The following is a 57,671-nucleotide window of genomic DNA, read 5'->3' on the forward strand; positions in this document are numbered from 1 at the left end:
CCGCCGCGTGACGGCGCTGCTCGTCGGGCTGTTCGGCGCCGCCGGAGCCCTGCTGCGCTTCGCCGCCGACACCTGGCTCGCCCGCCGGCAGGCTGCCCGCCGGAGGCCGGAGCAGCACTGGCCCTGGGCCACCCTGCTGGTCAATGTCACCGGGTCGTTCATCCTCGGGCTCGTCGCCGGCGGCGTGGTGGGCCAGGAGCCGGGCCCGGCGGAAACGTGGCGCCTGGCCGAGCCTTGGCGACTGGCGCTGGCCAGCGGCCTGGCCGGCGGCCTGACAACTTTCAGTTCCTTCACCGTCGCCACGGTTAAGCTGTGGGCAGAGCGCCGCACACGCGCCGCCGTCGTCAATCTTGCCGCCAACCTGCTGCTGGGCACCGGCGCCGCCGCGCTCGGACTCGGGGCGGCCGCCCTCGCCGCGGCGCCGTCCTGAAGCATCCGGACGCCTGCCCTGACGGCGTCCCGGCGGGCCGGGGGCGGCCCCGGCCGCGAGCATAACCGCCTGCCGATCGGTTAGGCTCGGCTTGTCCGAGCGTCCGCAGAAGAAAGGTGCCCCATGGCAACTCTGGGAATTGAGGAAGAATACCTGCTGCTGGATCCGGCCACCGGCTTACCCGCCCCGGTGGCGGACACGGTCGCCGAAAACCTGGAAGGCTCGGTGCAAGTAGCCAGGGATGAGATCCAGCGCGAGTTGCTCACTTGCCAGATTGAAACTGCCACCGCGGTCTGCTCCACGCTCACCGAGGCCGAGGAGTCACTGCTCAACTTCCGCCGCGAGCTCGATGCCGCCGCCCGGAAGACCGGCGTGCGCGCAGCGGCCACCGGCACGGCCCCGCGGATCCAGGACGACTACCCCGAGGTCACGGACAAGGAGCGCTACCACCAGCTCAAGGCCAGCGCGAAGGGCATCGTGGCCGACCAGTTCGTCAACGGCCAGCACGTGCATGTGTCCGTCCCCGACAAGGAGGCCGGAGTGCAGGCCTTGAACCGGATCAGGCCGTGGCTGCCGGCAGTGGTGGCGCTGGGCGCCAACTCACCCTACTGGCTGGACCGGGACAGCGGGTTCGGCAGCTGGCGGATCGTCCACTACCGCCGCTGGCCCATCCAGGGCTGCGCGCCGGTTTTCCGCGACGCGGCCGACTACGAGCGCCGGATCCAGCGCCTGGTCGACTCCGGCGTGGTCATCGACCGGGGCGTCATCACGTGGCTGGCACGGCTGTCCGACCGCTACCCCACGCTGGAAGTCCGTGCCGCCGACGTGCAGCTCGAGGCCCAGGACTCCGTGCTGATCGCGGCGGTTGTTCGCGGACTGATCTCCACGGTGCTGACCGATGAGGCTTCCTCCCGGTCCTTCTTGCAGCCCGAGCCGGAGCTTCTGGACGCCGCCGTCTGGCAGGCCGGGCGGCAGGGCCTGTCCGACCGGTTGGTGGATCCGGAGTCGGGCGTGCTGCTGCCGGCACGGGATGTGGTGGGCATGCTGCTGCGCTACATTCGGCCCGCCCTCGAGGAAGAGGGCGACTCGGCGTGGGTGGATGCCAGCATCGAACGGCTCTTCGCAACGGGCACCGGCGCCGACCGGCAGCGCAGGGCCATGGAATCCGGCGGGCTGCCGGCGCTGATGGACCTGTATGCCTCGTCCCTGACCGCGGAGCCGTAGCCCGGGGCGCACTGGACCTCAGGCGCACTGGTCCTCAGACGGGCGGCGGGCTTTCCGGCCCCGACCTGCCGCCCGCAGCCGGCGGCGCGAGCAGGGGTGCCATGAGGTTCATGATCTTGGCCGAAGGCTCCACCCCATATTCCTTGCGGAGCCGGGACCTGAAGGCCTCGAACGCCCGCAGCGCCTGGGCATGGTTGCCCTCGGCTATCTGCGCCTGAAGCAACAGCCGCTGCGCGCTTTCGCGCAGCGGCTCAAGGGCGATGGCGATTCCCGCTGCGTCCGTAGCCCGGTCGATCTCGCCGCGCTCCAGATACTGGCTGGCGAGGCGTTCCAGGGCCTTCAGCCTCAGCTGCCTCCACCGTTCCTGCTCGGCCATGACCCAATCCTCATACCATCCGGGCAGCAGTTCGGCCGTGCGCAGCAGGTCGAGCATGGCCGGCCGCTGGCGGACTCCGCGGCCCCCGTCGAGGGCGGCCAGTCGCCGGCGGACTTCGTGGACGTCCACGCTGACGTCCGGCGCGAGTGCCAGCGGATCCCTGCTCTCTTCCAGCAGTCCAGGCAGCTGGTGGGAAATCATCCAGATCGCCTCCCGCAGGCTGCCCGCTGCCTGCCTCTCCGAACTGTCCGGCCACAGCAGGCCGGCCAGAAACGCGCGTGGCTCGCCGCCATGAAGGGCCAGGGCGGCAATCAGGCGCTGCTGCCGGATGGTGACCCTGACGGGAATTTTTCCCTGGCGGATCTGCCATCCGCCCAAGAGTCGGACCTCCCACAGGCGTTCTGTCGCCGTCATTTCCGTGCCCTCCCCCAAGGGCATAAACGGCCCCCGAGCCACTGCCCCGCTTCTCCCCGATTCCAGCTTCCCACCGTGTGCAACGTTGTCAACGCGGAGAAAGCATGCATCCGGAAACTGATCTGATGGCCGTCACGTGATAACGCCGCGGTGACGGCGGACCGGGCGCGGGCGGGCTTCGGCCGCGGATGGGAACCGATCCCTCAGACCCGTTCCGGCCGATGCCGTGGCCCCTCGTCGGCGGTGGTCCGCCCGGTAACGCACGCGTAACACCGGACGTCGTCCAATTTGATAAGGGCCCGTCGTCGGCACCTTAATCGACACTACTGCCCAACCCCATTGTCGGCTCCCGAGGCGAGGAGGACTGCCATGGCGGCACATGCGCACTTCCCCGCGCCCGCCCGGGAGACGCACGCCGCCTGCGCTTTCCTGGTACAGGTTGTCCGGCCACCGGGACAGCGGGAAGCGGCATGAGCGCTCCGGCAGGGCGCAGGGCCCGGCGGCGCCTGACCGAGACAGGCCACCGGCCGAAATCCTCCGGCCCCGCCGGGGCTGCCAGCACCATCCTCACCGGCGCCCCCGGCAATGGAAGGGTACGTTGGCACGACGGGGACAGGCTGGAACGGCTCTTCGAGGACCGCTGCAACGAACTGCGACGCGACGGCGAGGGGGGACGGCTCGCCGTCGACGGCGTCGGGTCGTCGCTGACCTACGATCAACTCGACGCCCGGGCGAACCAGCTTGCGCGGTACCTGATCTCGCGCGGCACGCGGGCGGGCGACCGGATCGCGCTGCTCTTTGACCAGCCAACCCGGTCCTACACGGCCATCCTGGCGGTATTGAAGGCCGGTGCCGCATATGTCCCGCTCGACGCCGGCTACCCCTCCGACCGTCTCGCCTACATTGTCGAGGATGCCGGCGTGAGGCTTGTCCTGTCGCTGTCCCACCTTCGTGACCGGATGCCCCCAACGGGTGCGACCATCCTCTGCCTCGACGAGGAGGACCCGCTGGTGGCCGTGCAGGATTCCTCGCGCCTGCCCCGGGGAGAACAGGCGGGGACCCCGGGCGATCTGGCCTACATCATCTACACCTCCGGCTCGACAGGCCGCCCCAAGGGTGTGGCCATCGACCATCCCAGCATTTGCAACTTCGTGCTCGTGGCAGCCGAAGCCTACGGCTATCAGCCGACGGACCGCGTCTACCAAGGGATGACGATCGCCTTCGACTTTTCGGTGGAGGAGATCTGGGTCCCGTGGATGGTTGGTGCAACCCTGGTGCCCAAGCCCGGCGGCGTCAGCCTGCTTGGCATGGAACTGGGCCAGTTCCTGCGGGACCAGCGGGTGAGCGCCATGTGCTGCGTTCCAACGCTGCTGGCCACCCTCGACGAGGACCTGCCCGACCTGCGGTTCCTATTGGTCTCCGGCGAGGCCTGTCCGCGTGACCTCATTACCCGGTGGCACCGTCCCGGCCGCAGGTTCCTGAACGTCTACGGTCCAACGGAGGCAACCGTCACTGCGACCTGGGACGCGGTCCATCCGGACAAACCGGTGACCCTGGGCGCTCCCCTGCCCACGTACTCGGTGGTGATCCTTGATCCGGACGAACCGCGAGCGCTGCCGCCGGGGGAACTGGGCGAAATCGGGATCGCCGGGATCGGGCTGGCCCGCGGATACATCAACCGTGACGACCTGACCGAGCGGGCCTTCATGCATGACTTCCTTGGCATCGATAACAATCCCTCGGGCCGGATCTACCGCTCGGGCGACCTGGGGCGGTTCACCGAGAGTGGAACCATCGAGTACCACGGCCGGATCGATACGCAGGTCAAAGTCCGCGGTTACCGCATCGAACTTACCGAAATCGAGTCCGTCCTGCTGCAGGTGCCCGGCATCGCCCAAGCGGTAGTGAGCACCTACGAGCCAGCCCCCGGACTCGTGGAGCTGGTCGCCTACTACACGCTGCGCCAGGACACCGCGGCGGTCGACGAGGCAAGCATCGCCGAAAAACTGAGCGAGACCCTGCCCGGCTACATGGTCCCGGCCTACCTCGAACGCTGCACCGAAATCCCCGTCATGCCCAGCGGCAAGGCCGACCGGAAGAAGCTGCCGCAGCCCAGCAAACCCCGGCTCACCGGCGGCACTCACGAGTACAGCGCACCGGTAACGGAGGCGGAGGAAATACTGGCCGGTTGCCTCGCGGGGGTTCTGGGGGTGGAGAAAGTCTCCGCCACGGCACACTTTTTCAACGATCTCGGCGCCAATTCGCTGCTCATGGCCGGTTTTTCGGCCGCCGTCCGGCGCCGGGCCGCGCTGCCGCCGGTGGCCATGCAGGACATCTACCAGCATCCGACCGTCCGCAGGCTCGCCGTCGTCCTCTCGGCTGCGCAGGCCGCGGCCGAGCTGTCAGGAACCGGGGCCGACGAGACGGAGCCGGCCCTGCGGCCGTCGCCCAGCGCGCTCCGGCACATCTTGTGCGGCGTGGCGCAGCTGATGTTCTTCCTGGGCTACACGACCTACGCTGCCTCTTTGCTCGTCATGTCGTTCGTTTGGGTTTCCGAAGGAACCAGCCTGATCGACATGTGGCTGCGATCCGTCGGACTCGGCGCCGCCATGTTCCTGCTACTGTCCATCACTCCGATTGTCCTGAAATGGATCCTGGTAGGCCGCTGGAAGCGTCAGGACATCCCCCTGTGGGGCTGGGCCTACATCCGGTTCTGGGTCGTCAAAACGCTCAACCGGAGCAATCCCCTCGTCTTGTTCGTCGGCTCGCCCCTTTACGTTCTCTACCTCCGGGCGCTCGGGGCAAAGATCGGCAAGGGCGTCGCCATTTTCTCCCGCATGGTGCCCGTGTGCACCGATCTGGTCAGCATCGGCGACGGCACGGTCATCCACAAGAATTCATTCTTCCTCGCCTATCGCGCCCGCAGCGGCGTCATCGAAACGGGCACGGTAACGCTGGGCCGCGATGTCCTGGTGTCGCAAAAGACGACGCTGGACATCGACACGGCCATGGGCGACGGCGCTCAGCTGGGCCATGCGTCCTCGCTGCAGACGGGCCAGGCGATACCGGACGGTCAGCACTGGCACGGCTCCCCCGCGGTCCCGACGGAAACGAACTACCTCAGGGTTCCGCCGGTACGCTGCAGCACCCGCCGCAGGGTCGTTTTCACGCTGTTGCAGCTTTTCAACCGGCTGGTCCTGGTCGCGCCGGTCGGACTCATCGGCCTGTCAGCGCTGCTGCCGCCCTACCTGGACAGCGAACACCTGAACATGAATAATCCGTTCTTCTACCTCGACACCCTGCTCATCACCCTGACTTTGTTCCTTGCCTCCTTCTTCGGCGGCCTCATCGCGGTCCTGACCATCCCCCGGCTCCTGAACCTCGCCCTCAAGCCGGACAAGGTCTACCCGCTGTACGGCGTGCATTTCACGCTCCAGCGGATGGTTGCCGGGATGACGAACGTCAAGCTGTACAAGGATGTTTTCGGCGACAGCTCGTACATCGTGCACTACCTAAAGGCACTGGGCTACGACCTCGGCAAGAAGGTGGAGCAGACAGGGTCGAACTTCGGCCCCGAGGTGTCTCACGATTCGCCCTACCTGAATACCATCGGATACGGGACCATGGTCTCCGACGGCCTGAACATGATGAATGCCGATTACTCGAGCACCTCGTTCCGGCTGTCCCGTGTCAGGATCGCGGGCCGCAACTTCCTGGGAAACGACCTCACCTTCCCCCTCGAGGCCCGGGTTGGCGAGAACGTTTTGTTGGCAACCAAGGTCATGATCCCGATCGACGGCCCGGTCCGGGAGAATACCGGCTTGCTGGGATCCCCGCCGTTCGAGATTCCGCGCTCCGTTCAGCGGGACGGCCGGTTCGATGAACTGAAGATCGAAGAGGCGAAGAACCGGCGCCTGCCGGCCAAGAACCGCCACAATATCGGGTCCATGGGAATCTTCCTCGGTGTGCGCTGGTTCCTGTTCTTCTCCGGAACACTCATCGCCGCAGCCTCCGCAACAATCTACGATGAATTCGGCGCGTTGGCGGTAGCCCTTGGAACGTTGGGCTTCGTTATATACCTCGTCCTGCTGACCGTCCTCGTCGAGCGCCTGGTGATGGGCTTCCGCAGGCTGAAGCCGCAGTACTGCTCGATCTACGACCCGTACTTCTGGCACCACGAACGTCTGTGGAAGATGCTCGCCACCCCACCCTTTAACGGAACGCCCTTCAAATCAATCGTCTGGAGGATGCTCGGCGTCAAGGTGGGCAAGCGTCTTTACGACGCCGGCTGCAACATCCCCGAGAAAACACTTGTCTCAATCGGCGATGACTGCGCCTTGAACGAAGGCACAGCCCTCCAAGGCCACTCGATGGAAGACGGTACGTTCAAGTCGGACTACATCACGGTGGGAAACCGGTGTTCCTTCGGCGTCGAGTCCTTCGTCAATTACGGCGCAAGGGTAGGCGACGGCGTCTCACTCGAGGCCGACTCGTTGCTCATGAAGGGAGAAGACGTGCCGGAGAACGCCATCTATGCCGGCAACCCGGCCCGCGACACGACGGACACCGCCAGGCCCAGGCGGTTAACCGGCGCGGCGCACGGTTGATGAAGCGTGCACGGGGATTGCCACAGCATGACACTGGCGGCAAGTGCCGCGTAGGCGTCAAAAGCCCCTCACCGCAATCCGCCATGACGCGCGGGGCTAATAGCCGTCAGGCAGTCGGCGCGGCCGCGACGAAACTCGCCGCCATCGTGCTGCTGGCAGCCTGCTCCGGTTCCGCGCCCCTGGACCTGGGCAGCGGTCCCGATACCAAGGCCCTTCGCGAGTCCGTCACCGCCCAAAACGTCATCACACATTTGGAGGCCCTGCAGACGATCGCTGACGCCAACGACGGTAACCGCGCGGCCGGCACGTCCGGCTATGAGGCGTCCGCCGCATACGTTGAGGAGCAGCTGAAGGCTGCCGGGTACCATCCTGTCCGGCAAAGATTCTCCGTTGAGGATTCCCTCGACGACAGCAGCGGGGAAACCTTCAACATCCTGGCCGATACCGGAGGGCGAATTGACCAGACCGTCGTCGTCGGGGCCCACCTTGACTCGGTGATAGAGGGCCCAGGCATCAATGACAACGGCAGCGGCGTTGCGGCCGTCCTTGAAGCCGCCGTCCGGCTGACGCAATCGGGAATCACCCCGGTGAACCGAGTACGGTTTGCGTTCTGGGGCGGCGAGGAAGAAGGCCTGCTGGGCTCGGACTACTACGTGGAACAGCTTTCATCGGCCGAGATTGCCGACCATGCAGCCAGCCTGAACTTTGACATGGTCGCCTCGCCCAACGCCGCGAACTTCGTGTACGACGGCGACGGCTCGGAGTTTGGGGAGGCGGGCCCGGAAGGTTCAGCACAAATCGAGGACGTCTTCCTGGATTACTTTGCGGCCGAGGGGCTGCCTGCTGCGCCCACGCGGTTTGATGGTGGGTCCGACTATGCGGCGTTCATGGAACAGGGCATCCCGGTCGGTGGCCTGTTCACCGGCGACGTCGGCATTAAGTCAGTGGAGGAAGCTGCGTTGTATGGCGGCACGCCAAGCGAAGCGTATGACCCGTGCTACCACGCCAGTTGCGACACGGTCGAGAACGTGGACGAGGACGTCCTCGCTGGGATGTCCGACGCCATTGCGCACGCCACGCAGACGCTGGCGCAGGCGGCGTCCGCCCAGGCCTTCCAGCAGCAACCACGTACGGCCTTCCTGAATACGGAATGGAGCTTTGGCCCTCAACGAGCGCAGTCCGGTCCTACGGCCACCCGGCGATACTGCGGCGCGGGACCGGTGCGGTAGGCGCCGGAGCACGGTGCGAAGTTGCTGGAGCCGGGCTCCCGGTCCATGGTGGTAGGTGATGATTACCAGACGCGAAGCAGCCCAGTTCCTCGATATCCCACCGGAGATGGCGAAACGCCACGGGATCCCCTCCCGCGTCTCCGAAGAGGAACTCGCCGCGATGGACGCGAACCCACCGGCCTGGTTGGCCCAGTCGCGCGCCAACCGGACGGGCAAGCGGCCTGTCTGGACACCGCTGCGGTGCTTCATTTGCGGCTTTACCGAGTCTGCCCGGCCGAAGAAATGGTGGCCCGAATTCACCTATGTCTACTGCCGGCACCATGATCCCGGGGAGCTGCCCGAGCTGCCCGTTGGATGGGTCCGCAGCGAGTATGACGGCATCGGCACCAAGTTCACCGGAATCGTCGACGTGGCGCTTCCCGGCGACTGACCCCTGAGGGCGGGCCGGCTGGGCGAGAGGTTAAGAAGAAAGCCGATTCGCCACCGGTTCCTGCGCCGGACCCGGCCTTGCCCTCCTGCCCGCACGCAGAGGGGCGGCCTCCCCGCAGGGAGGCCGCCCCCGATGGCGGAGCCGGCGGGATTACTCGTCCTCGCCGACGCCCTTCTCAGCGGCCTTGGCCGCCTTCCACACGGCCTTTCCTTCGGCCTTGGCTGTCTTCCAGTCGGCCTTTCCTTCAGCCTTGACGGCCTTCCAGTCTGCGCTTCCCTCCGCCTTGGCGGACTTCCACGCGGCATCAGCCTCGGCCTTCGCCGACTTCCACGCGGCGTCGGTTTCGGCCTTAACGGCCTTCCACGCGTGGGTCGGCTCCTCAACCGGGGCCGGGGCCGGCTCTTCCACGACAGGCTCCTCAATGGGGGCCGGTGCAGGCTCCTCCTCCACCGGAGCCGGTTCCTCGACCGGAACCTCCTCTACCGGCTCCTCCCCGGGGACAGGCTCGACGGGCTCTTCACCCTCGTCCCCGACCGGGGCTTCGTCCTCGACCGGTGCCGGGGCAGCCGGCTCCTCAGCCGGGGTTTCCTCGGCGGGAACGTCCTCGACGACCGGTTCAGCTTCCTCGACCGGGGCCGGCACGATGGTTACGTCCTCGGCCGTGATGGCCACGAGCGAATCCTGTGTTTCGTGAGCAGAAGCGGCTCCTGCGCCTCCGGCAGTCACCACGCCTGCGACGAAGACTCCAGCAGCCAGCTGCCGTGCCTTGGTTTTAGCAAACGATGACATGTGTTGCTCCAATCGTTGGGAATGTTGCAACTTAATCGTTACATCCGGAGCCGGCGGGCTTGCAAGCGGAAGGGGCGAAAAGTCACCGAATGGCCCCCAAACCGGACTCGGGTCTTTACAAGATTGTGGGGCGCCCGTCAGACTACGCTCGGCCGGGCGAGGGACTATCGGCGACCGGGCGAGAGACGATCCAGGCGGGCGAGAGACGATTCAGGCGCCGGAAAAAGGTGCTGTAACACCGGAGGATAATCGTTACACTGGGTCGCGTGGGCGCAACGTCGCATTCCGTCCGTCCTGCACCAACTCCCCGGGACCCCGCCCGTAAGGATGACACCCATGCCTTCGCCCCTGCCCCGCCGCCTCCTCGCCGGACTGGCCTCATTCACGGCCGCCGCTGTCCTCGGCGGAACACTCGCCGCCCTTCCGGCTTCGGCCGCTGATGAGTCCGACCTACCTCACGCCCCGTCCAAGTACCTCAGCCCCCGGGACGTGCCGACCGACCGATTTATCGTGAAGTTCAAGGACAAGCAAGGGAACAGCTCCACCGGTAGGGGGAAAGCCTACGGGCGTACGGCCAAGGAGCTGGGCGTCAGTGTGAAGGAACTGCGCGCCATGGCCACCGGGGCCCGGGTGATCACCACCGGCAAGGCGCTCACCGACTCCGAGGCCGAGGACCTGGTGGTCCTGCTCGAGGCGGACCCGGCCGTCGAATTCGCAGAACCGGATCAGCGTATGCAACCGGCGGCGACGAACGACGAGCACTACGGTCTGCAGTGGGACCTTTTCGAGGACAAGGCCGGGATGCGCGTGCCGGGCGCCTGGGATGTCAGCCGCGGCGATGGCGTTACCGTCGCCGTCGTCGATACTGGCATCACCGATCACAGCGACCTCAACGCGAACGTGGTGCCCGGCTACGACATGATTTCCGACCCGGTCTCTGCCCGCGATGGCGACGGCCGGGATGCGGACCCCCGGGATGAAGGCGACTGGTACGGCGCAAAAGAGTGCGGGTACAACGACTCCTCCGATTCCTCCTGGCACGGCACCCACGTTGCCGGCACCATCGCCGCCGTCGCCGGCAACGGTCAGGGCGTGGCCGGCGTCGCCCCCGGCGCGAAGATCCTTCCCGTCCGCGCGCTCGGAGCTTGCGGCGGGTACCTGTCCGATATAGCCGACGCCGTGATCTGGTCGGCAGGAGGCAAAGTCCCAGGCGTCCCGCTCAATGCCAACCGGGCCCGTGTCATCAACCTGTCGCTCGGCGCATCCATTGTGCGCTCCGTCACCTTCCAGTCCGCGGTGAACAATGCCGTAAACGCCGGCTCCGCGGTCGTGGTGGCGGCCGGCAATGAGAACCAGGATGCCTCCCTGTCCACCCCGGCGAACTGCGAGAACGTCATCACGGTGGCGGCCAGCGGGCGCGAAGGCAACCGCGCCCCGTATTCAAACTTCGGAGCCATGATTGACGTAACCGCCCCCGGTGGCGACGAGAGCACCGGAGCGGGCAACGGCGTCGTCTCCACATACAACCAAGGCGCTACCACCCCGGGCGCCGAGGGCTACTCCTACCTCCAGGGCACGTCGATGGCCGCACCGCACGTCGCCGGCGTGGCCGCCTTGATCCTCGCCGTTCGCCCCGCCTGGACGCCCAGGCAGCTGGAGAACCACCTCAAACTCAAGTCCCGTCCCCTTGCGGGCACTTGTCCGGAAGGTTGCGGGACCGGACTGGTCGACGCCACGTCGTCCTTGGACTTCAGCCTTGTCCCGGTTATCACTGGAGAACCCAGGGTCGGTCGCCGGCTGGGCGCGGACACCAGCGGTTGGCCCGAGGGAACGGTGGAGAGCTACCAATGGAACCGCAACGACCAGCCCATCAGTGGCGCCACAACCAGTAGGTACAGCCCGGGACCGGCCGATCTAGGCACCGTGCTGAGTGTTACCGTCATCGGCAGCAGATCACAGGAGGGCTATGCCGTCGGCAGCAACACCTCAGAGCAAACGCCCAAGATCGCCCCAGGATCGCTGGCCAGCTCCAAGCCGGCGATCACCGGAACCCTCAAGGTCGGCCACGCACTGACCGCTGTCCCGGGCAGCTGGACCGCGGGCACAACCTTTACGTACCAGTGGTACCGGTCCGGGGCGGACATCAAAGGGGCTACCGCCAGCCGTTACGTCCTGACTGCGGCCGACGCCGGGAAATACCTGACCGTCCGCGTCACCGGCACAGCCCCGGGCTATGCCGCCAAGGAGATGACCTCCGCTTCCAGCGGGCCCATCGCCTACGGCACCCTCACCGGGGCGGTCCCGACGATCACCGGCACGAAGAAGGTTGGCCACAGGCTGACCGCCGGTGCCGGGGCATGGACCTCGGGCACCACGCTGAAATACCAGTGGTACCGCGGCACGACGGCTATCTCACGGGCGGTTGGCCGCACCTATGTGCTCACCGGCTCCGACGCCGGCAAACAGATCTCCGTCCGGGTGACCGGATCCAAGAGCGGTTACACCAGCCTGAAACGTTCCTCGGCCAAGACGTCCGTGATTGCCAAGGGCACCCTGCGCACGTCCGCACCGGTCATCAAGGGCACGCTGCGGCCCGGCTACACGCTGACCGGGTATCCGGGCACCTGGACGGCGGGAACCACGCTGAAGTACCAGTGGTACCGCTCCGGCACGGCCATCCGCGGCGCCACCGGCAAGACCTACCGGCTCACCGCAACGGACCGCTTCGACACGATCAAGGTGCGGGTCACCGGATCCAAGACCGGGTACAACACGGCCAACAGGTACTCGCTCTCCACCGCACGCCTTCGATAACGCGGGCCGGACCGTTCCCCTGCCGTGCTTACCTTACCCAGGCGAGGTTCGCCGTCGTCGTGCACGTGCCGCCCACGCGGGCAAAGAAAAAGCCCCGGAAAACCGGGGCTAAATCAGTGGAGATGGGGGGAATTGAACCCCCGTCCGATGTTGTGTTGCCAGGACTTCTCCGGGCGCAGTTTGCTTCGGGTTTTCTTGGCCCCAACCATCCCGCAAACAGGTGGTTGACCCGGGCCCAGCCGTCTAAATGTCCCGAATGCCCCAACGGCGAAGGTATTCAGCAGTGGCTCTCTTAATGACGCCAGCATCCGGGGCGAGAGCATCCCCGGGCTGACGGACTTGCACCGCTACTTAGGCAGCGAGTGCGAAGTCAGTGCGCTTAGATTCGGCACTTATTGGTTTGCAGAGAGCGTTTCCGAGATAACTCTGCATCCTCGGCCCGCTTCCCCTGGCGCGACTAACATCGTCGAAACCTGTCATCCCCGTATGTAGTTATCAAAATAACCATTGCTGCCGGGCAGTTACCTGTCCCGGACCATCCAGTGTAACCCATGTTTGCGCCGGTCTATTCCCGCCGCCCCGGCATAGCCAGCGTGCGGTCGCGGGACTTACGCTCAAACCATGGTTGTGGGCCGACCCCCAGGCACGCCGCCGCCGGTGTCCACCCCGGCAACGTTCGGCATCGAAGAAGAATTCCTGTTGATGGACCCGCGCACTGGCTTGCCGGTGACGACCGGCCCGGCGGTGCGGGCCGCCCTGCGCCTGGGAACCACCCCGGAATGGGTGAGCTACGAGTTGCTCGACTGCCAGGTGGAGACCTCGACCCCGGTGTGCCGCCAGCTGTCCGAGGCCGCGGATGCCCTGCTGGACTTCCGCCACGAGCTGGCCCGCAGCGCCGCCGAAACGGGCGCGGCCGCGGCCGGCATCGGCGTGATTTTCGACGCCGACCTGCGCCCCGCATCCGTGACCGACAACCCCAGGTACCGCAGCATCGCCGAGCGTGCGCCGGCGCTGATCGCCGACCAGTATGTGACGGGCATGCACATCCACGTGGAGGTGGCGGATCCGGAGGTGCGGCTGCAGGTTCTTAACCGGCTCCGCCCCTGGCTCCCGCTGCTCACGGCGGTGGCCGCCAACTCACCGTATTGGCGGCACGCTGACAGCGGCTTCGCCAGCTGGCGCACCATCATGTACCGCCGCTGGCAGGTCCAGGGCTGCCCGCCGTTCTTTGCCGACCTGCACGACTACGGCGTCCGGGTGCGGCAGTTGTACGCCTCCGGGGTGGTCCCGGATCCCGGGCACCTTTCCTGGCTGGCCAGGCTGGCCGACCACTTCCCCACCATCGAGGTCCGGGCCGCCGACAGCCAGCTCACCGCGGCCGACAGCGTGCTGCTGGCCGGGCTGGTCCGGGCGCTGGTCGCCACCGAGCAGGCCGCCGTCCTCATGGGTCGCCCGGTCACCAACTTCCATCCGGAACACTTGGACGTGGCGCTCTGGCAGGCGGCCCGGTTCGGGTTGTCGGAGAAACTGGTGCATCTGGATTCGGCCACCCTCTGGCCGGCACACGATGTCCTCGAGCTGTTGCTGCGCCATATCGATGAGGCGCTGGAGCAGCACGGCGACGGCGGGTGGGTCCGCGAGCAGGCCGCCCGGCTGCGGCTGGAGGGCAACGGTGCACAGCGCCAGCGGAAGGCGCTGGCCGGCGGCGGGCTCCCGGGGTGGCTGGATTTCGTGCGCCGGTCCCTAACAGCGGGCTGATGCCACGCAGGGCTCTCCGGCCGGCGGCCTGACGGGGCGGCAGCGGCGAAGCAGCACGGCCGGCAGCCCGGCGGAGCCGCAGCGGCGAAGCAGTGCCTCAGGCGCCGCGGTTCTTTTCCCGCATGGCGCGCAGGGCCTCGCGGTTGTCCTGCTTCTCGCGCAGCGTCTGGCGCTTGTCGTAGTCCTTTTTGCCGCGGCCCACGCCGATCTCCACTTTGGCCAGGCCGTCGTTGAAGTACAGCTGCAGCGGAACAATCGTGTAGCCCGATTCCCTGGTCTGGCGGGAAATCTTCTCCAGCTCGGCCCGGTGCAGCAAGAGCTTCCGCCGGCGCCGGGCGGCATGGTTGGTCCAGCTGCCGTTGAGGTACTCCGGAATGTAGACGGATTCCAGGTACAGCTCATCGTTGTAGAAGATGGCGAAGCCGTCCACCAGCGAAGCACGGCCCTCGCGCAGAGACTTCACCTCGGTCCCCATCAAGACCAGGCCGGCCTCGTAGGTATCCATGATGTGGTAGTCGTGCCGGGCCTTTCGATTGGTGGCCACTACCTTTCGGCCACTTTCTCTGGGCACGGGGTACTCCTTCGTCGTCGGAACGTTCCATTATAGCCGCGCCACGGCAGGAGCGCCGCAGCCGCGTCGCGGCCGGATAGGCCGCAGCGCGCCGGGTGCCGCCGCCGAAACCTAGAGCAGGTTCATCGGATTGACGAAGCTGCCGTTGACGATGGTTTCGAAGTGCAGGTGGCAGCCGGTGGAGTTGCCGGTGCTGCCCACGTAGCCGATCAGCTGGCCGCGGCCGACGCTCTGGCCGGCGTACACCACGTAGCGGGTCATGTGGTAGAAGTTGGTGTCCAGCGCGTTGCCGCCGACCACGCCGTGGCTCATCGTCACGCTGTTGCCGCCGCCCCAGACCGTGCTGTCCGCGCGCGCCACGGTGCCGGCCGCCGGCGCGTAGATCGGCGTGCCGCAGGCGGAACCGTAGTCGATCCCGCTGTGCATGTAGCCGCCGGTGCCGTAGAAGTCCATGGTGCCCGCCGGAGTGGGCCGCCAGCCGTAGCCGGACGTGATGGGCCCGTTCACCGGGTTGATCAAACCGAAGGACGACGGCGCCTGGCTGGCCGGAGGGGGCGGCGGCACCCTCGGGACCAGTTGCGGCACCGGCTGGCCGCTGTTGCGCGCCGCCTGCTGTGCCGCCTTGATCCGGGCCTGTTCCCGCTCCCAGGCCTCCTGGGCCTTGCGCCGCTCCTCGGCCTCGCGCCGGGCCTTCTCCGCCGCCTCGCGGCGGAGCCGTTCCTGCCGTTCTTTGATCTGCGAGAGCACCTGGTTCTGGGCCTGCTCGGTCTTGGCCAGCTCCTGCTCGATCTGCGGCTTCTTGGCCTGCAGGCTGTCCGACAGCGCCGAGGTCTCGGCGATCAGCTGGTCGACCTTCTGCTTTTCGGCGGCCGCCTCGTCGCGGGCGACCTGTTCGGCCGCCAGCGCCTCCTCGGCCTGCGCCTTCAGGTCACGGATTTCCTCCTCCACGGCCTCCAGCCGCGCCCGGGAGTTCACGTTCGTGGCGTTCTGCTGGGCCAGCTTGTCCAGTGCCGCGTTTTGGCTGCGCAGCGCCTGGTCCGCCAGGTCGATGGTGCTGGCCAGGTTGGCGTCGCCGTCGGAACCGAAGAACAGCGACAGGTTGGACGGCACGCCGCCCTGCTTGTAGGCCTGGGTGGCGATCTGGCCGATGACCTTCTTGGTTTCCTCCAGCTCCTCGGCGTCGCTGGTCAGTTGCTGGTTGATCTTGTCCTTGGTCTGCAGCGCCAGGTCCACGCGCTGCGCCAGTGCGGCCACCTTGTTGGTGGCGGCGTCCACCCGGCCCTCGGCCTCGGAGAGCTTCTGCTGGGCCGCCGGAAGCCGGCTTTGGTGCTGCTTCAGTTCCTTGACCGCCTCGACGATGTCGGCGTTGAGGAACTCCAGCGACGATTCGATCTGCTGGATTTCCTGGTCGAGGGCGGCCTTGCGGTCGTCGAGGTCGTCTGCCTGGGCGGGGCCGGCGGAGCCCAGCGAGAACGCGAGCAGGGCGGCCATGGCGGCGCTCAAAATCCCTTGCGGAAGACATTTCTTCCGCGGCTTAGTACGGCTCACAGCCTGGCTCCCCAATGTCAAGTTCTGTGCACGTGTCATGAGTCTAGACCTTAAGGTAGCGACGCAGGGTCAAAAGGGACGATATTCCGGCCAGGACGGCGCCCAGCAGCACCAGCGCGGGACCGATCACCAGCATGGTGCTGGAGGAAATGAAGGCCGTGTCGGGGTATTGGCTGGCCAGCCAGCCGCCGATGAAGAAGTGCGCCACGGCCCACAGGGTGACCGAGGCCAGCAGCGCCCCGAGCACGGCGGCGATCACCCCTTCCAGCACGAACGGCAGCTGGATCACGGCCTTGGAGGCACCGACCAGGCGCATGATGCCGGTTTCCCGGCGCCGGCTGAAGGCGGACAGCCTGATGGTGGTGGCGATCAGCAGGATGGCGCAGACAATCATGACGACGGCGATGCCCACCGCCACCAGCGAGGCGATGTTCATGACGCTGAAGACCTTTTCCAGGATCTCGCGCTGGTCCACGACTACTTCGACGCCAGGCAGCGAGGAGAATATCTCGTTAATGACCTCGTACTTCTGCGGATCCACCAGCGAGACGCGGAAGGACTCCGGCAGCTGGTCGGCCGTCACCGAGTCCACGATCGGCGAGTTCGCGAACTGGTCGCGGAAGTGGCCCAAGGCATCGTCCTGCGACTCGTACAAGTAGGTGTCCACGTACTGTTCCACGGCCGGACTGGTCAGCGTGGACTCGATTTCCGCACGCTGTTCGTCGGTCACGGGGCCGGCCGCGCAGCTGGCCGTCGTCGAGGTGTCAACGCACAGGAAGATGGCCACCTGGACCTTGTCGTACCAGTAGCCCTTCATCTGGTTGATCTGCATCTGCAGCATGCCGGCCGCGCCCACGAAACTGAGCGAAATGAAGGTCACCAGCACCACGGAGACCACCATGGACAGGTTCCGGCGCAGGCCGGAACCGATTTCACCGAGGATAAAAGCCAGTCTCATTTGGCCTCCTCCGGTTCGCCCAGGTAGATGCCTTCGGACTGGTCGCGCACCAGCACACCGTCGCGCAGCTCGATCACGCGCTTGCGCATTTCGTTCACGATCACGTTGTCGTGGGTGGCCATCACCACGGTGGTGCCGTTCTGGTTAATCCGGTCCAGCACCTTCATGATCCCCAGCGACGTGGTCGGATCCAGGTTGCCGGTGGGTTCGTCGGCCAGCAGGATCCCGGGCTTGTTCACGACGGCGCGCGCGATGGCGACGCGCTGCTGCTCGCCGCCGGAGAGCTCGTGCGGCATGCGGTGGTCTTTGCCCTCCAGGCCCACGGTCTTGAGCACCTCGGGCACCGTCTCGCGGATCACGGCGCGGCTGCGCCCGATCACCTGCATGGCGAACGCCACGTTGGCGAAGACGGTCTTGTTGGGCAGCAGCCGGAAGTCCTGGAACACCACGCCGATGCCGCGGCGCAGTTTGGGCACGCGCCAGCTGGGAATGTTGGCCACGTTCTGGCCGGCGACGTAGACCGAGCCACGGGTGGCGCGGTCTTCTTTCAGGACCAGGCGGATGAACGTGGATTTCCCGGACCCGGACGAGCCGACCAAGAACGCGAAGTCGCCGCGGTCGATCTCCAGACTGATCTTGTCCAGGGCCGGACGAGAGTTCTGGTCGTAGATCTTCGTGACGTTATCGAATCGAATCATGACTACTTTGTGCCTCAGGCCGAGGACGAGGGCTTGTGCTTGGGGGAAGAAACCTCAGCCTCTCGACTATAGGCACGCAGTCTTGAGTTTATCCTGCAGCCTGTTCGGTGTGTCGTTTCACCGGACCGGCCCCTTGCCCGCGGCCCGTCCTGGCGCCCGGCCGGCCAGGGCGTCGCGCACCGCATCGGCCACCGCCGCCGCGCCCGGGCTGTCCATGACGATGGTGTAGTGGTTGGTTCCGACCACCTCGCGCACCCGCAGCGCCGGGAGCCGGCGCGCCCAGCCGTCCACGTAGCCGGGCGTGTACAGGCCCGCGTCCTCGTTCAGCAGGCCGCGCGGGGCCCGCAGCAGCACCGCCGGGACATCGAGTGATTCGAGCGCGTCCATCAGGACGGCGCCGCTGTTCAGGTCGGCGGTGTCGCGGGCCATCGCCTCGTAATTCGTCGCCGGCCGCAACAGCGGCGGCTCGCCGGCGAGGTCGTAGTCCACGTAGTCCTCCACCAGCGCGTTCCAATGCTCGGCGAAGGCCGGGTGCACCCGCCAGAAGTCCCGATACGCCTCCCGGCTGGGGAACGTGGCGGCCAGCCGTTCGGCCGCCGGACCCAGCACCGACTGGATGACCTCCTCGTCGCTGAGCCCGGCCGGCACCTGCAGCGGCAGGCCGCCGTCGACGAGCACCAGCGACTCCACCAGCCGCGGGTGGCGCCGGGCCAGCACCACCGAAGCGAACGCCCCCATGGAATGGCCGACGACGACGGCCCGGCCGACGCCGTGCGCCGCGAGCACCTCCGCGAGGTCGTCGGCGTGCGCGGCCATGCCGAACGGGCCGGGCAGCCCGTTGCTGCGGCCGCGGCCGCGCAAATCCGGGGCGATCACCCGCACGCCGTCGAGCTCCTGCGCCAGCAGTCCCCACGTGCGGTGCGAGGCCGTCACGCCGTGCACGGCCAGGATGGCGGGTGCCTGCGCGTCCCGGGGTCCCCACACGCCGGTGCGCAGGGTGCCGCCGCGGACCGGCACGTCCAATGCGGCGTAGGGCAGGGCTGCGGGTTCGGCGCTCATCGGCTGGACCATCCGCCGTCCATCGTGTAGGACGCGCCGGTGACCATGCCGGCGTCGGGCCCCGCGAGCCAGCACACCAGCGAGGCCACTTCGTGCGGCTCGACCAGGCGCTTGACGGCGCTCTCGGTGAGCATCACCTTGGCGACCACTTCCTCCGCCGGCAGCTGGTGCATCCGGGCCTGGTCGGCGATCTGCTTCTCGACCAGCGGCGTCTTCACGTAACCGGGATTGATGCAGTTGCTGGTCACCCCGTGCGCGCCGCCCTCCAGGGCGGTGACCTTCGAGAGGCCCTCCAGCCCGTGCTTGGCGGAGACGTACGCGGACTTGTAGGCCGACGCCCGCAGCCCGTGCACCGAGGAGACGTTGATGATCCGGCCGAAACCGCGCTGGTACATGCCCGGCAGCGCCGCCCGGATCAGCAGGAACGGGGATTCGAGCATCAAGCGGAGCATCAGCCGGAAGGCCTCCGGGTCGAACTCCTCAATGGGGTTGATCCGCTGGATCCCGGCATTGTTGACCAGGATGTCGGTGTCCACCGCCGCCGTTTCCAGCGCCCGGGTGTCGCTGAGGTCCACCTGCCACGGGACCCCGCCGATCTCCTGCGCCACCCGTTCGGCGGCGGCGCCGTCCAGGTCGGCCACGGTGACCTTCGCGCCGCGGTCGGCCAGGGCCCGCGCGCAGGCTTCGCCGATGCCGCTGGCCCCGCCGGTCACCATGGCGCTGCGGCCCGTCAGAGTCTTCTCAGCCATGGGTGGGTCCTTCCGTCGTCTGCTGTCCGGGCGCCAGCGCCCGCTCAATGAACTGCATCATTTCTTCGAATACGTGGTCGGGCACTTCCCGCGGGACGGGCTGCGCACCGCCGTCGTCCTCCCAGAGCACCCAGCGCATCCCGATCAGTTCGCCGATGCCCATCAGCGCCCACGCCGCGACGTTCGGGTCCATCGGACGGACCTCGCCGGTGGCCTGCGCCGCCTTCAGTCCCTCAATGTAGCCGTTGACGATGCGCGTGTAGTGCATCCGCAGGGCGCCGGGCGACACGAACTCCGCCTGCCGGATGATCCGGTAGAGCGCGGGGTGTTCGGCGGTGAAGCGGAAGAACGCCTTGAACCCGGCCCGCTCGGCCTCCAGCCGGTTCTCTGCCGACTTCGCCGCCTCGGTCATCGCGTGCCGCACCCGCCGGTTGAGGTCCTCGACGACCTCGTCGAAGACGGCCTGCTTGCCCTCGAAGTAGAGGTAGAAGGTGCCCAGCCCGACGTCGGCCTGCTCGGTGATCTTGACGATCGAGGCCTCGTGGTAGCCCACCGATGCAAAGACCGCTTCGGCCGCCTCCAGCAGCTTGGCCCGCGTCCGGGTGCCCCGGGCGGTGCGTGGTGCAGCGCTCATGATTCCTGCTCCGATCCTGCGGTCAGCGGGTGGCGGTCGGGGCGGACGGCGGCCTCCCGCAGCCTCCCCCGGACCACCTTGTTCAGTGCGGTGCGCGGCAGCGCCGGCACGAAGGCGAAGCGGCCGGGGACCTTGAAGGCGGCCAGCTGCGCCCGGCAGTGTTCGGCCAGCTCCTCGGCGTCGGTGATCCGGCCCGGCCGGACCACCACGTAGGCCAGCCCGGTCTCGCCCCAGCGTTCGTCGGGAACCCCGACGACGGCGGCCTCGGCCACCGCGGGGTGCGAGAGCAGGACCTGCTCCACCTGGGCCGGGGCCACGTTCTCGCCGCCGGAGATGTAGAGGTCCTTGATCCGGTCCACGATGCGGAAGAAGCCGTTCGCGGTGCGTTCGACCAGGTCGCCGGTGCGCAGCCAGCCGCCGGCGAGCGCCGCCGCGGTGGCCTCCGGGTTCCGGAAGTAGCCGGCGAACACGCCCGGTCCCGAGACCAGCAGCTCACCGGTGGCCGCGCCGTCCAGGATCTCGCCGGTGGCGGGGTCCGCGACCGCCACGCTGACGTGCAGGTAGGGCTTGCCCGCGTAGCCGATCATGGAGGCCGCGTCTTCGTTGGGCAGGCAGAGCACGTTGGGCGAGGCCTCGGTCAGGCCGTAGCCCTGGCTCAGGGCCACGCCCCGCTTGTGCCAGATCCGCAGCAGCGGTGCGGGCATGGACGCGCCGCCGACGATCGCGTGCTGCAGGCTGGACAGGTCGGCGGACGCGAAGCCGGGGTGCTCGGCCAGCATGGCGTACTGGGTGGGGACACCCATCATGGTGGTGACCCTGCGTTGGGCGATCAGCTGCAGCATCCGGCCCGGGTCGAACGTGCGTTCCAGGACCACCGTGGCGCCGGTCCACCAGCCCAGCAGCGGCTGGATGTTCCAGCCGCCCACATGGAACTGCGGCAGCGCGGCCAGCACCACGTCGGAGCTGGAGAGCTCCATGGTCCGCGACAGCGAGAGGTTGGTCCAGAAGCAGTTGGCGTGCGTGAGGATGGCGGCCTTGCTCGGCCCCTCGGTACCGGACGTGAACATCATCAGGAGGGCATCGTCGTCGCGCACGTCCCGCTGCACGGGCCCCGCGGCGCTGTCCAGCCGGCGGGTGGGGCAGGGCACGTGCCGCTCCACCCCCGAGGGCCCGAGCGCTGCTGTGCGCGGCGGCAGCGGGAGCATGGTGGCGGCAGCTGCGGCCAGCGCGTCGAATTCATCCTCCACCAGCAGCAGCGCCGGGTCCGCCAGCTGCAGCTGCTCGGCGATCTCCCCGGGAGACAGCCGCCAGGACAGCGGGACCAGCACGAGGCCGGCCTTGGCGCAGGCGAAGAACAGCACCACATGGTCGGCGGAGTTGCCGGTCAGGGTGGCGATCCGGTCCCCCACCCCATAGCCGGCGGCGCGCAGGCCCGCGGCCAGGGCGACGGCCCGGGCATCGAGGTCGCGGTAGCGCAGGCTGACCCCCCGGTCGTCGATCGCCACCCGGTCGGGCGTGGACACGGCGCGGTCGGCGGTCCAGCGGCCGAGGGTATGGAGGCCGCCGGCGGGCGGATGGGGCTGCAGGTTCACTCGGCTTTCTCCAGGATGTCGCGCTGCCGGGCGGCTGCCTGGCGGCGCTGGCCGCGGCTGAGGGTGGCCCGCTGTACCGCGCCGGTGATGCCGCCGGGCAGGAACAGGACCACCAGGATGAACAGTGTACCGAGGATGAACAGCGGCTCCGAGAGCGGGATCCGCAGGATGTCTGGCAGGTTGGCGATGGCCTCGGACTGCGCCAGCGCCGTCAGCCGCTGGTCCAGCAGCGTGTAGAAGACGCCCCCGATGACCGCTCCCCAGCGCGAGCCCACGCCGCCGAGCACCACCATGACCAGCAGGGTGATGGTGAAGTCGGCCGAGAGGCTGCGCGGGACGGCACCGGACTGCAGCAGCAGGTAGACCATGCCGACCGCCGAGGCCAGCACGCCGCCGACCACGAACACCAGCAGCTTGACCAGGTAGGGCTGCAGCCCGATGACCCGCACGCGCAGCTCGTTCTCGCGCACCGCCGCGGCCACGTGCCCGGCGCGGCTGAACTGCACCCAGCTGACGACGGCGAAGACCACCAGCAGCACGATCAGCGCCAGCCAGTACAGGTTGCGGGTGTTGGCCACGCCCAGCAGGGCCTCGGGCAGGTTCTCCGTGGCCAGGGTCAGGCCCTCTTCGCCGCCGGTGGCCTGGCCGGGGTTGCGGCCCACCAGCACGTGGCCGGCCTCCGCGAAGGCCAGGGTGACCATGGCGAACGGGATGCCCGTCACGCGCAGGCCGACCGCGCCGACCACGTGGGCCAGCACGATGACCAGCAGCAGCGTCAGGCCCATGGCCGGCAGCAGCGGGATGTCGAACGTGTCCAGGATGACGCCGAGCCCGTAGACCCCGGCGCCGAAGTACAGCGCATGGCCGAAGGAGAGCAGGCCGGTGACGCCGAGCAGCAGGTGGTAGCTGAGCGCCGCGGCGGCCATCAGCATGCACATGGCGATCAGCTGCAGCGAACCCGGGGTGTAGGTGGGCCCGGGCAGCACGCCCGGCAGGGACAGGTTCAGCAGCGGCAGCAGGGCCAGCAGCACCACGGCCGCTCCCCCGGCGGCCCACTTGAGCAGCCCGCGGACCCCGCCGGCGGCAGCCCCGCCGTCGTGCCTGCCCTTCCGTCCGCGCCGCGGCGTCCTGTCTCCGGTGCCCGGGGCCTCGGTGTGCCCGGCGGTTGCGGCGGCCGGGTTCGGCTGCGCGTCCGATTGCGGGTCGGTCTTGCTGGTGGTCATGATTTCCTCCCGAGCAGGCCGGAGGGCCGGAAGAGCAGGACAAGGGCCAGGGCCACGACGACGACGAAATCCCCGGTGCCGTTGAGGTAGAAGTTCGCGAACTGCTGCAGCAGCGCCACCACCACCGAGGCGATGGCCGCGCCGGTGAGCGAGCCCAGGCCGCCGATCACGGTGACGATGAAGGCGAAGATCAGCAGCGATCCGCCCAGCAGCGGCGAGACGTAGCCGAAGTAGTGGCTGGCCAGCACCCCGCCCAGGCCGGCCGCGGCGCCGCCGATGGCGAAGACCAGCGTGAACGCCTTGCGGACGTCGATGCCCAGCGCGGTGACCATGGAGCGGCTTTCCACGCCGGCGCGGATGATCATGCCGTAGCGGGTGCGCTTGAGGAAGAACACCAGGCCCAGCAGCACGAACACCGCCGCGATGATGGCCACGAAGCGGTCGTTCGCGATGTCGGCGCCGAGGATTCTGGTGGTCTGGCTGAACCATTCGGGTCCGGAGATATAGACCGGGTCGGTGCCCCAGATCCCGTCGAACAGCGCGACCGACGCCAGCGAGAGGCCGACGGTGACCAGGACCTGTTCGATGTGCCGCTCGTACAGCTTGCGGATCAGCACGAACTCGGTGAAGGCGGCGAACAGGGCCCCCACGACGGCGCCCACCAGGAGGGAGCCGAGGAAGGTCCACCAGTTGTCGGCGCCGGCGCGGCGGGCCACTTCCCAGCCGGCGAACGCGCCGAGGGTCAGGAAGGAGCCGTGTGCGAAGTTCAGCACGCCCATCAGCCCGTAGATCAGGCTCAGCCCGGAGGCCACCAGGAAGTAGAGCGCGCCCAGGCCCAGGCCGGTGACGGTCAGCAGGACGATGGTACTCACTTGTGCACCCCGTTCGGGTCGGTGCCGGTCCCGGCCTCTGCGGGGGCGGCATCGTCGTCGTGCCCGCCTTCGGCGTGGACGCCCAGCAGCCGCTGGGTCAGGTCTTCGTTGTCCAGGAAGTCCAGCGCGCTGTCGGTGGTGTGGACCACCCGCCCGCCGGACAGCACCACCGCGCCGGCGGCCAGCTGGCGGACCACCTGCAGGTTCTGCTCCACCAGCAGGATCGGCACCGTTGCGGCGGCCCGCTCCAGCGTCTCGGAGACTTCCTGCACGATCTTTGGCGCCAGGCCCTTGGTCGGCTCGTCGATCAGCAGCAGCTTGTTCTCATTCAGCAGCGCACGCGCCAGCGAGACCATCTGCTGCTGCCCGCCGGAGAGTGTCCCGGCCATCTGCGAGGCGCGCTTGAGCAGGTCGGGGAAGAGTTCCTCCACCAGCTGCCGGCGCGGGGAGGCGTCCCGTTCGGCCAGCCGCAGGTTCTCCGCCACGGTCAGCTTGGAGAAGACCTCGCGGTCCTCCGGGACGTAGCCCACGCCGCGGCGGATGATCTTGTAGGTCGCTTCCTTGTCGATCCGCGTGCCGTCCAGCGTCACGCTGCCGCTGCGGGAGATCAGGCCGATGATGGCCTTGATGGTGCTGGTCTTGCCCACGCCGTTGCGGCCCAGCAGGGCGGTGATGCCGGTGGCCGGCACGGAGAAGCTGACGTTCTCCACCACCTGCTGGCCGGCGATGTGCGCGCTGAGCCCCGCGACCTCCAGCACCGGGCGGGCGTGGCGGTCCGGCCGCGCCGCGGACGGCGACGTGGCGGTGGCGGTGGTGGTCGTCGCGGCGGGCATAGCAGCGTCCTGCGGCACGGCCGCGCGGCTTTCCGGGTGCTGGCTCATACGGGTTCTCCCAGGTAGGCGCTCTGGACGGTGGGATTGGCCATCACCGCGTCCGGGCTGTCGATGGCCAGCAGCTTGCCGTGGTGCATGACCGCCACGCGGTCGACCAGCCCGAGGACCACGTCCATGTGGTGCTCGACCATCATCACGGTGCAGCCGCGGTCGCGGTGCATCCGGCGGATGATCGCGCTCAGCCCGGGCACGTCCCCGGAGGCCACCCCGGCCATCGGTTCGTCGAGCAGGATGACCGAGGGGTTGCCGGCCAGGAGCATGGCGATCTCCACCTTGCGCTTGTCGCCGTGGGCGAGGTCGCCGGCCGCGGTGTGCAGCTTGTCCTCCAGCCCGACCTCGGCCACGTTCTGCTTCGCGGCGGCGGCCGCGGAATCCGTCCGCGAGGGGAACCGGAAGACCGTGACGCTTCCGCCGAGGCCTGCCTGGGCCGCGAGCCGGACGTTTTCCAGCACGCTGAGCCGCGGGAACAGGCTGGAGGTCTGGAATGTCCGGCCCAGGCCGGCGCGGGCGCGGCTGTGGATCGAGGCCGACGTGACGTCCTTGCCGTCGAGCGTGATGGAACCGGCCGTCGGCTTTAGGACGCCGGAGATGAGGTTGAACAGGGTGGTCTTGCCGGCACCGTTCGGTCCGATCACGCCGACCATTTCTCCGGTCGCGACGGAGAATCCGACATCCTCGAGGATGCGGGCGCCGCCGATCTGCAGGCCGAGGCCCTGCACCGTGAGCGCGGGCTGATCTGGGGAGGTCATCATGTCACTTTCTGTCCGGTCGAGGACCCTGTCCGCGGGCCGGGGCGCCGCCGCCGGTGAGGTCGGCGGCGCCCCGGTACTGCAACAGTGCGGGCCTGCCTGTGGTTGTGCTGCGGTTACTTGGCTTCCGGCGGAGCCACCGTGTCGGCCGGAATGGCCTTGATCAGCTCAGGCACCCACTCGCCGTCCTTCTCCACCAGCTTGGCCTGGTACATCTCCTGCAGCAGCGCGTGGTCGGAGGCACGGATGGTCGTCTCGCCCTTGGGCCCTTCGAAGCTGTAGCCCTCCAGCGCCTCGACCATGGCGTCGACGTCGTTGCCGCCCTCCTTGACTGCCTGCACGATCATCTGGCCGGCGACGAAGCCGTCCGGGGTGAAGAGGTCGGCCTTCTTGCCTTCGGCCTCAACGCTTTCGATCATGGCCTTCTCCACGTCGTTGCCGGCTGCTCCCGGGAAGTAGTGGTTCAGGAAGCTGATCTTGTCCGAGGCCTTGCCGTAGGCGCCGAAGGTCGCGGCGTCGCCCAGGCCGGTCACGATGGGGGCAGCGTCGAACGCGCCCTGCTGGCTCAGTGCCTGCCACATGGATCCCGACGTGGCGCCGGCCCAGGCCACGAAGACCAGATCCGGCTTGGCGTCGATCAGCTGACGGGCGAACGGCGTGAACTCGGTGGCGTCTTCGGGTACCAGCACGTCATCGACTTCGGCGCCCTGCTCGCCGAGGACGGCTTCGACGGCGGCGAGGTTGCCCTGGCCGAACGCGTTGTCCTGGCCGAACACAACGACCTTCTTGCCCTTGAGGTCGTCCACGAAGGTGCCGGCCGTCGCGACGTCCTGCAGGCTCTGGCGGCCGGAGCGGAAGGTGTAGTCGTTGATGCCCTGCAGCGCGTCGGTCGCGGCGGGGCCGGAGATGTAGAGCACCTTGTTCTGCGCGGCCTGCTCCGCGAGCTTCAGCGCGATGCCGGACACCACGGTGCCGGCCAGGATCTTGTAGTCCTTGCCGATCAGGTCCTTGGCGACGTTGACCGCCTTGTCGGGGTCACCGCCGTCGTCGTGATAGGTCAGGTTGAGCTTGGTGCCGTTGACCTCGCCGGTGCCCTCGGTGGCGTAGTCGATGCCGGCCTGGAGACCCTGGTAGTAGGCCGCGCCGTAGGCGGCCAGCGGGCCGGATTCGGAATAGACGATGCCCACGTTGATGCTCTCGGGGGCGTTGCTTTCCTCGCCGGCCGCTCCGGCGGTGTCGCCGCCGGCGGTCGGCGCGCACGCGCTCACGGTCAGTCCGGTGACCAGCGCCGCGGCCATCAGGAACTTCTTCGTTGCCTTCACTCCGATGCCTTTCGTTGAAAAATCTCTTGAGGAGTAACTCTGGAACTGTCTGAACCTGATGGTCAGGTCCCCCAACCTGAAAGGTGATTCAGATTACGGCAAATTTATGGTGTGGCTCACAGAGGTGTCAACAGTCGCGCCGGGTCGCAAAGGTTACGATTCGGTTGCAGGCGGCCGAGACTTCGTGCGGCGGGCACAGCCTGACAGGCGAGGGGCACGGCGAAGCGCCGCAGGAGGAGGCGAGTCCCGTCCCGGATGCCCTTCGTCAGGCAGGCCTGGGCACACGTCTAGACGAAGAAGCCCGGCCGCTCCTGATGGAGCGGCCGGGCTTCTTCGTGCAACAGACAGATCGCGGTTAGTTTTCCGCGTTGCGGTTGTTGGCGCGCCAGCGGATGCCGGCGTCGATGAAGTCGTCGATTTCGCCGTCGAGCACCGCGCCCGTGTTTCCGACCTCGTGTTCGGTGCGCAGGTCCTTGACCATCTGGTACGGATTGAGCACGTAGGAGCGCATCTGGTCGCCCCAAGACGCCTTGACGTCGCCGGCGAGCGCCTTCTTCTCGGCGTCCTGCTGCTCCTTCTGCAGCAGCAGGAGCCGGGACTGCAGCACGCGCAGCGCGGCCGCACGGTTCTGGATCTGGGACTTCTCGTTCTGCATCGAGACGACGATCCCGGTGGGGATGTGGGTCAGGCGCACGGCGGAGTCGGTGGTGTTCACGGACTGCCCGCCCGGGCCGGACGAGCGGAACACGTCCACCTTGATCTCGTTGTCCGGGATGTCGATCGAGTCGGTCTGCTCAATCAGCGGGATGACCTCGACGGCGGCGAAGGAGGTCTGGCGCCGGCCCTGGTTGTCGAAGGGGCTGATCCGCACCAGGCGGTGGGTGCCGGCCTCCACGGAGAGGGTGCCGAAGGCATAGGGTGCCTTGACCTCGAACGTAGCCGACTTGAGCCCGGCTTCTTCGGCGTAGGAGGTGTCCAGCACCTGGGTCGGGTAGCCATGGCGTTCGGCCCAGCGCAGGTACATGCGCATCAGCATCTCGGCGAAGTCGGCGGCATCGACGCCGCCGGCGCCGGAGCGGATGGTCACCACGGCCTCGCGCTCGTCGTACTCACCGGAGAGCAGCGTGACGACTTCGAGTTCGGAGAGCGCCTTCTTGAGCGAGGACAGTTCGCTGGCGGCCTCGGCCATGGAGTCCGCGTCGCCGGCGTCTTCCTGGCCCAGTTCGACCAGGACTTCCAGGTCCTCGATCCGTGCCGCCAGTTTCTCCAGCCGTTCCAGTTCGCTCTGGCGGTGCGAGAGCCTGGAGGTGATTTTTTGCGCCGCGGCCGGGTCGTCCCACAGATCCGGCACGCCCGCCTGCTCGCTCAGCTGGGCAATATCTTTGCGGATCGCCTCCGCGTCGGAGACGGCTTCTATGGATTCATACGTGGCGCGCAAGGCGCGGATTTCAGCGGGAAAGTCGATCTCAGCCATGGTCCTCCCAGCCTACGCCATGGCGGGGAAGCCTCTGTCCCGCGAAGACTGTGCCCGACCCCCCTAGCTCAAGCGCGGGCACGTGCAATAACCTTTGGAGGGTGCGGGATGCAGGTGCCGCGTATGGGGTTGGGGCCTGATCTAAATCCAATTATTGGGGGAGGCTGCAATGCCCAGTCAAAGTCACGGATCCGTTCAGAGCCTGCGGAAGAGGCAGAAGCCCGAAAGCCGGCAGGACGGCCCGCGGTCAACCACTCCGCGAAGAATTCTGGGGGTTTTCGGCGCGCTCGTGCTGGCCGCAGCAACCGTCGTCGCCGCTTCCGGACCCGCCGCCGCCGGACCTGCCGCCGCCGGACCCTCCACCGCGGGGGCCGCCGCCGCGGGAGAAGAACACGGCTACACGGTCGTCCTCAAGGACAGCATCGGGAATGTCGATTCCACCGCCACGGCCCACGGGGAGAAGTACGGGTTTACGCGGTCCAACACCTACGAACACGCGCTGAAGGGATACTCCGGCACTATGACGGTCTCGGAAGCGAAGCAGCTCGCTGCCGACCCGGCCGTTGAATTCATTGCGCCCGAGCGGCAATTCGCGATGCCGGACAACGCGGCCGGCGCCAATAACGGAACCAGCGGCGCCGAATTCCTGCCTCCGGGGTGGCTGCGGGTCGGCGGCACGCCGGAGGAGGCAGCCGAGGACGGCCGGCAGATTACGGTCAACTCCGCCGTGATCGACACCGGCATCGACAGCACCCACCCGGACCTGAACGTGCGCGGCGGGGTGGACTGCTCGTCAGGTACTCCGGTCGAGGTAGCTCCCGTCGACCGGTTCGGGCACGGAACCATGGTCGCCGGGATTCTTGGGGCGAAGAACGACAACGCAGGGATCATCGGCACCGCGAGCGGCGCCCCGCTGTGGTCCGTCCGGGTTATCGCAGACGACGGCACCATCACAGAAGCTGCCATTCTCTGCGGCGCCGACTGGGTGGTCTCCACTCACACGGACGAGGACCCGGGCAACGACATCAGGGTCGCCAACATCAGCCTCGGCGGCCCCGGCCAAGAGCAGGGAGCCTGCGGCAACGGTGTCGATCCCCTGCACAAGATGATTTGCCAGGGCGCCGAGGAGGGTGTCGTCTGGACGGTCGCCGCCGGTAATGCGACCGGGGACATCGCGAACACTGTTCCGGCCGCGTATGACGAGGTGCTCACAGCCACCGCCATGGCTGACTACGACGGCCGCCCCGGTGGTACGGCGACAGCGAGCTGCGCAGGAGGACCTTTTCCCAACCCCGACGACGAGTTCGCCCTCTTCTCTAACTTCGCCACCCAGCCTGCCGACCAGGAGCACACCGTCGCGGCTCCCGGGGTGTGCATGACCTCAACGGTCCCGGGCGACCGGTACGCGAACGCACACGGCACCAGCTTCTCCAGTCCGATCGTCGCCGGTTCGGTGGCCCGGTGCCTGGAGAGCGGGGTCTGCCAGGGCGACGGGACGGCCGTGATAGAGCAATTCCGCGCAGCGGTCGCGGAGTACAACCAAGAGAATCCCCAGTACGGGTTCGTCGGTGACCCCCTGCGACCGGTCCCGGGCCGGTACTACGGTTACCTGGCCACCGTGATGCCCTTCTAGAGAAAAGCAGCCTGATTTTTCAGTTGCCTGGGGACTGCAATTTCTGGTTTAGAGCCTAGACGGCGCTGTGCACGCGCCAAAAGTTGCCGCCGCGAGGCAAACCCGCGCCATGCCTAAGAGCCTTAAAGAGGCACCCCGCCCCCGTATAGACGGGGGCGGGGTGGTCAGCCGCACCGGAACAGCTGCATTTCCCGCTCACTATGCCAACCGCGCCAAGCGCGAGCGTGCCGAACTGACCGGGCTTGACGCCAAGATCCGCGCAACAACGCGGGACCTTTGATCCGCCCCGGCGACCGCCTCCTCAAGGAGGGCGCACGGCATATCTCGCCGGACGACCTCCCTACGCTCCGCGAGGCTGCCTACGCGCTGAATCTCGCCGACGAGTACGCCCCGATGCCCGCTGTCGGTCGAGTCTGGCGCCGCCATGCCGACCAACTCCTCTCTGCCCTCGGGCTGACGATCGAGGGCAAGCCCCGCCCTGAAAAGGAACAAATGAGGACCCCATCTAACGACGTCGGGCCGCTCGGCGCCCGGTTGGTCGCCGAGATCGAGGGCCGCCACATCGACAAGTCACAGTTCGGCGACCTCGTCCGTCGCGCCGATCGCGTCGCCTCGCTAGTCACGTTCGATCTGGCCGAATGGCGCGACGACGTCGAGCGCGAAAAAGCGGCCATCACCGCCGAGCTCGCCCAGCGCGTCGGAATCACGACCTCGATTTTCAAATCCCTCTAAACCGCCACCGAAAGGTCGCCCGCCATGGCCCGTTACATTGATACCCCGATCCGCTCCGGCCGCGGCCATATCCGCCGTCTCGCCGCTCAAGGCGTCGAGTTGCCTGTCGAACTCGCCGAAATGCTCGCCCAGCTCCACCGCCTAAGGGCTGAGCACGGCGCCCTGCCTGCCGCCGCCGACGTCATGCGCGACGCCGTCGCCGCCGCCAAGGCTGGCAAGCTCGCCAAGTCGACTTCGGCGCAAATCGCCGCGCTGGACACTCACCGCGAAATCCTCGACGGTGCCGTCTTTGAGCTGACGCATGAGATCCACCGCACCGCTTCCGGCTGCATCTCTCTGCTCGTCGAGGGTATTCGGGACAAGCTCCACGGCCCTGCCGCCGAGGAGCTCACCAAGGTCGCCGAGCGCGTCCCTGGCGGTTACAGCGTCGACGAGTTGGTGAGGGCAGGCAAGCACGAGGAGGCCGCCTTGTTGGCCTCGGCGCCTATCCACCGAGACAAGATCAACAAGGCCCAGCAAGCTATCGCGTTGCTCCCCGGCGTCCAATACGCCTACCCGTCCGGCGCTCCACGCGGTTCGCGCGCTACTGGAGCGACCCGAGCAAAGCGCCCCGTGAGGACACCCTCGACGCCATGCTCGACGCGATCCGCAACGGCGCACGGCCGATCATTGCCACGCGCGCCGAGGTCGCCGAGGTCGCCGCGGCGCGCGAGGCCAAGCGCGCCGAGGAGCGGGCCGATGCCGAACTCTACGTCCGCAAGAACTACAAGAAGCGGACCTTCATGTAATCCGCCGCCAAGGAGCCCCGGCAAGCCGCCGGGCCGGGGCTCCTGCTCTACGTGGCCATAGCTACCCGCACCGTTTACACGCCCGGAGACTCCCCGCGCCCTAATCCAAGTATCCGGGTGGTACTCATAACGCCCCGGTCTAATGCCCCGAAAGTCCTTACCTCGTCTACCACGGCCATTTTCAATCGCGACTCACGGCGCCTTCTAGGTTTTTCATCGCCGCGTTTCACCGCACCTCGGCCAAGGGGCCCAACTATGCGGCGCCGTCTCGGCCCCGATCACTTCCGCACCACAATATGCTTGGGGGGAAGCGTCCCCATAGTTCGAATAAAGGTGCAATGCATTGGAAACGTATGAGCCGCGGAACGTCCCGCTCGATCAGTTGCTGCTGGACCCCAACAACTACCGATTCACAGGCGAGACGGACCGCCCGTCTATTTCTGAGAAGAAGTTCGCCGAGGACTCTGTTCAGCGCAAAATCAGCGAACGTCTGGTAGCTGATGGCCTAGCTGAGCTCAAGAAGTCGATCCTGTCCAATGGCTATCTGCCCGTCGAGCGGATCGTGGTGAAAGCGTTCGACCACAATCCCGAGGATTCCGAGTACTTCGTTGTCCTAGAGGGTAACCGTCGGGTTGCCACCCTGCGGGAGATTCAGAAGGAGGCGGAGACCGGGGTCGACATTCCCGAAGAGGTCCTAGAGTCGCTGAAGAATATTCCGGTCATTCTCCTCGATACCGACGATCCCAGCGCATACCTCACCATCATGGGCGTCAGGCATGTAGGTGGAATCAAAGAGTGGGGCGGTTACCAAAGCGCCAAGCTCGTCTTCGAGCTCAGAAGCGAGCACGATCTTTCGACGCCTGAGGTGGCATCGAAACTTGGCCTCAGCGCCGTTGAGGTTAACCGCCGGTTCCGAGCATTTCAAGCTGTCGAAGAGATGCGCCAAAACGAAGAATACAGCGACTATGTCACCCCTGAGATTTATCCCCTATTTCATGAGGCCCTCTCTGTCCCCCGCGTCAGGAACTGGCTGGAATGGGATGACAACGAGAATCGCATCAAGAACGAAGAGCATCGCAATATCTTCTATTCGCTGATCTCGCCCCACGAGGACGAAACCCAGAGAGTACGCCCTCCGAAGATCACATCGTATTCTCAAGTTCGTGAGATGAAGAGTCTGTTGGACAACGAGGAGGCCTACGAGTCGCTCACGGACCTGGAGAAATCTTTTAGCGATGCCGTAGCTCTCGTAAAAGCAGACCAGGCATCGCGGGACTGGGTCGCCAAGGTGAAAGCCACCACAAGGTCGCTGGAGCACGTTGGCATACTGCAAATCAAGAATCTGGACGACCGCGAAACGGCCCTTCTAGAAGAACTCAAGAAGATTGCCGAGACAATTCTCGACACTCGGGCGGCCAGTGCTGCAAGTTCCCAATGACCAAAAGGCTCCGCTCCAAAGTCGTCCAATACATAGTTCAGTGCTGGCCGTTGGATGCGCCCCCGCGACGCTTGAACGAAGTGCTTTATGAAGTTGCTATCGCTAACTTTCAGACCCCTGAGGCTGAGGCCGCCGAGTTTGCCGAGAAACATGAGACCCCGTCCCTAGCTCTCTTGGCAGAGGAGCGCGACCAAGCTGACAGCAGGGCCGTACCCTGTCGATTTGCCTTGAATGAACAGGCCCTCGGTCTGATCCAAGGCAGCTCATTCATTGAAGCTGGTGATGACGAAGTAATCCAGCGAGCAAAAAAGAGGCGGTTGCACTACGACGCCTACCAGGAGTTTCTCCGGAATCTCACGTGGCAGGAGTTCGAGGCGTGTTGCAGAGGAATTTTGCACCAGCTCGGCTGCGCATCTCCGAAGCTAACGGCCCAGAGCAATGACCAAGGGATCGACTTCTTCGGTCAACTTTCACTGCGCGATCGGCTCGGCAACGAGAGCATCCTGCCCAGTGTCGATTCGATGCTCGATGTTTGGATGGTCGGGCAGGCCAAGCACTTTCAGAAGACCCAAGTCTCGACTCCCGATCTTCGCGAACTTGTAGGCTCAGTCGAGCTCGCACGGGCTAAGGCATTCGCCGACGGCGGAATCGCGCTGCAAGGTCTCGACTTGAAGGTTTGCGATCCAGTTTTCTATCTGTTTTTCACCACGGGGACGATTAGCCGCGACGGCAACAGGCTCTTGGAGGCGAGCGGGATGATCAGTATGGACGGGGCACAGGTCGCAGCGTTTCTCGCAGATAACGGTATCGGCGTGAGTGACGGTGGAATCTTCGACGCAGCAACCGCCGCCTCGTGGCTCAGTAGCTACAGCACCTAGGGTTGTTCAGGGTCGGGAATCGGCCCCACTAGGGAATCGGCCCCACTAGAGGTATCAGCGAGGCCTTCTCGCTGGAGATCCCCCTCTCCGGCGAGAGGGCCTCTGCCCGGCGCAATTCTCCGGGGTCCCGGGTATGAACCCCCGACCCATTTTGCGCACTCTACAGAGGCACTGCCGAGCCGATGAGTAACGCCCCGGCCCCACGCCAAGAGGACCCGGACCCCGACGCTGGAAATCCTGGCCCCGTCTGCTGCCCCTGACTTGTGGACCTGCTCGGCGAGTTGAACTGTTGGGCAGGCATATACAGTTTGTGATCCAGTGCGACGTCGGGCGCATCACGGTGATGCTCAGAATAACTACGCAACTGATCCGCTTGGTGCGCCTATAGTACCGGCGCCCTTGTTGATGTCTTTGGAAGCGATCCGAAAAAGCTCCTCCGGGTTTGTCGGGGCCTTGGCGGCACGCGGGCGCTTAGGAAAATTTGCACTCAATCCGTATCTCCTTGGAATTCTGTATATACGTCTGGAAATCAGTCTAGGTCTGCCCAGGGTCGAACCAATGAAACCCCGGATACAGCAGTCAATTGCTCATAGGACGCATTCTTCCCAATCGGAGCGGCACTTCGCCTCTCCTTCTGACTTTCTCACGCAAGGGATTCCCCAAAAAGCCACGGTTGCATAAATGCGTCTTACGATGGGCATAGGTGGTGGGCATGGAGGAAGTCTGTCTCGAGTTTGGTTACTTGAATTGGAGCGTCGGCCACACCGCCGAGACTGGAAGCCGCAATAATGCTGATGCAAGGTCCAGCACTTACGCTCGCTCTGACTCGCTCAATTGAATTCTCAGGCACTGCCGCTTGGTCACTGGGGAGGCACGGACGGCATCCATGCACGGGCGCTCGACATTGACCAGGGGTTTTCTACTAATGCGAGAGCGCGGCCCAGAGGAGGATGCGAGCAGCGCTATATACCGTCTGATTGAATGGGACGAGACGCTGCACGACGGAGGTACACATTGCGCGACCTGTTCCGAGGTTACTACCAGCCCACCAAAGACGAGGAAGTGAGGATTTGGCGGGAGGGGCTGATCTCCTTGGACGCCAACGTACTGCTGTCCCTCTACAACGTGCAGCCCACGACCTCCACGCTCTACCTGAATGCTATGGAGCAGCGGAAAACCCAGATGTGGCTTCCTTACCAGGTCGCAATGGAGTTTCACCGGAACGTGCACAAGGAGAGGTCTAGGCAGACCACAGCACATCAGCACCGCATCACCAAGATTGATGGCCTCCTAGGCGACCTTCGATCCACAGCCAAGAACTCGCGTCTACGAGCATCTCCAACCCAAGAAAAGGCAGTGGAAAGCTTAAACGTACTCATGGACGAACTTGTCGCTGAACGTGACACCATCGCAAAACAAACCAACCACCGCACGCCTGACGCGCTCTTGGATCGCATCTCAGTACTGTTTAGTGGCCGGGTCGGGCCCGAACCAGACAAAGCAGCGCTTGACACTATGTTCGAGGAGGGCGAGAAGCGCTTCGCAGATGAAGTGCCTCCAGGTTTTGAAGACGCCAGGACTAAGACTGGGAATCGAAAGTACGGTGACTACGTTCTTTGGCGGCAACTTATGAACCATGCGTCCACTGAGAAGCGAGACATAATCTTTGTCACGGATGATGACAAAGCTGATTGGTGGCTGAAGATCGAGAAAATGTCAGTTGCCCCTAGGCCAGAGCTCCTTCAAGAGTTCCGCTCTGAAACAGGCCAGGACATCCTCATCCTCAACAGCTCGCAGTTCTATTACAACCTTGTGCCGGCCGCGGACGGCGACACGTCGCGAGCCGAGCAAGTCATCGCCGCCCAAGAGGACATGGAAGCAGCCGTATCGGAAGCCAAAGAGACGCTCTCGCCATACGAGAACTTCATGGCACCCCTGGGCAATCTAGATAATCAGCATCTCGCAGCGCTTGCCGCTGCACGAAACAACAGACTTGTGAAAAAGTACCTGGCGGAATGTGGTGAAGTGGATGATGTCGACCCTTTCACCGGTGAAAGCAGTGCCCTTACGGTGCAGGCCGCGCGGGCAGTCTTTACAACCGAGCTCAACATTCTGAGCGACCGCCGGAAAGAACTGGAACGGCGACTCCGTAACGGCCCGCCACCTGGCGAGCTCCGGCCCCTCGTCGAAGAACACGGACAAGTGCTAGTGCGTATTGATTTGCTCCGGGAACGGCTGGAAGACTTTGACCGCCTGATCTAGCCTCGGGCGAAAGAGGCAGGCGTCCACCCACGGCCCGCCATCTAATGCCCAGATGGTCCTGCATCGTGGTTAGTACAAGGGACGCGGCAGGAAGGTCGTGAACACCAGACTCATCTGAGGTGCTAAGGGGCACGAATGATGACACAAGTGGTGGCCCGTAGACCATCGGGGCTAGAGGCCGCCGGCGGCTGGAGCAGATCCCGACGATCGTGCGCTGGTGGGATGGCATTCAGTGGACCGACCAAACCCAGCCTGCACAACCGCAGCAGCCGATCCCGGACCAGAACCACCACGTGCAACAGCCCACTGAAAAGTCGGTGAAGACGCGAAAACTGGGGTTCTTCAACGCCCGACAGGTCGCCGAGGCAGAGATGGCGGAAAACCAGCGGCTGCAGGATCTGATCGACCAGCACGGGCTTCGGGACCTCCATGGGGTAAACCCAGCATAAAACAGCAAGCTGAAGCCGAAGTGACAGCGCTCCGCGACCGGGCACAGTCCGAACTGGCGGCGACCCAGCAGCAGTTGGACGCCGCCAGGGTCGAGCTGGAGGCAACCCGACGAGAGCTTGTGACGGCCGTGACCAGACCGTTCTGCAGGAATCGGACTGTTCGACTACGCCCACCGGCAGAGTCATCCGCCCAACTGGCCGCCGAACTGGAAACCGTGCGGACACGGATTAAGGACATGGTGCGCTCCAAAAAAGTTCAGAGCTCCGGATGCTTAGGGTCCTTGTCTCCTTCTCTCCAGTACTTGTCCCGCTGGCGAAGGACGTAGCGCCCAATGTAAAAGATGCCGGCTACCAGTCGCGCTTTCCGGAGGGCGAGGAGAAACCAGCGCCAGACCACCACCTCATCCATTTACGAATGATCCACGCCGGCCAGGCAATCCGCGTCGTCGGTACTTATGCGTTTCCACGGTCAAGCAGGCCAGTGCTTCAAGCGAAGCAGTTGCGGCCACTCTTGAAGGGGCCATGGCTTAGGAGGCTGCTACTCCATAGTTGTTGACCAGCCATGGATCGCAACTCGAGGGAATACCCGAGTTGTACCCCATCATGAAGGCGTCAATCCGCTGCTGCGGCGTCCCATGATGCTGGGGGTCGTTGAAGCTGTAGTCACCGATGAGTCGACCAGCCTGCACTGCTTCCTGAATGTCTGTTGCGTCCAGGTAACCCTTGTAGTAAGCGGAGTTGGCCCACACACCTGACCAGCAGTCGGCGTGCAGTTCCGTCTTATACACCGGGTACGGACGGTTCTTCACTTCCTCGTTCGTCCGTGGGAGGAGCCTGAGTTCATCCTGCAGGTTGTGGGCGTATTCATGAGCCAGCAGGAAGGCAACGGAGAAGTCACCCGAGGCGATGCCGGTTTCAGGATCGTTATTCACTTTCACCTGGCCGTTCCAAAGCCTGGTAGCAACGTCTTGAGAAAAAACGATGGTGTCATCGGTCGGGCAATAAAGCATTGCGTCGTCATTGGTGTCACCGCACTTGCTGCTAACGGACTCGCCTGGCACAGGGAAATAGTAAGTCACCATCGGCTCCTGCAATCCGGCAGTGGTGAATACGTCTGTCCAGTAAAAATCTACATCTTGAAGGACGGTCGTCAGAAAGTCGTGCATGGTGGCCGGAGTCATAGTGGTCCCGATGGCTGCATTCGACCCCAGAGCCTCGCCAGACTCTGCTTCATACTCTTGGGCGGGCTCATCGATTGCTTCAGGAACGGGCTCCCCGGCGGCATCGGGTCCAGGCGTACCGGGCACATCGCCTTGCTGGCTGTCCTCAGGTGCTTCGGTAGCTGCGTCCTGTGTCTCCTCAGGAGGCTCTGCCCCAGTCTCATCGGTGTGCGCTGTAGTGGGGATTTCAGCGGGCTCCTGCTCGAACTGAGGCTGTTCCTGAGGAACTTCGATCGTTTGCTCCGGCGGGGATGACGGCGATTTCTGTCCGCATCCGGTCAGCAGGAGGGCTAGGACAATCACTGTCCGTATGAGTGGCTTGTTCATCGGAGTCTCCCCATTTGACATGCAGCCGGGGCGCTCACGGGCACTTGGCCTGGCTGCCTTTGGATCTGCCGGGTTCAGCTATTGCCCGCCGCCTTAGTGCCCAGGACATAGTTGGTAGCCCGTCTCGTCAGGTGCACGATTCGCACCAACTGCCAGCCTCCGCTTGACGCCGTCCCTGTGTCAGCAGAGTGGCGCGTGGCGTATGGATCCGGGTTTTGTATGAGCCAGCCCAAATCCAGTCATCAGCTGTACTCGGCTCAAATCCCCAAAGACTCGGCTCAAATCCCCAAAGACCGGGCCATGCCGGGTGCTCCCCGGTGCACAATATTTTAGGCCGGGGCGCAGTAGACTTCAATGCCTCATTTTGTGGCATGTGAACTTCCCCTGCAGGCGTGATCGGGGCACTTGCCCTTGCTATCGCAGGCATAGTGCATTTTTCGTGCTCGCCGCTCTGTGGAACGGATGGCCGCGCGATCGTCGGGTCCCTCCATCAGGTTCCAGTGATTCCCGGGATCCCCCGGGTGCAGGGAAGGTTGGTCGTGTGCGGGTGCGCATGGTTGGTCGTCGAATCCACCAGCACTGTTCCTCCGGCTCCGGCGCCCGCGTCCGCTTCTGCCACATCAGGAGAGCATGGAAGCGGTCACAGTTGCCGTGGCTGCTGAACCGCCTGCGCCGTTTCCACACCGTCTGCCACGGGCCAAACGCAGGCGGTAAATCGCGCTAGTCGATCCCGCGCCGGTACCGCCAGATGATGCTCTTGACCAATGATGGGGCATGCGGGAACTTTTTGCAGTTCCTGGAACTCTAACCAGTCGTACATGCAAAACAGGGAGCTAGGCTTCCCCTAGAAGGAGTCGGACATGACGATTGACAATCTCTCGTTCGCTGATGAAAACGGGGATGGAGTGGCAGATGTTGCCGCAGCTGACCTCAACGAAGACGGTTATGCCGACATGACTGCGATAGATACCAACTATGACGGCTATATTGACACTTACCAGGTGGACAATAATGCAGATGGATACTCGGAAACAGTCGCCTACGATCGCAACCAGAATGGAGTAGCCGATTCCCTCGACGTGGACACTGACCTGGACGGCTACGCCGAGACGACCATCACTGATTCCAATGAGGATGGTGTCCCGGACCCAAGCGTCTACTATGAGGGCAGCGGCGGAGGGGGAATAACTCTTACGCCCGAGCAGGGAGGGGGTTATAGAGTAGACATAGATACCGGCTCCCCCGTTGGACCTACCTTAGACGGGGGCACCGACGCTTGGGTTGCGCCTGATCCTCACGACTATCCTTAGCATCCGAAGCTTGGAGCCTTCCGCCGTACTTTTTATGCCTTTTCCAAGGGGGGGGTCTTGGTTGGGGGGAAATGATAATCTCCTTGTTTCCGCATAAAGTTATCCATGGAAGGAAAACGTTCCGGCAATCGTCAATCGGTGGTTAGGGCGGCCCGTACCGCGGACCGGGCACGACTCAGCCGGGACTTTACTGTCTGCATCGGGATGCCTTGATGCTCGCCAATCTCCTCGTAGGTCAAACCGCCGTATTCGCGGAGGACGAGTGCGACACGGAAGTCTTCTGGAACGGTCTGGAGAGCAGCCTGAATCTCATCGCGCAGGGCGATAGCATCCTCAAAGCCGGAGTTGATAGGAACTTCAAAAATTTCTTCCACAGGGACTTCCCTGCGCCGCCGAACGATGTCGAGCGCAGCGTTCGCGGCGATTCTGTAGATCCACGTGAAGAACTTCGACTCGCCCCTGAAGCTTGGCAAACCACGCCAGATGGCGATCATGCACTCCTGCACAGCGTCCTCAGCGTCGGCGTGATTCCCAGTTACTCTCAGGCACACAGCCCAGAGCTTGTCTCGGTGCGGGCGAAGCAGTTCATCAAACGCCTGGGCATCCCCGGCACGAGCGCGATCAATCGCAGACTTTTCGGATGCATCGTCGATCATCGAAGGCACCCCTCGCTTCGGCAAAAGCTGTGGAGCGTAGAACTTCTCTGGCCGGTTTTACGGCAGACTATAGCGCACACGCCGGGTAGCGAGGAATAAGGAGAGCGCCCAATGCTTGAGCCGCCAACGACTAGTGCCAATATCGACGACGATCGTGACGATCGTTTTATCTTGGGCGCCCCGCTCGCCATGCCGGACGAGGTTTGGGAATCCTCTCTGATTGCCGCTTTCAGTTTGGCACACGTGGATGAGTCCCTATACCCGGACGACAAAGCTGAAACGACTAATGACAGCGGAGCCGATGCATCGCAGACTTTTGACCTCGACGATGCCGGCCCTGCTGGCTTCTACGGCGGGCAGGACTTGGACCGGTCAGTGAATTGGAATGGTCAGGATGACGGCTACTGACGCGCTTAATACCGCCGAAACGGCACTTAACCAGGCGTTAACGGCGCTCCACGACCGAGGCAAAATCATGGATGCCGAAGCGATCGCCGAGTACCGAAACTGGCTCACCTCCCGGGCTGCGACCGTCGCCGTGGTTGGGGAGGTCTCTCGCGGGAAAAGCAGTGTAGTAAACGCCCTTATCGCCGACCCCACCTTTGCGCCGATGGGCGAGGACGAGACCACTACGGTATCGCTGTCATTCTGCCCGCCGACGGAGACGCTGCCGGAGGGCACGATCCAGCTGGAGTTTCCCGACGGCGGACAAACGATCAGCCGGGAGGAGCTGTCGGACTGGGTGACCGCCAACGGGGCGTACACCGGTACTGATGCCGCCGCGCTGCTTCTGGGTGTCTCCGCTGGTCACCACTCCCCGGGCCTTCCGGACGTGATCGTGGTCGACACCCCAGGCGCCGGCGGGCTCAGCGAGATCCATGCCCGCCGCGCCGTCGCCACCGCAGAGCGCGCCGCGATCCTTCTCGCTGTCACCGACGCCAGCGGCCGGATCAGCGCCCCCGCCATTCAGTTCCTAGAGTCATGCACGAAGTTCACCCGCGCCGTCATTGTTGTGGTGAATAAAATCGACCGGAACCGGTCAGGTTGGGAAAAGGTGCTCGAAGATAACCGGGCCGCGATCGCCTCACATCTCGCCGCGAACCCCGACGCCAAGTTCCCCCACGTGGAATTCGTCGGAGTCAGCGCCCTATTCGCGTTGAGAGGGATGGCCACCGGAGATAACCGGTGGACAGAGCAAAGCAGGTTTCCGGAGCTCAAAACCGCGATCACCAACATCCTTGAAGGGGTTGACCGGTACGCGCTGGCGACTGCGCTGACCCGGGCGATGCAGGTTCTGAACCGGATGATTGTCTGTTTGCAGCAGACAGAACAAGCAGCCAGCGGTACCGACGAAGTTATCGATGATTTGGACCGGCACCGGTCCCGGGTGGTCAAACTCAGCAAAATGATGAACCGCTACCAGCATCACATCTCCCAGCAACTTACCCATTTACAGCTTGAAGTAGAAGGCGAAGTGAGCGAGCGACTTCGGATGTTTGACGACCGATGGCGCACAATGCTGGGAAAGAAGATTACCGGGATGTCGAAAGCAGAGTTCGCGAACGTGCAGTCGTCGATCGTCGCGGAGCTCGACACGTTGAGCAGCGAAATACAACAAACCATAGAGGAACGAGTTAACTTCATCATCAAGTCGATGTTTGAGTCCGCGGACCTGGACCTGCCGGTCTCGCTGATAAGCGGACCGGAGACGGTAGTCCCGTCGCCGTCGAACATCCGCGGAGCTTCCGGCACAGACCTGCGCAGCATTGGATTCATTATTATGGGGTCTAACCTTGGTCGGGCAGCATCGGCCCCAATGTCCGGTTTCGTGGACAAAGCGCTCGGCGGAGGGCTTAGTAACGTTATCTCGCTGGCCGGGATCGGTGTCGGGCTGATGTTCGCTGGCCGGATGCAGAAGCGACAGGCACTATTGAACGGTCTGCCCCGTGCCTCCGCCGAACTGAAGGAGCGCTTCCGCCACAGCCTCACTCGGTCGGTCTCTGCTGTCCGGGACGGTGCAGTGCTCGAGTTTAAGGATGCGATCGACGAAGAGGTGGAACGGCTGAACAAGCTAATTGCTGATACCCGTGCCGCGAAGCAACAATCCGATGAAAAACGCCGGAAAGCAAAAGCAGACTTAACGAACGAGCGACGTGTGCTCGACGGGCTTCTGAAAGCAGTGGACCGAGAACTCGCCCGGTTAACCGCCACCGGGAACCAAATGGGGTTGCCGCGCCTCTAACTCACGACACACGATCGCGAGAGGCTCAATCATGACCGACATTGACAACTCGGCCGAGGACCCGACCCCGACCGCGACCCAGTGGCAAGAAATTGACGCGACCGGTGACGGTGCCGTTGACGGCACCGCCGGATGGCTCGAGGGCTGGGGCGAGGTTGCACTCATCGACACAGATGGAGACGGCAACCTAATCGTTTTCCAAGTCGACACAAACGGTGACGGGATGGTCGATCTCAGCGTAATCCGTGACGGAAACAATTACACGCTTTCCCACGACGCGAACTTTGACAGCACCGAGGATAGCACTGTGATAGTAACCGGTGAGCTACTTGCCGAGCAGTACCCAGAACTATGGGCGCTCGTCGGTGTCGACGCCGAAACTTCGACAGCCAATCCCGAGGGACCGCCGGTGGACAACGGCCAGATTATCGGCGACCCGTGGGAGTTCTCCACGTTGTGGTTTGAGCAGGGCTATAACGGGTACTGCGTCCCTGCCGCGATGCTACAGATCTACGAGTTGTACACCGGAGAGGACCTCACCGAGACTGCGTTCGTCGACTTGACGAATAAGGTCGGCGGATGGACTGTGGCAAACGGGGTTCCCGGTATGACCACGCAGGGCATGGTGGATGTTCTAACCGCGGCAGGAATCCCGACGGAAACAAGCTACGACAACAGCATAGACGACCTAGCAGCGGCCCTCGAGAACGACCAGCCGATCCTAATCGGCATCGACTCCGGCGAGTACTGGGGTGACGACGTGGGCCCGGACAACGATGCCGAACCTGATCACGAAGTGATCGTCACCGGTATCGACACCGCAAACAACACCGTCATCCTGTCTGACACCGGCACCGCGGATGGGAACATGCTGTCAGCACCCATGAACGTGTTCCTAGACGCTTGGGCGGACTCCGGCAACGAGATGGTGACCGTGACGATGGGCGTCGAGGAATTCCAAGCAGCCGGCGGTACCGCTGAAACTGAAGAAGTCACGACGAATCCAGAAGTCACCACCGACACAATTGTTGATGCCGGGGCCTCTGCCCCGACCACCCACACGCAGGACGTTGCATCGGACAATTTCCCCATTGCGTCGAATTTGGCCAGCAACCCCAGCTGGCTGTTGCTGCCAGTCGTCATGGGTGTTACCGCCGCTGGAGCCGCCGTCGTAAAGAGGGCGTCGAAGAAATGACCGCTGTGACTTCAACGCAGGTTCGCTGCACCCCGGGCACTCCGCCTATTTGTCCAACCCAGCAAGTGCTGATCCCGTGGGAACTGTGGGCGCTACTGGCATTGGCTGTCGCGCTAGCCATCATCTGCCTGATCGGGTGGCTTTTTTCAGCCCGAAGAGCTCGCCGCGCTGAAAAGTCCGTGGAAAAATGGCGCAACTCGGTGCCATCAACTCCCGCCACAGCGGTCACACAGGTGTCACAGCGCGAGCAGCAACCGGCCCGGCAGGTGATCGATGAATTGATCGCGCTCGATGACATAACCGCATCTCCAGCCATGTCATCCCAAGTCAATAGAATCCTTAGGACAGCGGGGGCGGAAAAAGACTCACCCGAGCCAGGTTCTCCTTTCGACCCAAATGTGCACACTGCCGTCTCCACCGTCCCCGGAAACAGTGACGGGCACAACACAATCGTCGACGTCATCCGACCCGGTTGGCGAGTCGGGACCACGATGATCCGACCCGCCGAGGTAAGCGTGCGAGTCCGAACTGCTATTCCACACGAGTAGGAGGCGCAAGATGAACCCGACAGTATGGCTGTTTTCCTCGCCCTCTTTCCCCGCCTGCGTCAACGCCGACTATCGAATGGTCGCTCAGTCCTTTCCCCGTGGGAAATCGACGCAACCGAGGAATCTCTTGCCGTCTCAAGGGAACGAGCTTCGATGCGCTAACCAGAAAAGATTTGGATAGTTTTTATGCCTATGTAGGAGCACCCCCATGACCGACTACGGAGACGCCTGGATATTGGCGATTGACTTTGGGACGTCGAACACCGCGGCCGCTATCCGCAGCGACGGAAGAAACGACGTCTTGGAACTGTCGAGCCGATCGCGAACGATGCCCTCTGGAGTGATCCTTGACACCAGAGACGGACCGCGTGTCGGGGAAATGGCGGAGCGGCTCCGAGCCCTCCACCCAGATACCTACGAGGAATACCCAAAAAACTTGATCGGAATGCCCCCGCAAACGTACGACGGCCGGCTCATCCATGCCGAAGAATTCGTCGCAGAAATCTTCCGGGAGGTCCGACGGATCGCTTTAGACCGGAAAGCTGGGGTGAACCCGGCCAAAGTCGTCCTTACCCATCCGTCCGCATGGGGCGGAGTAAAGACACAACAGCTACGCCGCGCCGCTGAAAGCGCGGGGTTCGACCGACGTACCATCGTCCTCCTAGAGGAACCTATCGCCGCAGCACACCATTTCCGCCATCAGTCAGCCGGACAGCCTATTCCGATCGGCGGGCAGGTCCTGGTATTCGACTTTGGCGGCGGAACCCTCGATTTAGCGTTGGTGGAGCACACCGAGGAGGGCGAGTTCGAGGTGAAGGACATCGAAGCGATCGAGAACCTCGGTGGAAACAACCTCGATGAGGCGTTGTGGGATTGGACGCTAGCCCAAATTAAGGCCAGGAACCCCGAGGCTGTCGCCCACCTGCGAAACTCCAACGGACGCAGGGAAGAAGCAACATTGCGCGAGTATGTCCGCCGCGCCAAGGAGGACCTTTCAGCCCGCCCAGCAACGGAAATCCCTGTGATGATTGCAGACTATGACGATACGTTCCGACCCACTAATGAGGAGTACGAGGCGTTGATTCGCCCCCATATTGACCGTGCGGTCACACTGACGAGAACATTGCTGAACCGCAATGACGACTCCAAAGTCGCCAAGTTCTACCTCACCGGCGGGTCATCGTTGACCCCACTTGTCGCCCGGTCGTTGGCCCAAACGACGGGGATCACCCCCACCCGTCTTGGAGACCCAAAAACGGTCGTGGTCGACGGTGCACTGTCCGCAGTTGAGACAATCGCTGCTGACCCAGCCAAACACACTAAACCGGATCATATTCCAACAACACCGGTGCCGCCAACGTCCCGGGACCAGCCGACAGACAAAACAGACCGACCTCCCAAACCCACACCGGCTCCGGCCGCCTCGCACCCGGACCAGTCGACAGATAAAACAGACGGATCTCCCAGTCCTACACCCGCCCCGGCCGCCTCACACCCGGACCAGATGACAGATAAAATAGGCGGATCTCCCCGCCCTACACCTACAACCGCCCCGGCCACCTCGCGTCTGAAAAGCATCTCAAAGCTCGCCTCGGTGTATTGGGCGTTTACTGGCGCCGTTTTCCTTTGTGTCAGCGGATGCCTGGGATTCATCTCCCTTCTAGTCCTGGCGGTTAACGCAGATGAGGCAGCCAGAATCAACGCAATAAACGGACGCTTTATCGCTTTTCTGTTCCAAGCTGGCGCGATGGGTGCTATATTCGCTCATCACTTCACCCGCCCCTTAAAGAAAGGTCGGGTGTTGGAGTTTATATACGCAGGATTGATGGTCATTTCCCTCGTGATGGCCTCGTTGGTATACAACACCGACATTCGGGACGATTTCTTCTTCTTCATGTTCGGGGGCGGTCTGGTCGTTTCTGGTGTGTGGCTGCTGATCACGGCGCGGCAAAGCATTGGCCCGTTCGTGCGGAGCCTCCGAACTCCGGCTTTGTGGTTGATCGCGTCCGGCGTAATTCACATCTTGTCCATGACAGTACTTTGGATAACATTATATCTATGGAATGAATACTCTTGGACACCCAGCCTCGACTTCCTGGGCCATACCTACACCTTCCTGCACCGGTGGATGTCGCCCGCAACCATTCTCGGCATAGGCGTCGGATATACGATTTCCGCGATTCGGCTGAAACGTGAGCTACAGAACAACGCGGAGACGGCCTTGCCGAGCGTCAACGACAACGTCGACAGATGATAGGCATGACATCCAGTCTTGAAGCAGCAATCCTCCGCCTTTGCGATCAGTTTGACGAGCTCGGCGGTGAATCAGCCGCACAGGTGACAGCGGATATTCGCGCCCGTATCGGTCGCCCGCTCCGGCTGGCTGTGGTCGGGCGCGTGAAGGCCGGGAAGTCGACTTTGGTGAACGCATTGGTCGGAGCGAGAGTCGCTGCGACAGACGAAGCGGAATGCACAAACCTGGTCACTCACTACATCTTCGACCCACCGGACCGTGCGGAGATCATTTTGGCAGACGGCGAGTCGGTAGTTGTGAACACCATCGACGGTATGCTGCCTGACCCGCTGCCGGTGGCCGTCGACAAGATTTCCCATCTGGTAGTTCACCTGCACCAAGACACGTTGCGAGACTACACGCTCATCGACACTCCGGGATTGGCGACGACGACGGCCGAGAACGAAGCTCGCACCCGGTCAGCAATCTTCGGGTTGGACGGGCCACGTCAGGCGGACGCTGTCATCTACGTGTTTCGAGACCAGCAGTTCCAATCAGACGTCGAGTTCCTCCGCGAATTCCGGGTGGCATCTAGTGGTGCCTCATCAAGTGACTCCATTGGAGTACTCTCCTATGCGGACGGGTTCGGAGACGGGGCCTGGGGGGAACGCGACCCGATTGAAGCTGCGGCCGCCCGTGCACGGCTACTGGCGCAACAACGGTCCGGGGAACTTGCATCTGTCGTCGCGGTCGCCGGAAAACTCGCTGAGTCAGCAGCTACTGGCAGAGTCCGCGAGGACGATGCCGCGGCGTTGAACGCACTGTCCGCCACCGCTGACATTGACCTGGTCACCGGGCAGGTGCCAATCGACTCTTACCGCTTTGAGCGCCTGGTCGACCTGATTGACGACTACGGCATCCGGTTTGGACGCGCGCACTCCGGGGGGGCAGTCCGGCTTAACCGGTGGTTGGAAGAAGTGTCCGGCGTGCAGAACCTCCGTAGGGCACTTGCCCGGCAGTACGTAGGACGGTACCCCCAGCTTAAGGCTAAGCAAGCATTCACCCAGTTGGAGCAGGCCGTGAAAAAGCTGCCGCGACCGATGCCGTTGATCCGGTTGCTGTCGGACGCGCGTGGTTCCGCGGAACTTCACCCGTTAGCTGAAATCACCGCTTGGGAGGCACTTGCCGCAGCCCATGAAACTCATCCCCTCGAAGCAGCACTTGACCGTCTCCTCTGGGCGCGGGATGACTCCGGAAGAGTCGGGCTGCCGTCGACTCTGTCGACTGAGAAGATCATGAATGCGGCGGTCAAGCATGCAGCCGCAGCGCGCGAGTATGTTATCTCGGATGACCCAGTCATCGCTGCCGCCGCGGTGACCGTGTCACGGTCCTTCACATTGGTAGCAATGAGAAACAACACCAGCCTGTAGCCTGTTCAGTCACCAACGAAGTTGAAGCAAAAATTTCACAGTCCCGTCTCAATTATTGACCGCTCGGCGTCTGCCACGACTTCATCCGAATTAGACGGCGTTGCCAGAACTCCCGGTTAAAGCACAGGGGGATTTCCACGCGACAAAGGCGATTAGTATGGCGACGCCCGTTCGCTTCCCTTTACGGATATTTAGAGGATGGCAGGTGGGCCCTCCTGAGCGATTTCCCGGCTTCCCGTCTTGCAACCCTCCGTGTGCCTCAGGCGACGAAGCCCTTCGGGTTGAAGCTACTGTGGGCGCTTTGAAGATAGTTACAGTAGCTTTGGTGCGTTGCTCCAACAATCACAAAGTATCTGTCCACGACTCCGTTCATATCCCGGTCATAGTAGTACTGGCTGATGCAGGGACTGAAAGCGTCCTCGGCCGGGCCCCCACCGGTCGCACCGCTGCCGGTGACCCTGTCCATGAAGCAGCTGACAGCGATGCGAGGAAGCTGCTGAAGCTGATTGCGTGATAAGACAACCATCAGGCCAGCGGCTTCGTAATTTCGGTCCACAAAGGCTTTAGCGCCGATCACGCCATAGTCAGTGCCGCAATTAGCAACAGTAAGGACCCCTTGAAAGGTCGGAGCCAGTGCGGGAACTACAGCTGTAATTTGATTGGCGTAGTCAAGTGCTTTGACGCCGGTGAGTTGATACAACTGAGGTATGTCCGGAAACTGTTGGTTGATCCGTGCCACAGCCTCTTCATCGCTACTAAGGGGCCCGCCTCCACTGACTGAGTCCGGATCCGGCATGTCCTCCGGACTCGGCGCCGTCTCAACTTGGGGAGGATCAGCAGGCTGCTGTACAGGCCCAGCCTGTGCCCCGCCCACTGACGCATCGGGTGTAACGGGCGGTGCATCCTGATGCACAGTTGTTTCTTGTGGAGCCGGTGTTGCAACTGATTCAGGTGAAGGCTGTCCATCGTCGCAAGAAGCTAGCGAAGATAGGGCTAGGGAGACTGCAACCCATGCCCCTACGAGCCTTTGCTTACCCATGGCATCCAACACCTCGTCTCGCGAGCCAGCTCCGGGAGTTCTTGCGGGAATGTTGGCACGGTATCCGTTACTAAAGCATTACGGAAATGTCACCAGCCAAGTGCAGCGCGCTCAAGGGGCGTCACTTGGAATGTGCATGAATGGTGCGCGCCAACTGCTGTTAAGGGCCACGAGCATGTCAAGGCTTTCGGCTTCCCGGACCTCACCGACAATCAGCCGGTCGGGCCTCATGCGCAGTGCCTCCTTGACCAGCCGCCGCAGCGGTATGGCGCCCTCCCCCTCAAGATTCGGTTGCCGGCACTGGAGACCGCCGACGTCGCGCAGGGGCAGCTGCAGTTCGAAGATCTCCTCCACCGTGACAACCCGCTCCCGGCTCCCGATAGCGGCAGCCAGGCAGTTGAGCATGGTGGTTTTGCCCGCCTGGGTGGCGCCCGAGACGAGGATGTTCAGACCGCTGCTGACTGCCGCTCCCAGGAACCTGGATGCTTCCGGCGTCAGCGAGCCCAGTTCCACCAGATGCTCCAACCGCGAAGCCCGGGCGATGAACTTCCTGATGTTGACCGCCCAGTGCCGGCGGGTGATGTCCGGAATGACTACATGCAGCCTCGAGCCATCAGGAAGGGCCCCATCGACGAAGGGGGACGACAAGTCCAGGCGACGTCCGGACGACTTCAGCATCCGCTCCACCAGATCCGCCACCTGCTGCTGCGTGAGCGAGACGGAGGTCAGCTCGGATTCGCCGCCTCGGGCTACATAGACCTCCGACGGGGAGTTGATCCGGATCTCTTCGACGGAGCGGTCGTCCAGCAGCGGTTGCAACGGGCCGAATCCGGCCACGGCGTCGAAAATGTGCCTGCGCGCATGGTCCAGTTGGCCGAGTGGCGGAAGAGATCCCAGCAAGGACCGTTCGTCATAGTCGTTCACCGCGGCTTCGACCAGCCGCCGGACCTTGGCGGACAGGGTCCAGGCCGCGTTGGCGGATCAGCTCACGGACCTCCCCCTCGACAATCCGGATGCCCTCCATCCCTGCTCCCCCTCAGAGTTCGGGCGTGCACCCCCCCCCGCGAACCTGAGACCGGCGGGCGGGCGTTTCCACCGACCCCCTGTATGAAGCTGGGCGCCCTCAAGGAAATCACCCCGTCCCGGTCAGCGTCTGAGTTCCGAACGCGCGTCGCTGGAAACGGTCACAGGGATACCTGCCGGAATCAGGAAATTTGCCATCGGCGGCCTGACGACCGCGCTCAGCACCACGTGCGCCGTGCGCTGCTCCGGGGAGCCGGTGTCGCTGCCTACGGTCAACTGATCAAACCTCCCGAATGCACCCGTGTCGGACAGATACCGCGAGACGGATCCCCTCACGGATTCGTCATCCAGCGATGGCACCGGCACCCCTGAACCTGTCTCGACGTCGGCCAAAGCGAAAGTGTCCGCGGCAGCCAACGCGGCCCCGTCCGCAACGGACAGCAACTTCTTCCGCTCGACATACACGGCGGAGGCCCCCATCACCACGGTCAGGACCAACAGGCTCAGCAGCACAAAGCCGATGAGCAGAACCAGCACCTGGCCCTCATCGTCGTTGCTCTTCCTTCGGCTTCCTGCGCCGTTGAAACAACGGGCGGTCCGGGCGCCTGAAGGTCTTCCGGGCATCATCGGTACCGTTCCACTATCTGGGTCGCCGAAGAGTTCACCGTCGCCATGGTGATGCCCGTGCCGTCCAGCAACGGCAGCGGGATCGAAATCTCGACTTCCGTGGTGACCCAAGAGCCCGCTTCCAAACACGCTCCATTGCCGCAACTAATCCTGATATCGACACGCTCCATGCCAAAACCGAAGTCTTCGGCAGCCAAGAGCGCCGCCTGCTGCGCCGCCTGGCCAGCAGCTGCGGCCTCGTCTGACCCCGCATACACTTTCGCCGCTTGGTCCGCGGCATTCACAACGGCGAACGACGCGGCCTGCACCTGTGAGACCGCGATGACGAAATAGACCACCGGAACCAGGAGCAGCGTGCCAAGGAAGACGAATTCAACGACGGCGCTCCCCCGCTCCGGATCCTCTGCCTTCAGGCAGTCCTTCAGCCGCTGCCACAGGCCCGTCACCGAGCCCTGCGGCAAGTTTCGGGATGGGTCCGGGCCGCCCTTGAGCCCGACGCCCCGTGGTGCCCCGTCAGCGCGGAAGAGCCGCATGGCCGTGGACCTCCAGCACTCCTTGGGGACCGATCAGTCCTAGCGCAGGCAGCGGAGCCCGGACCGTGACCCGTAACGTGGGGACGCCGGACCGGACGACTTCTTCAACGTGGACGTCTTGGCCGTAGGTGTCGGTCAGCGAAGCTGTGATCAAGTCAACCGTCCTTTCCTGCGCGTCGGCGGCGCCTCGATCGGCCAAGGTTCCGTAGCGCGCACCCGACCCCGCGGCGTCGATCAGCGTGTTGCGCACGTGCAAGACCAGGCTCAGTTGCATGATCGACACGAATATCAGGGTGAGGACACCGCCCACCAACACGAAGTCCACGCTCGCGGAGCCCCGGTCGGAACGGTCCCGGCCCCGACAGGAACCGCTGCCGACGCTGGCAGCGGTGGACTGCCGCATTCCGTGGGCACGGTCGTTCGATCCCACGTCAGGGCTGGGTCACGCGGCCGATGGCGTCGTTGAAGAGTCCTTCCAGAGCCGGTTTCGCCAGCGCCAGAATGCCAGCCACGAGCACCGCCGACATTAAGGTGATCATCACCCACCCCGGCACATCTCCGCGTTCGCCATCCTCGGCCCGCGCCGCACGTCGCAATCGATCCAGCCCTCCGCTCCACAGCAGCGAAATCGTGACAGTGAACATGAGCGAGAGTTTCATCATGTCGTAGTTCCTTCCCTTTTAACCCCCAGTGAGAATTCCGTCGGTCGGCTTCACCAGCCGAGATTGATCAGCGCTATGCCCGGGTACACGGCGAACAGCACGGTCAGCGGCAAGACCCCGAAAACGAGAGGCACCATCATGCCGATTTCCTTCTTTCCGGCCGACTCCATCAGGTTCCGCTTCGCCATGTCGCGCACGTCCTGGGCCTGCGCCCGCAGAACGTCCGCCAGCGGACTTCCTCGCTCGACGGCCACGGTGATTCCGTCGACGAACCTCACCAGCGCCGGCAAGCGGGTGCGGTGTGAAAAGTCCTGCAACGCCGCCAGCATCGGCGTACCGGATCGCGTTTGTGCGAGCACCACCGCAAATTCGCCCGCCAGCTCGCCCTGGGCGCTGCGGCAGATTCTCTCCAGTGCCCCCGTTGCGCTCTCTCCGGCACTGACGGCCAGTGCCATCAACTCCGCCAAGCTGGGAAATTCCGCCAGCATCTTTTCCTCACGGCGTTGGATTTGCACGCTCAGAAGGTAGTCCCGAAGCATGAACCCGCCCACTGCCAGTCCCAAGGTGAGGATCACCGCAAGTACAGGGTCCAGCGAATTTCCCGCCGCCGAGGTAATCGTCCACGCAATGCCGATGACGAAGCCCGCCGCCGCCCACAACAGTTGTTCGGCACGGAAATCGACGGTGCCCTGCCTGCGTCCGGCCTGCAGTAACCGCTTGGACAGCAAGGTGGAACCGAAATTGAACCTCCCAAGCCAGGTGACCGAGTCACGGAGCACCGGGCGGAAAATCCGTTCCAGGGGGCCAAACGGCGTGACGTTTCCCGGTCCGCCGTCGAGCAGCCGCGACTTCATTTCGATCGACTTCAGCTGCGGGGCGATCCGGTCCGCGAAGCGCCGGCGGCGTAAGAACGGCAGCCGGACGACGGTCAGCCAGAGGCCTACCCCCAATGTGATGCCCAATAGAGCTGTCGTTGCAGCTACGTGGTTCACCGGAGCACCCGCTCCTCTTCGGGGAGCGACCCAATGCGCAGCATCAGTCGATAGCACACGATCGACACCACGAGCCCGCCCAGCAGGACGGCAGCCCCTACGGTCGTGTTGTAGGCAGCCACAGCTTCCGGCCGGGTAGCCAGCAGCATCAAGATGATCCAAGGGGCAGCAACGGCGAGCCGGGCAGCGTTGACAGTCCATGATTGGCGGGCCTCAAGTTCGCTGCGGGTCCGTGCGCTGTCGCGGAGGAACTCCGCCAGCGTCCCGAGCAATCTGCCCAAGTCGGTACCGCCGACTTCACGCGTCATGCGCAGCGCCTCCACGATCCGGTCGGCCACCGGATCGGACAGCCTTGCTTTGAGCCGCTCCAAGGCGTCATCGAAATTCCCGCCCGCGCGATAATCGGAGGCGAATTCCCTGAACGCCGGCCGCAGCTCCACCGGGCCTCGCGTTCCCAACTGCACCAGCGCCTCGGGCAGCGAGAGTCCTGCCCGGATGGCCGAACGCAGGTGGTCGACGGCGTCCGGCCAGATTTCGCGCAAGACGGCCGCGCGCCGGCGAGCCTTCCAACTCACCAGGGCGAACGGAAGCCATCCCCCGAACAAACCGAAACAGGCCGCGATGGGACCGGATGCTGCGAGTGCCAGCACCATCAGGAAAGTTGCAGCTGCCATGGCCACGCAGCTGGCCATAAGCGCGGTCGGCGATACCCTCTCGATGCCCGCCTGGCTGATCATCCGCGAGAGCCGGCCCGGCCGCTTCAGCCGCACCTGTGGGGGCGGTTTTTCCCAGCAGGACCACCAAATCAAGAAGAGCCCCACGCCGCCAAGGAGCCCCGCCGCCGTCGTCATGGCACCGGTTCCAACAGCTGCATGACTTCATATCCCGCGCGCGCGAACTTTTCCTCCGCGGGGCTGGCAGAAGGACTCACCTCAAGCTGGCCGTCTTGGCGGCTGAACAATGTAGACGTTTCGATAATCCCGTTCTCCACCCGCCGGCCCAGCGACACGATCTCCGCGACCTGTCTCCTGCCGTCCGGCCGCCGGACACAGTGGACCACCAGGTCGATGCACGATGCCACAGTTGGAACCACGAACGCGGACGAGATGTTCTGCCCAGCCAGCAGCGGCAGAGTGCAAATCTTGGTGATGGCGTCGTGGGCGCTGTTGGCATGGACCGTACACATCCCCGGCAACCCGCTGTTGAGTGCCACGAGCATGTCAAGGCTTTCGGCTTCCCGGACCTCACCGACAATCAGTCGGTCGGGCCTCATGCGCAGTGCCTCCTTGACCAGCCGCCGCAGCGGTATGGCGCCCTCCCCCTCAAGATTCGGTTGCCGGCACTGGAGCCCTACGACGTCGCGCAGGGGCAGTTGCAGTTCGAAGATCTCCTCCACCGTGACAACCCGCTCCCGGCTGCCAATAGCGGCAGCCAGGCAGTTGAGCATGGTGGTTTTGCCCGCCTGGGTTGCGCCCGAGACGAGGATGTTCAGACCGCTGCTGACTGCCGCTCCCAGAAACCGGGACGCTTCCGGGGTCAGCGTGCCCAGCTCCACCAGGTGCTCCAACCGCGAAGCACGGGCGATGAACTTCCTGATGTTGACCGCCCAGTGCCGGCGGGTGATGTCCGGAATGACAACATGCAGCCTCGATCCGTCGGGGAGGGCCGCATCCACGAAGGGCGATGACAAGTCCAGGCGTCGTCCCGACGACTTCAGCATCCGTTCCACCAAATCCGCCACCTGCTGCTGCGTGAGCGATACAGACGTCAGCTCGGATTCGCCGCCTCGGGCTACGTAGACCTCGGACGGAGAGTTGATCCAGATTTCTTCGATCGCGCGGTCGTCCAACAGCGGTTGCAACGGTCCGAATCCGGCCACGGCGTCAAAAACGTACTGGCGCGCATCGTCCAGATGTCCGAGCGGCGGAAGAGATCCCAGCAAGGACCGTTCGTCATAGTCAGTCACCGCGGCTTCGACCAGTCGTCGGACCTCCGGACCTTGGCGGGCAGGGTCCAGGCCGCGCTGGCGGATCAGCTCACGGACCTCCCCCTCGACGATCCGGATGCCCTCCATCCCTGCTCCCCCCTCAGAGTTCAGGCCAACCCCGGCCACGCGAAGCTGAGACTTGCGACCGAGTGTGTCCACCGACCCTAGCGGCCGGTCTTCGGACCGGCCAGTCCCGCACCCCGATTGTGGAGAATCCGTCCCATCTTCGATCCGCCGCTGGCCAGCAGCCCTCGCAAGTGATAAGTGCAAAATGCAATAGGCTGAAGGGCAGTATGAAAAGCATCCTCGACGTCCTTGTGCCCCTGCTGCGTACCCTGCCCGACGGCAGCCGGCGATTCCTGACCGGTTATGGTGCCGCCTCCGCGGCCTTGGCCCTGCTGGATGTCGTCGCCTTGGGGCTGATCGCCGCGCTGCTGCCGGCCCTCGTGGGCAGCTCCGACGCCGAGCTGCCCCTCGTGGGCAACGTCGCCGAAAACGGGCTGGCCCTGCCGCTGCTCGCCTTTATCTGCCTGCTGATCGTGCTCAAGGGAGTGCTGGCCGTCCTGCTGCTGCGCTTCGCCACCAAGCGCTTCGCCCGGCACGAGGTGGCCATCGGCGACCGCCTCTTCGCCGCCTACCTCGCCTCCCCGTGGGAGAAGCGGCTCGGCCGCAACTCGGCCGAGATCGTGCGCTCCGTCGACGTCGGCGTGGGGATCACCGTTTCGGGAGTCCTGATGCCGGCGATGAGCCTGTTCGGCGAGCTGGGCACCCTGGTGGCGGTCGTCGTCGTGCTGTTCGTGGCCCAGCCGCTGATCGCGGTGGTGACCATGATCTACCTGGGCCTGGTGGCGCTGCTGCTGGCCAAGGTGATCTCCCCGCGCGCCGTGGCGATCGGCCGGGAAAACCGGGAGTGGTCCAACCGCACCGCCAAGACCCTGTACGAGGCGCTGGGCGCGCTCAAGGAAATCACCCTGGCCGGGCGCGGCCCCGAGGTGCAGGAGCAGGTGCACGGCACCCGGACGAAGTCCTCGATAGCGCGCGCCGGCGCCATCCAGATCTCGCAGATCCCGCGTTACGTGCTGGAGACCGCCCTGGTCCTGGGCTTCGCTCTGCTGGGCGGCGTGGGCTACCTGACCGGCGGACCCGCCGGGGCGGTCAGCGCCGTCGGCCTGTTCGCCGTCGCGGGGTTCCGCCTGATCCCCTCGCTGACCCGCATGCAGGCCGTGCAGTCTTCCGTGAACACCAGCGCGTCTTTCGCCCGGCAGATCGTCGAGGACATCCACGAGGGCGAAGCCGAAATGTCCCGGCTGCGCGACGAGCGCCCGCAGCACGAGCTGCCGGACAACGCCGCCGACATCGAACTGCAGGACGTCGCCTTCAGCTATCCGGATACCGCGGCGCCGGCCCTGCACGACGTTTACATTCGGATACCGGCCGGCAGCCACGTGGCCTTCGTCGGTGCATCCGGCGCCGGCAAGTCGACGATGGTGGACCTGCTCCTGGGCCTGCTCGAGCCGAGCCGCGGGCGCATCCTGGTGGGCGGCGAGCCCATGGAGTTCGTGCTGGATTCCTGGCGGCGGCGCATCGGCTACGTGCCGCAGGAGGTCTCGCTCTTCGACGCCTCGATCGCGCAGAACGTCGCCCTGGCCTGGGACCAGTCCCGGGTGGACCGCGAGCGCGTGGCCATTGCGCTGCGGCGCGCGCAACTGCTGGACACGGTGATGGGGCGCGACGGCGGCCTGGACGCCCTGGTCGGTGAGCGCGGCATGGCGCTCTCCGGCGGGCAGCGGCAGCGGCTCGGCATCGCCCGCGCCCTGTATGACAACCCCCGGGTGCTCGTCATGGACGAGGCCACCTCCGCACTCGACACCGCCACCGAGGCGGCGGTGACGACGGCGATCCGGCAGCTGCACGGCGACGTCACCGTCATTACCGTGGCGCACCGGCTGGCGACGATCCGGGACGCCGACATCGTGTTCTTCATGCGCGGCGGAACGGTGGCCGCCGCCGGAACCTTCGACGAGGTGGTGGCCACCGTGCCGGACTTCGCCGAACAGGCTGCCCTCGCCGGCCTCGGAAAGACCGGGAAGCCGGTGGAAGAACACAGCTGAGCCGGCGCCCGTCGCCGGCCGCTCCGGTCCCCTCGGGCCGGAACCGTCAGGCTTAGCCTGCTGCCGCCTCGGCGTAGATGCCCGCCAGCCGGTGCACCAGGCCTGCCGGGTCGTGGTGTTCCCGGAGCCAGGCGCGGCCGTCCAGGGTTGCGGAGGTGCGGGACGGGTTCTCCAGCGCCGCCGCGGCCGCAGCCGCGAGCGCGTCGGCCGACTCCCCCCGCAGCACGGGAGGCGACCGGTAGTACCCCTCCCCCGGCTGCATCACAACGGGAACCCCGATGCCGATGGCCTGCAGTTCGCTCATGGCCAGGATGCCGGCGGTCTGGCCGATCACCACATGTGCAGAGGCGAGCCAGCGCAGGTACGCGGGCTTGGGCATCTTCCGAACCATCACGACGCCGAGCTCCGCCGCCCGGGAGGCGCCGCCGCCCCACTCCAGCCCCTGCAGCTCCACCTCGCCGCCCGCGGCCACCTGCAGGGCCCGCACCAGCTCCAGCTGCCGCCGGCCGCCCTTGGAGTCATCCCAGCGGGAGGCGAAAACGATCCGCGGCCTGGCGGCGGGCCGCCATTCGGGCAGTTCCTCCAGGTCCACCGGGTTCGGCAGGTACACGGCGTCGGCGCGGGCCGTTTCCGCGTGTTCCCGCAGGTCCGGGGTGGAGTACAGCACCTGCACGGCGTGGTCCGCGCCCCACTGCAGCGCGGGCCGGCGGACGGGATCGTAGTACTGGGTGCGGATGTCCGTGCCGTGGAAATGCAGCACGAAGGGCTTGACCGGCCGGGACCGCACCACGCCGATCCGCGACCCCGAGTGCACGTGCAGCAGGTCCGACCGCAGGATGGCGGCGGCCCGCCGCGCCTGCCAGGCGGCCCCGGCGGCGAGCTTCCCGGCCCGGCCCGCGGCCGACGACGGGGCGCCCTCCTGCGGCGTGACGTTGAAGTGCCG

Annotated in this window: 50 protein-coding genes, 1 other RNA gene and 1 pseudogene (1 of these 52 running past the window's edge); 22 read left to right on the plus strand and 30 right to left on the minus strand. The window is 64.7% G+C overall.

What is annotated here, in order from left to right:
• Nucleotides 1-7: 7 nt before the first annotated feature.
• On the plus strand, nt 8-430 hold the full coding sequence (locus AC5RUP_RS15560; protein ID WP_494158744.1) for a fluoride efflux transporter FluC: 423 nt from the start codon (nt 8-10) through the stop codon (nt 428-430).
• A 123-nt stretch (nt 431-553) separates the two neighbouring features.
• Entirely contained in the window at nt 554-1,654 is a 1,101-nt protein-coding gene (locus AC5RUP_RS15565; protein WP_494067222.1) for a carboxylate-amine ligase, read from the plus strand.
• A 34-nt stretch (nt 1,655-1,688) separates the two neighbouring features.
• On the opposite strand, the gene AC5RUP_RS15570 is transcribed toward AC5RUP_RS15565, so the two are convergent.
• Nucleotides 1,689-2,444 (minus strand): AfsR/SARP family transcriptional regulator, encoded by a 756-nt coding sequence (locus tag AC5RUP_RS15570; RefSeq protein ID WP_494153668.1) that lies wholly within the window; start codon nt 2,442-2,444, stop codon nt 1,689-1,691.
• 470 nt (nt 2,445-2,914) lie between these two features.
• On the opposite strand from AC5RUP_RS15570, the gene AC5RUP_RS15575 reads away from it, so the two are divergent.
• The 3 genes from AC5RUP_RS15575 (at nt 2,915) to AC5RUP_RS15585 (ending at nt 8,710) form a co-directional block, all read left to right on the plus strand.
• Nucleotides 2,915-7,051 carry a Pls/PosA family non-ribosomal peptide synthetase gene (locus AC5RUP_RS15575; RefSeq protein ID WP_494153667.1) on the plus strand — a complete coding sequence of 1,379 codons (4,137 nt, stop codon included), beginning with the start codon at nt 2,915-2,917 and terminating at the stop codon, nt 7,049-7,051.
• An 83-nt stretch (nt 7,052-7,134) separates the two neighbouring features.
• Nucleotides 7,135-8,280 (plus strand): M28 family metallopeptidase, encoded by a 1,146-nt coding sequence (locus AC5RUP_RS15580; protein ID WP_494153666.1) that lies wholly within the window; start codon nt 7,135-7,137, stop codon nt 8,278-8,280.
• Between the two features lie 58 nt (nt 8,281-8,338).
• Nucleotides 8,339-8,710 (plus strand): hypothetical protein, encoded by a 372-nt coding sequence (locus tag AC5RUP_RS15585; protein WP_494153665.1) that lies wholly within the window; start codon nt 8,339-8,341, stop codon nt 8,708-8,710.
• A gap of 150 nt (nt 8,711-8,860) precedes the next feature.
• Here the strand turns inward: AC5RUP_RS15585 and AC5RUP_RS15590 are convergent, their stop codons facing one another.
• Complete coding sequence (locus AC5RUP_RS15590; protein WP_494148813.1) at nt 8,861-9,499, minus strand: hypothetical protein; 639 nt, start codon at nt 9,497-9,499, stop codon at nt 8,861-8,863.
• A gap of 336 nt (nt 9,500-9,835) precedes the next feature.
• On the opposite strand from AC5RUP_RS15590, the gene AC5RUP_RS15595 reads away from it, so the two are divergent.
• A complete protein-coding gene (locus tag AC5RUP_RS15595) occupies nt 9,836-12,313 on the plus strand; it encodes a S8 family serine peptidase (protein WP_494153664.1) in 2,478 nt (825 codons plus the stop codon).
• 114 nt (nt 12,314-12,427) lie between these two features.
• On the opposite strand, the gene ssrA is transcribed toward AC5RUP_RS15595, so the two are convergent.
• Nucleotides 12,428-12,797: a transfer-messenger RNA gene (gene ssrA, locus AC5RUP_RS15600) on the minus strand.
• A 137-nt stretch (nt 12,798-12,934) separates the two neighbouring features.
• On the opposite strand from ssrA, the gene AC5RUP_RS15605 reads away from it, so the two are divergent.
• Nucleotides 12,935-14,071: a carboxylate-amine ligase gene (locus AC5RUP_RS15605; protein ID WP_494158731.1), complete on the plus strand. Its 1,137-nt coding sequence runs from the start codon at nt 12,935-12,937 to the stop codon at nt 14,069-14,071.
• A gap of 97 nt (nt 14,072-14,168) precedes the next feature.
• Here AC5RUP_RS15605 and smpB read toward each other — a convergent pair whose 3' ends face one another.
• From smpB to prfB, 14 genes are all read right to left on the minus strand, one after another.
• Entirely contained in the window at nt 14,169-14,642 is a 474-nt protein-coding gene (gene smpB / locus AC5RUP_RS15610) for an SsrA-binding protein SmpB (protein WP_493979070.1), read from the minus strand.
• A gap of 111 nt (nt 14,643-14,753) precedes the next feature.
• Entirely contained in the window at nt 14,754-16,145 is a 1,392-nt protein-coding gene (locus AC5RUP_RS15615; protein ID WP_494153662.1) for a peptidoglycan DD-metalloendopeptidase family protein, read from the minus strand.
• 88 nt (nt 16,146-16,233) lie between these two features.
• Entirely contained in the window at nt 16,234-17,148 is a 915-nt protein-coding gene (gene ftsX / locus AC5RUP_RS15620; protein ID WP_494022786.1) for a permease-like cell division protein FtsX, read from the minus strand.
• Nucleotides 17,145-17,846, minus strand: a complete 702-nt coding sequence (gene ftsE / locus AC5RUP_RS15625) for a cell division ATP-binding protein FtsE (protein ID WP_493979073.1) — start codon at nt 17,844-17,846, stop codon at nt 17,145-17,147. Before ftsE ends, ftsX begins: the two co-directional genes overlap by 4 nt.
• A 117-nt stretch (nt 17,847-17,963) precedes the next feature.
• Nucleotides 17,964-18,905: an alpha/beta hydrolase gene (locus tag AC5RUP_RS15630; RefSeq protein WP_494158732.1), complete on the minus strand. Its 942-nt coding sequence runs from the start codon at nt 18,903-18,905 to the stop codon at nt 17,964-17,966.
• Nucleotides 18,902-19,654 carry a 3-hydroxybutyrate dehydrogenase gene (locus AC5RUP_RS15635; protein ID WP_494074994.1) on the minus strand — a complete coding sequence of 251 codons (753 nt, stop codon included), beginning with the start codon at nt 19,652-19,654 and terminating at the stop codon, nt 18,902-18,904. The genes AC5RUP_RS15630 and AC5RUP_RS15635 overlap by 4 nt, the downstream gene beginning before the upstream one ends.
• Complete coding sequence (locus tag AC5RUP_RS15640; RefSeq protein ID WP_494155056.1) at nt 19,647-20,288, minus strand: TetR/AcrR family transcriptional regulator; 642 nt, start codon at nt 20,286-20,288, stop codon at nt 19,647-19,649. Before AC5RUP_RS15640 ends, AC5RUP_RS15635 begins: the two co-directional genes overlap by 8 nt.
• Nucleotides 20,285-21,880: a class I adenylate-forming enzyme family protein gene (locus tag AC5RUP_RS15645; protein ID WP_494158733.1), complete on the minus strand. Its 1,596-nt coding sequence runs from the start codon at nt 21,878-21,880 to the stop codon at nt 20,285-20,287. The genes AC5RUP_RS15640 and AC5RUP_RS15645 overlap by 4 nt, the downstream gene beginning before the upstream one ends.
• Nucleotides 21,877-23,103, minus strand: a complete 1,227-nt coding sequence (locus AC5RUP_RS15650) for a branched-chain amino acid ABC transporter permease (protein WP_494158734.1) — start codon at nt 23,101-23,103, stop codon at nt 21,877-21,879. Before AC5RUP_RS15650 ends, AC5RUP_RS15645 begins: the two co-directional genes overlap by 4 nt.
• Nucleotides 23,100-23,975 (minus strand): branched-chain amino acid ABC transporter permease, encoded by an 876-nt coding sequence (locus AC5RUP_RS15655; protein ID WP_494000186.1) that lies wholly within the window; start codon nt 23,973-23,975, stop codon nt 23,100-23,102. Before AC5RUP_RS15655 ends, AC5RUP_RS15650 begins: the two co-directional genes overlap by 4 nt.
• The gene (locus AC5RUP_RS15660; protein ID WP_494158735.1) at nt 23,972-24,856 is read right to left on the minus strand and encodes an ABC transporter ATP-binding protein; all 885 of its coding nucleotides are present in this window, start codon (nt 24,854-24,856) and stop codon (nt 23,972-23,974) included. Before AC5RUP_RS15660 ends, AC5RUP_RS15655 begins: the two co-directional genes overlap by 4 nt.
• Nucleotides 24,853-25,617: an ABC transporter ATP-binding protein gene (locus tag AC5RUP_RS15665; RefSeq protein ID WP_494153288.1), complete on the minus strand. Its 765-nt coding sequence runs from the start codon at nt 25,615-25,617 to the stop codon at nt 24,853-24,855. The genes AC5RUP_RS15660 and AC5RUP_RS15665 overlap by 4 nt, the downstream gene beginning before the upstream one ends.
• A gap of 116 nt (nt 25,618-25,733) precedes the next feature.
• Entirely contained in the window at nt 25,734-26,939 is a 1,206-nt protein-coding gene (locus AC5RUP_RS15670) for a substrate-binding domain-containing protein (RefSeq protein WP_494153263.1), read from the minus strand.
• Between the two features lie 355 nt (nt 26,940-27,294).
• Nucleotides 27,295-28,413: a peptide chain release factor 2 gene (gene prfB / locus AC5RUP_RS15675; RefSeq protein WP_494153264.1), complete on the minus strand. Its 1,119-nt coding sequence runs from the start codon at nt 28,411-28,413 to the stop codon at nt 27,295-27,297.
• A 289-nt stretch (nt 28,414-28,702) separates the two neighbouring features.
• Between prfB and AC5RUP_RS15680 the strand changes: the two genes are divergently transcribed.
• Both AC5RUP_RS15680 and AC5RUP_RS15685 read left to right on the plus strand, forming a co-directional pair.
• Nucleotides 28,703-30,046, plus strand: a complete 1,344-nt coding sequence (locus AC5RUP_RS15680; protein ID WP_494153265.1) for a S8 family peptidase — start codon at nt 28,703-28,705, stop codon at nt 30,044-30,046.
• A gap of 276 nt (nt 30,047-30,322) precedes the next feature.
• Entirely contained in the window at nt 30,323-30,778 is a 456-nt protein-coding gene (locus tag AC5RUP_RS15685; protein ID WP_494153266.1) for a hypothetical protein, read from the plus strand.
• A 141-nt stretch (nt 30,779-30,919) separates the two neighbouring features.
• On the opposite strand, the gene AC5RUP_RS15690 is transcribed toward AC5RUP_RS15685, so the two are convergent.
• Nucleotides 30,920-31,324, minus strand: a complete 405-nt coding sequence (locus AC5RUP_RS15690) for a hypothetical protein (RefSeq protein WP_494153267.1) — start codon at nt 31,322-31,324, stop codon at nt 30,920-30,922.
• A gap of 86 nt (nt 31,325-31,410) precedes the next feature.
• Between AC5RUP_RS15690 and AC5RUP_RS15695 the strand changes: the two genes are divergently transcribed.
• The 5 genes from AC5RUP_RS15695 (at nt 31,411) to AC5RUP_RS15715 (ending at nt 36,593) form a co-directional block, all read left to right on the plus strand.
• Nucleotides 31,411-31,566: a hypothetical protein gene (locus AC5RUP_RS15695; RefSeq protein ID WP_494153268.1), complete on the plus strand. Its 156-nt coding sequence runs from the start codon at nt 31,411-31,413 to the stop codon at nt 31,564-31,566.
• Between the two features lie 343 nt (nt 31,567-31,909).
• Complete coding sequence (locus AC5RUP_RS15700; RefSeq protein ID WP_494153269.1) at nt 31,910-33,004, plus strand: hypothetical protein; 1,095 nt, start codon at nt 31,910-31,912, stop codon at nt 33,002-33,004.
• An 80-nt stretch (nt 33,005-33,084) separates the two neighbouring features.
• Entirely contained in the window at nt 33,085-33,882 is a 798-nt protein-coding gene (locus AC5RUP_RS15705; RefSeq protein ID WP_494153289.1) for a restriction endonuclease, read from the plus strand.
• 1,014 nt (nt 33,883-34,896) lie between these two features.
• On the plus strand, nt 34,897-36,144 hold the full coding sequence (locus tag AC5RUP_RS15710; RefSeq protein WP_494153270.1) for a PIN domain-containing protein: 1,248 nt from the start codon (nt 34,897-34,899) through the stop codon (nt 36,142-36,144).
• Nucleotides 36,145-36,353: 209 nt separating this feature from the next.
• The gene (locus AC5RUP_RS15715; RefSeq protein ID WP_494153271.1) at nt 36,354-36,593 is read left to right on the plus strand and encodes a DUF2510 domain-containing protein; all 240 of its coding nucleotides are present in this window, start codon (nt 36,354-36,356) and stop codon (nt 36,591-36,593) included.
• 527 nt (nt 36,594-37,120) lie between these two features.
• On the opposite strand, the gene AC5RUP_RS15720 is transcribed toward AC5RUP_RS15715, so the two are convergent.
• Nucleotides 37,121-38,140, minus strand: coding sequence for a neutral zinc metallopeptidase (locus tag AC5RUP_RS15720; RefSeq protein WP_494153272.1), 1,020 nt, complete (start codon nt 38,138-38,140; stop codon nt 37,121-37,123).
• An 860-nt stretch (nt 38,141-39,000) separates the two neighbouring features.
• Between AC5RUP_RS15720 and AC5RUP_RS15725 the strand changes: the two genes are divergently transcribed.
• Complete coding sequence (locus AC5RUP_RS15725) at nt 39,001-39,450, plus strand: hypothetical protein (protein WP_494153273.1); 450 nt, start codon at nt 39,001-39,003, stop codon at nt 39,448-39,450.
• A 131-nt stretch (nt 39,451-39,581) separates the two neighbouring features.
• On the opposite strand, the gene AC5RUP_RS15730 is transcribed toward AC5RUP_RS15725, so the two are convergent.
• Nucleotides 39,582-40,106 carry an RNA polymerase sigma factor gene (locus AC5RUP_RS15730; protein ID WP_494153274.1) on the minus strand — a complete coding sequence of 175 codons (525 nt, stop codon included), beginning with the start codon at nt 40,104-40,106 and terminating at the stop codon, nt 39,582-39,584.
• A 111-nt stretch (nt 40,107-40,217) separates the two neighbouring features.
• Here AC5RUP_RS15730 and AC5RUP_RS15735 point away from each other — a divergent pair, with 111 nt between their 5' ends.
• The 6 genes from AC5RUP_RS15735 (at nt 40,218) to AC5RUP_RS15760 (ending at nt 47,754) form a co-directional block, all read left to right on the plus strand.
• Nucleotides 40,218-40,514, plus strand: coding sequence for a hypothetical protein (locus AC5RUP_RS15735; RefSeq protein ID WP_494153275.1), 297 nt, complete (start codon nt 40,218-40,220; stop codon nt 40,512-40,514).
• Nucleotides 40,501-42,348 (plus strand): dynamin family protein, encoded by a 1,848-nt coding sequence (locus AC5RUP_RS15740; protein WP_494153276.1) that lies wholly within the window; start codon nt 40,501-40,503, stop codon nt 42,346-42,348. The genes AC5RUP_RS15735 and AC5RUP_RS15740 overlap by 14 nt, the downstream gene beginning before the upstream one ends.
• 31 nt (nt 42,349-42,379) lie before the next feature.
• Nucleotides 42,380-43,543, plus strand: coding sequence for a C39 family peptidase (locus AC5RUP_RS15745; RefSeq protein ID WP_494153277.1), 1,164 nt, complete (start codon nt 42,380-42,382; stop codon nt 43,541-43,543).
• Between the two features lie 314 nt (nt 43,544-43,857).
• Nucleotides 43,858-44,091 carry a nucleotide exchange factor GrpE gene (locus AC5RUP_RS15750; protein WP_494153290.1) on the plus strand — a complete coding sequence of 78 codons (234 nt, stop codon included), beginning with the start codon at nt 43,858-43,860 and terminating at the stop codon, nt 44,089-44,091.
• A 445-nt stretch (nt 44,092-44,536) separates the two neighbouring features.
• The gene (locus AC5RUP_RS15755) at nt 44,537-46,345 is read left to right on the plus strand and encodes an Hsp70 family protein (RefSeq protein WP_494158736.1); all 1,809 of its coding nucleotides are present in this window, start codon (nt 44,537-44,539) and stop codon (nt 46,343-46,345) included.
• Nucleotides 46,342-47,754: a GTPase gene (locus tag AC5RUP_RS15760; RefSeq protein ID WP_494158737.1), complete on the plus strand. Its 1,413-nt coding sequence runs from the start codon at nt 46,342-46,344 to the stop codon at nt 47,752-47,754. Before AC5RUP_RS15755 ends, AC5RUP_RS15760 begins: the two co-directional genes overlap by 4 nt.
• A 259-nt stretch (nt 47,755-48,013) precedes the next feature.
• On the opposite strand, the gene AC5RUP_RS15765 is transcribed toward AC5RUP_RS15760, so the two are convergent.
• The 9 genes and pseudogenes from AC5RUP_RS15765 to AC5RUP_RS15805 all read right to left on the minus strand — a co-directional run bounded on the left by AC5RUP_RS15765 (nt 48,014) and on the right by AC5RUP_RS15805 (nt 54,704).
• Entirely contained in the window at nt 48,014-48,493 is a 480-nt protein-coding gene (locus AC5RUP_RS15765) for a hypothetical protein (RefSeq protein WP_494153280.1), read from the minus strand.
• 456 nt (nt 48,494-48,949) lie between these two features.
• Nucleotides 48,950-49,817, minus strand: a pseudogene (locus AC5RUP_RS15770) (TadA family conjugal transfer-associated ATPase); the annotation flags it as partial.
• A 122-nt stretch (nt 49,818-49,939) separates the two neighbouring features.
• Nucleotides 49,940-50,353, minus strand: coding sequence for a pilus assembly protein TadG-related protein (locus AC5RUP_RS15775; protein ID WP_494153281.1), 414 nt, complete (start codon nt 50,351-50,353; stop codon nt 49,940-49,942).
• A gap of 86 nt (nt 50,354-50,439) precedes the next feature.
• Complete coding sequence (locus AC5RUP_RS15780; protein WP_494153282.1) at nt 50,440-50,976, minus strand: TadE family protein; 537 nt, start codon at nt 50,974-50,976, stop codon at nt 50,440-50,442.
• Nucleotides 50,957-51,379: a TadE/TadG family type IV pilus assembly protein gene (locus AC5RUP_RS15785; RefSeq protein WP_494153283.1), complete on the minus strand. Its 423-nt coding sequence runs from the start codon at nt 51,377-51,379 to the stop codon at nt 50,957-50,959. Before AC5RUP_RS15785 ends, AC5RUP_RS15780 begins: the two co-directional genes overlap by 20 nt.
• Nucleotides 51,380-51,407: 28 nt before the next feature.
• Nucleotides 51,408-51,638: a hypothetical protein gene (locus tag AC5RUP_RS15790; RefSeq protein ID WP_494091270.1), complete on the minus strand. Its 231-nt coding sequence runs from the start codon at nt 51,636-51,638 to the stop codon at nt 51,408-51,410.
• A gap of 50 nt (nt 51,639-51,688) precedes the next feature.
• Nucleotides 51,689-52,600, minus strand: a complete 912-nt coding sequence (locus tag AC5RUP_RS15795) for a type II secretion system F family protein (RefSeq protein WP_494153284.1) — start codon at nt 52,598-52,600, stop codon at nt 51,689-51,691.
• Nucleotides 52,601-52,626: 26 nt separating this feature from the next.
• Nucleotides 52,627-53,481 carry a type II secretion system F family protein gene (locus AC5RUP_RS15800; protein WP_494153285.1) on the minus strand — a complete coding sequence of 285 codons (855 nt, stop codon included), beginning with the start codon at nt 53,479-53,481 and terminating at the stop codon, nt 52,627-52,629.
• Nucleotides 53,478-54,704, minus strand: coding sequence for a TadA family conjugal transfer-associated ATPase (locus tag AC5RUP_RS15805; RefSeq protein WP_494153286.1), 1,227 nt, complete (start codon nt 54,702-54,704; stop codon nt 53,478-53,480). The genes AC5RUP_RS15800 and AC5RUP_RS15805 overlap by 4 nt, the downstream gene beginning before the upstream one ends.
• 206 nt (nt 54,705-54,910) lie before the next feature.
• Between AC5RUP_RS15805 and AC5RUP_RS15810 the strand changes: the two genes are divergently transcribed.
• Nucleotides 54,911-56,728: an ABC transporter ATP-binding protein gene (locus AC5RUP_RS15810; RefSeq protein ID WP_494158738.1), complete on the plus strand. Its 1,818-nt coding sequence runs from the start codon at nt 54,911-54,913 to the stop codon at nt 56,726-56,728.
• Nucleotides 56,729-56,780: 52 nt separating this feature from the next.
• Here AC5RUP_RS15810 and AC5RUP_RS15815 read toward each other — a convergent pair whose 3' ends face one another.
• A protein-coding gene (locus AC5RUP_RS15815; protein ID WP_494158739.1) for a glycosyltransferase crosses the window boundary here: on the minus strand, nt 56,781-57,671 show its 3' portion. Its footprint extends 93 nt past the window's final position; only the last 891 of its 984 coding nucleotides appear in the window; its start codon lies off the right edge, out of view; it ends in the stop codon at nt 56,781-56,783.

It is taken from the genome of Arthrobacter sp. Y3223151, from assembly GCF_059091125.1.

Bases quoted from the DNA above. Each gene is read 5' to 3' on its own strand.
- AC5RUP_RS15580 (WP_494153666.1), top strand. From the start codon at position 7,135: ATGACGCGCGGGGCTAATAGCCGTCAGGCAGTCGGCGCGGCCGCGACG.
- AC5RUP_RS15630 (WP_494158732.1), bottom strand. From the start codon at position 18,905: ATGAGCGCCGAACCCGCAGCCCTGCCCTACGCCGCATTGGACGTGCCG.
- AC5RUP_RS15735 (WP_494153275.1), top strand. From the start codon at position 40,218: ATGCTTGAGCCGCCAACGACTAGTGCCAATATCGACGACGATCGTGAC.
- ftsX (WP_494022786.1), bottom strand. From the start codon at position 17,148: ATGAGACTGGCTTTTATCCTCGGTGAAATCGGTTCCGGCCTGCGCCGG.
- AC5RUP_RS15780 (WP_494153282.1), bottom strand. From the start codon at position 50,976: ATGCGGCTCTTCCGCGCTGACGGGGCACCACGGGGCGTCGGGCTCAAG.
- AC5RUP_RS15810 (WP_494158738.1), top strand. From the start codon at position 54,911: ATGAAAAGCATCCTCGACGTCCTTGTGCCCCTGCTGCGTACCCTGCCC.
- AC5RUP_RS15595 (WP_494153664.1), top strand. From the start codon at position 9,836: ATGCCTTCGCCCCTGCCCCGCCGCCTCCTCGCCGGACTGGCCTCATTC.
- AC5RUP_RS15575 (WP_494153667.1), top strand. From the start codon at position 2,915: ATGAGCGCTCCGGCAGGGCGCAGGGCCCGGCGGCGCCTGACCGAGACA.
- AC5RUP_RS15570 (WP_494153668.1), bottom strand. From the start codon at position 2,444: ATGACGGCGACAGAACGCCTGTGGGAGGTCCGACTCTTGGGCGGATGG.
- AC5RUP_RS15785 (WP_494153283.1), bottom strand. From the start codon at position 51,379: ATGCGGCAGTCCACCGCTGCCAGCGTCGGCAGCGGTTCCTGTCGGGGC.
- AC5RUP_RS15755 (WP_494158736.1), top strand. From the start codon at position 44,537: ATGCCCCCGCAAACGTACGACGGCCGGCTCATCCATGCCGAAGAATTC.
- AC5RUP_RS15635 (WP_494074994.1), bottom strand. From the start codon at position 19,654: ATGGCTGAGAAGACTCTGACGGGCCGCAGCGCCATGGTGACCGGCGGG.
- AC5RUP_RS15695 (WP_494153268.1), top strand. From the start codon at position 31,411: ATGCTCGACGCGATCCGCAACGGCGCACGGCCGATCATTGCCACGCGC.
- AC5RUP_RS15590 (WP_494148813.1), bottom strand. From the start codon at position 9,499: ATGTCATCGTTTGCTAAAACCAAGGCACGGCAGCTGGCTGCTGGAGTC.
- AC5RUP_RS15750 (WP_494153290.1), top strand. From the start codon at position 43,858: ATGTCATCCCAAGTCAATAGAATCCTTAGGACAGCGGGGGCGGAAAAA.
- AC5RUP_RS15730 (WP_494153274.1), bottom strand. From the start codon at position 40,106: ATGATCGACGATGCATCCGAAAAGTCTGCGATTGATCGCGCTCGTGCC.
- AC5RUP_RS15650 (WP_494158734.1), bottom strand. From the start codon at position 23,103: ATGACCACCAGCAAGACCGACCCGCAATCGGACGCGCAGCCGAACCCG.
- ftsE (WP_493979073.1), bottom strand. From the start codon at position 17,846: ATGATTCGATTCGATAACGTCACGAAGATCTACGACCAGAACTCTCGT.
- AC5RUP_RS15740 (WP_494153276.1), top strand. From the start codon at position 40,501: ATGACGGCTACTGACGCGCTTAATACCGCCGAAACGGCACTTAACCAG.
- AC5RUP_RS15565 (WP_494067222.1), top strand. From the start codon at position 554: ATGGCAACTCTGGGAATTGAGGAAGAATACCTGCTGCTGGATCCGGCC.
- AC5RUP_RS15790 (WP_494091270.1), bottom strand. From the start codon at position 51,638: ATGATGAAACTCTCGCTCATGTTCACTGTCACGATTTCGCTGCTGTGG.
- AC5RUP_RS15805 (WP_494153286.1), bottom strand. From the start codon at position 54,704: ATGGAGGGCATCCGGATCGTCGAGGGGGAGGTCCGTGAGCTGATCCGC.
- AC5RUP_RS15585 (WP_494153665.1), top strand. From the start codon at position 8,339: ATGATTACCAGACGCGAAGCAGCCCAGTTCCTCGATATCCCACCGGAG.
- AC5RUP_RS15745 (WP_494153277.1), top strand. From the start codon at position 42,380: ATGACCGACATTGACAACTCGGCCGAGGACCCGACCCCGACCGCGACC.
- AC5RUP_RS15605 (WP_494158731.1), top strand. From the start codon at position 12,935: ATGGTTGTGGGCCGACCCCCAGGCACGCCGCCGCCGGTGTCCACCCCG.
- AC5RUP_RS15725 (WP_494153273.1), top strand. From the start codon at position 39,001: ATGACGATTGACAATCTCTCGTTCGCTGATGAAAACGGGGATGGAGTG.
- AC5RUP_RS15660 (WP_494158735.1), bottom strand. From the start codon at position 24,856: ATGAGCCAGCACCCGGAAAGCCGCGCGGCCGTGCCGCAGGACGCTGCT.
- AC5RUP_RS15665 (WP_494153288.1), bottom strand. From the start codon at position 25,617: ATGACCTCCCCAGATCAGCCCGCGCTCACGGTGCAGGGCCTCGGCCTG.
- AC5RUP_RS15760 (WP_494158737.1), top strand. From the start codon at position 46,342: ATGATAGGCATGACATCCAGTCTTGAAGCAGCAATCCTCCGCCTTTGC.
- AC5RUP_RS15640 (WP_494155056.1), bottom strand. From the start codon at position 20,288: ATGAGCGCTGCACCACGCACCGCCCGGGGCACCCGGACGCGGGCCAAG.
- AC5RUP_RS15720 (WP_494153272.1), bottom strand. From the start codon at position 38,140: ATGAACAAGCCACTCATACGGACAGTGATTGTCCTAGCCCTCCTGCTG.
- prfB (WP_494153264.1), bottom strand. From the start codon at position 28,413: ATGGCTGAGATCGACTTTCCCGCTGAAATCCGCGCCTTGCGCGCCACG.
- AC5RUP_RS15800 (WP_494153285.1), bottom strand. From the start codon at position 53,481: ATGACGACGGCGGCGGGGCTCCTTGGCGGCGTGGGGCTCTTCTTGATT.